This window comes from Agrobacterium rosae, assembly GCF_002915175.1.
GTDB lineage: Bacteria > Pseudomonadota > Alphaproteobacteria > Rhizobiales > Rhizobiaceae > Agrobacterium > Agrobacterium rosae.
On the sequence record NZ_NXEJ01000012.1, the window covers coordinates 57672 to 115342 of the forward strand.

The window sequence follows — 57671 nt, forward strand, 5'->3', positions numbered from 1 at the left end:
CATCGAACGGCTCCTATGAGGTGGGCGGCCCATTCGAAGCGCTCGTGCATATGACGGAACAGTGGCCAGCTGTCCAAGGCCCAAATTTTGTGAGAGCCCGAAGCGCCTGCCGGGCGGCACTGGCGGGACATAAATCTGTCGATGATGCTCGCACCGCTTTTGAGGCTGCGGTCGCAGAAGCGCGCCATCGACACTAAAATTTGCTACTGCGGTTCTGGAACAAATGACATCTGGTCGAGCTTAGTGCCCCGTAACCATGTTCATTGGTCTGCGCTACTCGTTTGCGGTGGCCAAGGTAATTACTCTTGATCCGGCGGTTTAACCGGCAAGTTGACAGGGTTCCCTTCGGACTTAAAGTTGGTCATCACTCTCAAGGTCGCGAAAGTGACAACTGAGAGAACAATTGCTGTGTCATATGATCCCAGCCCCACTGCAGCGCCAATGGCACCTGTCGCCCATATGCTCGCAGCCGTTGCAGTTCCGCGCGTTCCCATTTTGCCGACAAGGATCGCTCCGCCTCCGATAAAACCGACGCCATTGATCAGACCTTCAAGCACCCGGGCGGTTGCCTCTGCATTGCCGAGCGTGATCTTTTCCGACGCTTGTATGAAGCCACATGCCGCAATCGCAACCAATGGAAAGGTCCGGAGGCCCGCGCTTCGCTCATGTTGCTCGCGGTCCCATCCAATAGGAAGTGCGAGAAGATACGCTACAAGTAATGCGATCAGATGAGGAAAGAAGTTGAGTTCAATGCCAAACGATAAAAGCCATTCGCTCAAGTGACGTCCTCCGGTGCCATCCATGGCCGAGTGTTTCGTTTCCGCCGCTTTTCGATCAAAATGTGAAGGCGTAGTCGTGAAACGGTATATTCAAATTTCGACATATTGGAAGATAACTATCACGGCAAAAGATTCGTTAAAGGCCAAACGGTTTGCCGTAAGGCGTTAGATGGAGAAACACTCGTACGAGGATATAACGCGTGATCCGGTTACCCCTGACTTACAATTCTGACAGCGTTCTGAACACTGCGTAGCCCGTCCCGGTAGCTAATAGCAGTGCTAGACATGCTAGCAGGCCGTCGCGCGCAGCAAGTGACAACCCGATGAGAGCTACTGCCGCCATCGGTAAAGTGCTCGCAAAAGGAATGAGTTCAAGTGGTGGTACTGTCGCACAAAGGGCGATAGACAATGCCGCCAGCCCCTGAAGAAAAGGTGGTTTCGTTGCCCACGCTAGTCGCGGGCGAACTACCTTGTCGATCCATTGCGATGCGGGCTCGATCTTCTCAATTCCACGCTCAATCTTGCGGCCACTTACCTTTCTTTTTTCCAGCCAACCGGGAAGCCATATATGCGCTCGCCCGAACACGATTTGTATGGCAAAAAAACTGACAGCAAGTGCAATGACGCTCGGAAGGCCCGGGATTCCTCCGATTGGGCTAATCTCGATGAGCGCCGGGATTGTCAGAAAAGGTCCGAAACTGCGTTCTCCAACTGTTTCCCTTATCTTATGAATTGATAGTTCTTCAGAGTCTCGCGCGAGAGCCTTGATATCTCGGAGAAGCCCACCGAGGTTCTGCTGTCTTAGGTCAGCGTTAGCCTCCGAGGTCATATATCGTTTCCAATATCTACGCGCTCAAAGCGGGGCAAAAGTTGTAGGCCGATCTACATGGGGCCAAACTCATTGCTCACCGGGATATTGATGCCCCTGCAGGAGGTTGGCGAGATGCGCCGTGTTCCGTACCAGCATTTCCACCATCGTCGTTACCGTGTCGGGGGTCTCATCCAAATCGACGGAGTTGGTCGATCCCATTGCTTCACCAACCCAATAGGCGACGGCGTTTGCCGGGATCGTAAAGCCGACATCATTCAAGGCCTGGAAAACTTCGGCAGACACATGATGGGCACCGTCCTCATTACCAACCACAGCGACAGCGGCAACCTTTCCATAAGAAACCATACGACCTTGGTCATCGGTTTCCTCCAAAAACGCATTCATGCGCTCCAGCGCCCGCTTTATGACGCTTCCCGGCTGCCCAAGCCATATAGGGGTGCCGACAAGAAGGATGTCCGCATTTAGAATTTTCGTCCTTATCGCGGGCCAAGCATCGCCCTCCCCCTCATCAGATGTGACGCCGGGCTTGATGTCGTGATCTGCCAGCCAAACCGTCTCTGTCACTGCATCGAAAGACTTGAATTCCTCCGCTATGAGGTCAAGCAGACGTGCGGTCGACGATGTCTCTGTTGATGATGATGATTTGAGAGTGCCGTTGAGGGCAAGAACCTTCAGTGCCATATCTTCCTCCAGAAAAATGTGTGTTCGTTCAGCAATCTCTATCACGATGATCGACGGCCCAGGATCAGCTAAACAACTGCCATGCCAACCTTGGAACGGGGTATTTGGTTCCCCGAAACATGCGGTTCACATTCGGTCGTCACGTGAACACCCGACCGCCGCATCCGGCAGTTTGTCACAATTGGTCAACCGATGGAGATGATGAAAATAAGCCCACAAGATTTGGAGGCGCTGAATATCGCAATCGGTCGGTCGTGCCGATCAACCTGAGAACAACGATCATTCCCTTCGACGTCCATGAGACCAGCAAATCATATGATCTGGACACTGGTCCTTTGACTTATGCTATCCTCGCTGAGCGCCACAAAGGACGAAAATCGTTCCTTCAAGCCCCAGGAACATTGTCGATGCTGAACAGTTGAAAGGCCTGCCAGTCCGGCTTGAATATCAACAAAGAGACCCGAGCAGCACCAATGAACGAGAAACGGGATATCTGGATCAGCGCACGCGCATATGCACTTTGGGAAGAAAACGGGCGGATAAACGGACACGATAACGAACACTGGCTGCAAGCCGTCCGAGAATACGAGCTTATGATGCAAACCCGCGCATCGCCTGATGGTTCGGAAATACTGGCCATCCGAAAACACGAAGAGACGACTTAGCCGTGGACGACATTCGTCAGAGCAACAATGGGTCGATACTATCGAAACTAGTCATGAGGGGCCGCCTGCTGGCGCTCACAATAGCAGCATCTGCACGAAGGAAACATTCATTGGATACCGCTCTGTTGGTCGGATACCTTGCCTCGATGTGTTCGGTCTCAAGCTTCGTTCCACAGGTCTATAAGGTTGTCAGGACCGACGATACGAAAGCAATCTCAACAGGAATGTACTGTCTCACGGTTACAGGATTTGCGCTCTGGACCGCATTCGGGGTGATGCGCACCGAATGGCCTATCATCTTGACAAATTCCGCTTGTTTCTTTTTATCCCTGGTCATTCTCGTAAAAAAGCTAAGATCGTAGGCGCTCTCGAACGGGTGTGCCATAACAATCGGTCCGAGTTAAATATAGGTGAGAGGCTGAATGGGGTCGAGCGGGGGCGCGTCAGGCGTCTTCAGCAATCACACCTCTCGACACCGAATTCAACAGTATCCTGTCCATTGAAGACCCATCCGAGCGCGCAATCTCAAAATAGATTCCGTTTAGGTCGTCACCGTTAATCATTCTGTCCGCGGCCAGTTCTCGCGCAGTCTTCATCGCCTCTACACACGCATTTTTGTCATTCGCAAATTCAGCGCCGTGCTCGTCGATCATCTCGCCGTCTTCATCGTGGACACGGAAAAAATACATTGGCATGGCGTTACCGTTCGAGTGGGAATCGATTATTTTCCCGGTTCGTCAGTTTGGATATGGTGGGCTTCGAGAAGTGCGATCATCTCGTCTGCCTCGTCCTCTGTCAGCGCATCAATAGGAAGGTCATCGACTGTAGCCGGACTTGCCGTGACAGAGTCGATGACGGTCCAAAATTCATCATGAATGTTTTTTCGTTTTTCGAACTGGCTCATGGCGTAATTTCATCAAAATGACTTTGTGGGTCAATACGAGTTCTTGCGACCAATAAATTCCAGTCTCGCAGATAGTGGTGGTGAACGGCGTCAGCTGAAGAGGCTGCAAGGGCCGATGGTTGGAGCCTCGGTATGACGGCCATACGCTCGTGTACGTGGCGGTCGCTGATCCTCGGTGATATTTGTGGTTCGCAACTAAACCGAATTGTTCTGCGGACCGTAATGTTAATCGATCGTGAGTGGTGATTGCACTGCCAATCATCCCTCACGGCACGGCATGTTGGCATGAAAAGAACAAGAGCTACGACAGGTATGGAAAATCCAAGACCGAAATTAATCGAACACTCGATGCAAGGAGCAGGCTTTTATTCGTGGTCACTCCACACGAATATTCTGACGGCCGACAAGGCATATGCGGACATCTACGAGATCGACGAGAGAGAGCTGGCGCATGGGTTACCGGTCGAGTACATCCTCGCCAGGATCGCTGACCAAGACCGTCCCCGGTTGGCAGCTCGAATTCATGACGTCATTCTTGGCGGGCAGTCATTTGTTTCGTCGTACGGCATCGTTTGTCCGAGCGGCTGCACGAAAGCTCTTCTGAGCATGGGCTCGTGTTCGAGAGACGCAAACGGCGATCCGTCAATCTATACTGGAATCGTTCTCGTCGAGCGGAATTTCGGCAATGCAGTGGAAGCCGTGCAACTCGAGTCCCAGATTTCGGCGGCGATCGATTTAGCAAGAAACGGCAGGCACGAGCTTACTGAACGCTATCTCGTGTCGGCGCATAAATCATTGGCGACCACTGGGCTGTAACGACCTGTCTGCCATTCGGCATTTCACACTAGCATCCGGCGTTTCGCTGCCGGATGCTGTGTTGGGTAACTCGATCGATCAATGAGCCTTCATTTCGCTAACGATCTGTTCTGGCTTCAATGACGACGGGTAGTAGGTCGGCCAATTGGTGACTTCGTTTAGCAGGGCGGCACGGTCTTTTCCCCAATAGAGGTGGTAATGGTCAGCCTTGTTCGGAGCAATTCCGTGATCGCTAAACTGGATGTATTGGGGAGCCGTCGCGTCACCGCCTGTCTTCTTGAAGATGAACCGTACGCCTCGATTGCCCTTCTTGTAGGTCAGGATTTCCTTGCCGTCATAGGTGTAGGTGCCCTTAGACGGCTGGCCGTCCTTGTAGAAGGTCACAGCATCACCCTCAATCGTGATGCGGTCCACGTCCGTCTTGTAGCCGACTTCGTACTCGGCGCGGATGTCGTCTATGCTTGAAGTGCCCTTCTCTGCCTTATGCTTCCATACCGGATCAAGAGTGCCATCTTTGAGGTAAGGATAGACCGACTGCCAGTCTCCAGCATAGTCAGACAGCGGACGGTCCTTGACCTGGCTGTCTTCGAAATAACCCTTGTAGATCTGGGGATCACCGTGGCTGTGGGCGTGATCGTGACCGGTATGGTCGTGAGCTTCGCCGTCAGCGTGCTCATGGACTTTGCCGCTGCCACCAGCAACCGCAATATTGTAGGGCTTGCCTTCAACCTTGATTGTGCCAACCTCTTTCAGGTCCGTCTTGGAAATTCGACGCACCAGTCCGGCATTGGGATCACTCAGGACGACTTCATCTCCAGCCATGGCGATACGCGGGCGCGGATCGTTCCAGTGGCCGTCCATTGAGTAGGGCTCGGTTACCTTGGCGCTTTTGGAAATCTTGCCGTCGAGCACGTCGATCTGGTGCAGTGAGCCATCTTCGGTCAACACGTATCCGAAGCGGGCGTTGGCCGGGTCGACTGCGAAATCAACGCGGCGGAATGGCAATTCGATATAGCGGAAGTGCCGTTCATCCGCGGGATCAACGACAACGAGACCCTTGGCACCGTAGTTGCCGAGAAACACCTGCATGCTCTTGGCACCCAGCAACGTGCCGGTTGTCTCGCCGCTCGGCAGATCGGCTGGATAGGTCAGCATCTTGGTCACCGGGCCTTCAGCGCTCGCGGTAACGGTCAGAATGCCTTCCTTGCATCCAGCGGCGAGGAAAGCGCCCGAAAATGCTTCGCCGTGAATGCCTGTGCAGGTCGCAACATCGCCTGTGGGTGTGCCGTCTTCCTTCACCGCACGCAAGCCGACGCGCGTTGGAGCCTTATCGCCTTCAACCGGGGCATCGGAGGCAACCGTCGTCACCCAGCCATTTCCCACTGGCGCCGCAAAACCGTGATGGGCACGCGCCTGCTTAAGCCGTGTCGATTCAATCTCGCCATCGGTCAACTCGTGCGCATCGATGATTTCGTTGTAGCCACCCTTGTCGAAGTTGATGACGATCTTGCCGTCATGGTCGATGACGTGAAACGGGCGTGGACCGGTCAAAGCTTTTTCTACGGCCGACGGATCGGTAATCTCGATATCCGAATGGTCTCCATGAGAGTGGAGAGAAATGCCGCTATTGATAAAGTTGACGGCATCATTGTCAGACTGAACGGCGACAATGCTGGCACCATCATTGACGCTGTAGAGCTTATTCTGGCCGACTGTGTCGAACGTCCAGCGCTTCTCGGGTTTGCTCAGGTCGAATGCCGTGACCTTCGGACCCTTATGGTCGCCGACGAACACGCGATAGAGCGTTACGCTGTCTTCATCGTCCTGGGCAAAAGCAGCCGACCCCAACAGGGTCGCAGATAGCGCCAGCGCAGATACGCCTCGGGTTAAGTATCTCATTCATCTCTCCTTTTAATGATATTACATAACGCTGACGTTATGGATTTCTCCGTCTGATCTGACGGGTCTTAGCCGCGGTTGATCGCAACTTTCAGGGTTTGGACGTTATAACGCATCATCTCGATATAGCTCGGTGCAGGTCCATCGGCAGGCGACAGGGCGTCCGAATACAAGGTGCCGCCAAGCTTTAGTCCCGCTTCCGATGCGATCTGCTCAACGAGGCGCGCATCCGAGATATTTTCTGCAAAGACAGCAGCAGCACGCTTCTCGCGGATCTCACGAATGAGCGAGGCGACGTCTGCGGCAGATGCTTCGGATTCGGTTGAAACACCTTGGGGTGCCAGAAACGCCACGCCATAATCTCGCTCGAAGTAGCGGAAGGCATTGTGTGCGACAACCGCCACACGCCGCTCCTGCGGGATAGCGCTCACGGCAGCTTCGATCTCATTGCCGAGCTCCGTCAATTGTCCTTCGTAAGCGGACGCATTTGCTTCATATGTCGAGCAGCCCGGTGCGTCTGCATCACAAAAGGCTTTGGCGATGTTGCGGATATAAATCTTCGCGTTGCCGACAGACTGCCAGGCATGGGGATCGTTTGGCGTTGCATGAAAGATCGGTTTTCCGTCGACGTAGTGATAATGGCCACCTGCCGGGTCATTCAAGATGTCCGCCCCTTCGGTCAGAACCGTCACTTTAGCTTTGGCTTCGCTTGCTTGTATCAGACGGTCCATGAAGCCCTCAAAGAGCAACCCGTTGACCAGAATGACGTCCGCCTTTGCCAGAGCCAAGGCATCGGCCGGCTTTGGCTCGTAAACATGGGCGTCACTGTTCGGCCCAACCAAAGTTCGCAAAGCGATCCGCTCGCCGCCGACAGCTTTCGCGAAATCGCCGATGATCGAAAAACTGGCGACGACAGATAGCTTTTCCGCACGCGCGAGCGCGGGAACAGCCAATGACGCAAGTGACATGACGGCCAAGGTGGTTATGAACCTTTTGACGTTCTTCATAATGTTTCCAATGCAGTTCAAGCGCTACGGTGAGCGGTGCGCCGCAGGCGCGACAGAAGCAGGCCGCGAGGGCTCACAATAACTGAGATAAGGTAGACAAAACCTGCCGATAACATGATCGCTGGTCCCGAGGGCAAAGATGCGTGGTAGGACAACAACAGGCCCGCGGCTGAAGAAAATAGCCCGATAGAAACCGACAGCAGACACATCGTTGCAACGCTTTGCGTCCAGAAGCGTGCGCCAGCCGCAGGCAGGATCATCAAGCCGACGGCAAGCAAGGTGCCAAGCGCCTGAAATCCTGCGACCAGATTAGTCACGACGAGACCAAGAAAGAGGAAATGGACCGGCGAGCCCAGGCGTGACACGGAGCGGAAAAACAGTGGGTCCATACATTCAGCCACCAGCGCGCGTCCAAATATCACAAGGGCGCAAAGCGTGGTCACTGACACAATCGCAATCAAGATCAACGCATCATTGTTCAACGCCAGCACCGTTCCGAACAGGACGTGCATCAGATCGACACTCGAGCCCCGCATAGAGACCATGAGGACACCAAGCGAAAGTGAAATCAGATAGAAGGCGGCCATAGAGGCGTCTTCTTTCTGGATTGTGAACCGGGCGACGGCACCTGCGCCAAGTGCAACGACAACGCCGGCAACCAAACCACCAATGGTCATGGGTATGATCTCAAGGCCGTAAAGCAAAAAGCCAGCCGCCGCGCCTGGCAGGACCGCATGCGCCATTGCGTCACCCGTCAGGCTCATGCGACGCAGCATGAGGAAGACGCCGACCGGGCAAGCGCTGAGCGATAACATGAACGCGCCAAACAGCGCCCTCTTCATGAAACCGAACTCTACGAAAGGCTGGATAAAAGTGTCATAAAACATATCGATCACAATCCACCCCGCGCAGTTTGCGCAGCGATGATGTCATGACCATGCGCCGCCTCATGAGAATGGGGACCTGACTGGCCACACCATGGGGCGTTCTCGTCCCAGGCCTCACCGAATTGGCGTGCGCGCAGGAGATTTTCCGCGGACAATGTCTGCCTCGCCTCGCCCCATGCGACCGGTCGTCTCGCCAGTAGAAGCGCCTCGGGAAAATGCTCGCGCACCAGATCAAGGTCATGCACAACGACCATGACAGTGCGGCTTTGACCCTGCCAGTGTTTGATGACACCGATCAGGTCAGAAAGCGTCCTGGCGTCGACAGCGTTGAATGGCTCATCGAGCAGGATCAAATCAGCATCTTGTACGAGGACACGAGCAAACAAGGCTCGCTGCATCTGACCGCCGGAGAGGGTATCGATCGAGCGCTTCTCGAAACCTCCAAGGCCTACGGCCATCAACGCTTGCGATACCGATCGCCTGTCTTCTGCGCAATGTCGACCCAACAGACCTCTTTTGGGCCAGAGCCCGAGAGACACTAGGTCATTCACGCAAGCGGGAAATGATCGATCCAGCTCGGAGAGCTGAGGCAGATACGCGAAGCGAGTGCCCGGTGCTATCGAGCATGCCCCACTCATGGGCCTCAGCAGGCCGACGATACCTTTCATCAGGGTTGATTTACCTGACCCATTGCCGCCAACGACGGCCACCAGGCTTCCTTTGCGCACAACGCCATTCATATGATGTACAGCAGGATGGCGATTGTAACCCAAGGTCAGATTGTCAAAGGTCAGGCATGCTTCAGTCACAACGACACTACAACTCCACTCGCAAGATGCCACTGAGTGACACAATTTTGTAATGCTATAACGTTTATGGGCAGCTTGAAGCGCGCGCAACCCCCGTCGTTCGAATATTCAAGAGATTTTTGTCATAAGATGGTACGCAGAGGCTGCGTTCGCTCTTGGCAGGCACCGTGAGGGGTTAAGCCTCAAGCCGCTTAGGAGCTGGACTGCTGGATGCAATCGACAGCAAAATGGCGTGCGTTCTCGAACGCACGCCAGACCGACATCAGGCGGCGACGACCTCGAGTGGACCGTGGTCATCGCAATGGTCGCCGTGCTGGTGATGAAGGCGCCCGTCGACCAGATAGTCGACATGGTCACCATGCGGCACGGCTTCATGGCCGCAATCCGGGCCGTGGACACGGCCATGATCGTGGCCGACATGGTCCTTGATCGGACGGCAGCCATCGGGGTTGTCACCACTCACTTCGATCACATGTTCATCGATATGATCGCCATGCGGATGATGGAGGTGTCCATCATGCAGGTAGTCAATGTGGTCGCCATGCTTGACGGCCACGTGGCCGCAGCCGGCGCCGTGTTTATGGTCGTGGTGATCATGATGTGGAAGATTGCAATTGCTCATGGTGAACTCCTCTGATGTTTAATGATGACAGGCGTGGTCGATAGCGTTCTCAACCAGCGCAAGGACATGATGATCCGCGATAGAATAGATGGCATTCTGCCCCTCCCGGCGCCGCTTCACGAGCTGCGCTGTCCGAAGAACTTTCAATCGCGCCGAAACCGTGCCGATTTTCTCCGCCTCGATGTCAGCAAGTTCGCTGACGCCGCGTTCCTTCTCGGCCAACAAAACCAATGTCCTCAGCCGCAAAGGGTCCGCGAGGGCTTTGAACATCGCAGCAGCCAGTTCCAGTTGATGTTCAGTTGCCATCAAATAATCCATCATTCTATAGGTCATTAGAATATAGAGTGGAGACGTGGCCGTCAAGCCGTCCGTTGGCGGTCACGCATTTCACTGTCCAAAGGCCTCTCGCTCCAGGACGAACCAACCACCAGCCTGTTGACCCACATGCGCCGTAAAGGGGCGGGCTAAAATCCCAGTCAGCTCCGGAACACGGCTGAAATCAAATGCATCCACAGCGATGGGATGGGTGTATTCCGGTCAGGCACCTGCGGGTGAAGAGCGGCGAGAGTGCCGGTAGTCTGGCCCCTTCGCTCAACCTTGAAACTGCAACATCATCTCGGCTGAGGCGACGGCGGTGCTGTGACGATCGCACGCCACCGATTAAGATCGTTCTTTGTATGAACAAAGGTCGCAAAACATTTCTGAGAGCTACGATCTGGCATTCGAAGGTTCGACGCTCGTGCTTCCTTTGCGAGATCTTCCGCAGCCGCCATCGCGACATGTGTCGGCAGACCGGTTGCCCGCAACGCGTTTTCGACTGCGATATGGGCTTCGTGATAACGGGCCACTCCAAGGTGACGCTGGCAGCCATACGCGACCTTCAGATGGACGAAGGAGGCCTTTGTCAGCGCCGTTACGCTTCGGTCGAATTGTTCGCCCGATGCAGCCGTCGTGGACAAGACCGAGAATGCCACGAGGCATCCGGCTCTCGTATTTTTCATCACTGCTACTTTGCGGAACATCTATTCGCTCTCCATGTGTGAAGCAAACGCTGTAGCGAGGTCATCGCGCGTGACGTCCTGCATCGCTTTATGAACCGAACTGAAAGCCGATGTCCAAGTCCTGCACCCGCGACCTAGCTGATCGTCGACTGACGGCGAATGTTAGCCATCGCTCAGGTCGTCGGATGATCCGAAAAAGCCACGACGCGGAATCAAAAAAGGCCCCGAACAAGTCCGGAGCCTTTTTGAGAATTAGACGTGAGCATTATGCACGGTCGACAACGTCTTTCACTTTTTCTTTCGCTTCGCCCTTGGCCTGCTGTGCATGACCCTTGGCTTCCTGGGCTGCGCCCTTGGCTTCCATCTCGCGGTTGTCGGTCGCGTCGCCTACGGCCTGACGAGCTTCGCCAGCAACTTCGTTGGCCTTGCCTTTAACCTTGTCCATGGTGCTACCCATTGTCGCTCTCCTTATATGAGCTGCATTGCTCGATTGATAAAACAACGGGTTAAGGCGCGTCATGGTTCCTCGGAAATTTTGTTGGCCTCGTCGACTTTGCTAATCTTGACCTTGTCGATGGTGTGTCCGTCCAACGCGATTACTTCATAGACGAGCCCTCCGAACGCCACCTTTTCACCGACAGTGGGCATGTGTCCAAGTCTCCAAAGGATTAGGCCTGCGAGCGTGGAATAGCGATCCGTATCGTCCACCAAATCGATGTCCAGAAGCTTCGAGACGTGGCGGATGTCGATCCAGCCATCGACCAAAAGCGAGCCGTCCTCGCCCCGCTCGACCGCCAACTGATCTTCGTCGTCATCGGCAAAATCACCTGCGATGGCTTCCAACAGATCGGTCGGTGTGACCATACCCTCCACCGAGCCGAACTCGTCGAGCACCATCGCCACCTGCAGGGGCGATTTGCGAAGCTGCTCAAGCAATCTGAGCGCGTTGATGCTTTCATGGACGACAAGCGGCTGGCGAAGCGATTTGGTGAAATCGAACTTGCCGTGTTCGATAAAGTCGCGAAGAAGGTCCTTCGTCAGTGCCACCCCGAGAAATTCGTCGAGACTGCTACGGGCAACCGGGAACCGGGAATGGCCCATCTCTATCACCTTGCGGCGAAGCTCTTCGTCACTGTCGTCTATATCAAGCCAGTCGATGTCCAGTCGCGGTGTCATAACCGACTTGGCCGGGCGGTCGGCCAGCGTCAGAACGCTTTCGATCATTTCATGTTCAACCGTGGTGAACAACTCGCCTTCGGTCGCACGCTCGGCGATGAGGTCTGCCGTCTCACCGAGCTGCGGCTCTCCACGACGACGGCCGAGCAATGACAGGACTGCGTTGGCCGTCCGCTCTCTCATGTCGCCAGTCGTGACGAACCGTTCGCGGTTGCGACGTCCGACCTGGTTGAATGCTTCGATCAGGACCGAGAAGCCGATGGCTGCGTAGAGGTAGCCCTTTGGAATATGGAAACCCAGGCCTTCGACAATCAGCGAGAAGCCAATCATCATCAGGAAGCCCAGGCACAGGATGACGACGGTCGGATGTTTCGACACGAAAGCCATCAACGGTTTGGAGGCTGCCATCATGACACCCATGGCGACAATGACACCGATCATCATGACCGAAAGGTGCTGGACCATGCCGACGGCGGTGATGACGCTGTCGAGGGAGAAGACCGCGTCGAGAACCACGATTTGCACGAGAACCTGCCAGAAGATGGCATGTTCGACGGGACCATCCTTGCGCTCGGTGTGCCCTTCGAGACGCTCGTGCAGTTCCATGGTTCCCTTAAACAGCAGGAACACACCGCCGAAGATCAGAATGAGGTCACGGCCTGAGATTTCGACGCCTAGAACGGTGAACAAAGGCGCGGTCAGCGTGACGATCCAGGCAATGGAAGCCAGTAGGATGAGCCGCATGCCGAGTGCGAGACCGAGACCGATCAAGCGGGCTTTTTCACGTTGATGTTCGGGAAGCTTGTCTGCGAGAATGGCAATGAAGACGAGGTTGTCAATCCCCAGCACGATTTCGAGGACGATCAGGGTGGCAAGACCCGCCCAGGCGGCTGGGTCGGACATCCATTCAAATATCATCATTGTCAAAAGCCGACCGTTTCAGGCGGCATTTCCTTCTACTGGAAAAATCCAAGAACACCGCCAGGAGCGGCGGAGCGTTATATGTTGGAAGAGCGCAGAAATGGTGACGACCGCCTTCGTCGGGGCGGTCGTCAATGCTAGAGTTCGAAGACTAGAATTCTATTTCGTCCATGCCGAGATCACCGCCGTCATCGACATCCTCAGCGGGAGGTTCTGCCGGAGCTTCAGGTGCAGGCGTTGCCGCCTGTGCTTCATCCGCACCGAACATGCCCATGATGGCATTGCCGAGCATCATGCCACCCGCAACGCCGACCGCTGTCTGGGCGGCTCCAGCCAGAAATCCGCCACCGCCGCCACGCTGCTGCGTAGGCTGCGAGCCAGATCGTTGACCCCACGGAGAAGGACGGTCTTCAGATGAACCGCCAGCAGTTCTGTCTGGCGCGGCGTTGCTACCGAACATCGAAGAAAACATGCCGCCGCGCTGTGGCTGGACAGGTTCTGGGCTTTGGACGTTCTGAGCTTCCAGTTCGGCAATGCGCTGCTGCGCCTTCTCCAAAGCCTGTTCCTGAACGACGATGGTCTGCGCCATGTAGTAGGGAGCGCCAGGCTGGGAGGTAATCCGATCCCGGATAAAGCGCTCGGCGTCTCCGTCCCGGTGGGGCACCTGGCTTTCGACCTTTGCCAGCTTGCCAAAAAGGTTCTCGATAGCCTGTTGATCGTTTCTATCCATCTCATGCACTCCTATGTAGCGAAATTACTCTTCACGATCTCCGGTGAAGTTCAGCAGAAGCTGGAAGATATTGATGAAGTTCAGGTAGAGCGAGAGAGCACCGAAGACCGCCATTTTCTGCTGTGATTCGTGATCGGCATGTTCGCCGTACTGCTCCTTGATATTCTGCGTGTCGTAAGCTGTCAGGCCCACGAACACGATGATACCGATGAGCGAGATCGCAAACTGCAGGGCGCTGGAGCCAAGAAAGATATTCACGACCGACGCGATCACGACACCAATCAGACCCATCATCAGGAATGACCCGAACTTGGAAAGATCACGTTTCGTCACGTAACCGTAGAGGCTGGTGGCTCCGAACATCGTGGCGGTGATGAAGAATGTCCGGGCGATGCTAGCGCCCGTGAACACCAGGAACACCGATGCCAGTGACAGGCCCATGACGGCACAGAACGCCCAGAAGGTCATCTGTGCAGCGGACGCCGACATGGTCTGCATCTTGAATGTGAAAAAGAAGACGAATGCCAGTGGTGCGAGCATCACGACCCATTTCAAGGAAGTCGAGAAGATCGGCACGTAGAGCGCTGGCGTGCTGCCGACGATGAGTGCAACAAGGCCGGTAACCACAAGGCCAAGACCCATGTAGTTGTAGATGCGCAGCATGTGCTGGCGCAGGCCCTCATCGAAGGCTGCTCCGGATTGGAGTGTAGTTGCGCCGTAACGCCGTTCGTTGTTGTACATGAAAGCTCCTGTGTCAGTTTTAGAAGTACGATTTCGTGAGAAGTTCGGCTTCGTCCGCCAGCCCCGTATCCGGAGCACTTGCAACAAGCGCGTAGGCGATCTCGCCGATCTGCCAATACGCAGCCTCGGAATTGGCGATATTGACGTTGACGACCGGCTTGACGGTGAATGTTCCCGGTCGAACTGCAAACAGGGACATCCGCGTCCCCTCCTGCGTCACGATGCTCATCTCGACACTGGGGCCGAAGTCAGAGGGAAATACCTGCACATCAACGACTTCCCAGTCGTCTGGTAGCTTCGGCATGGTGATAGCCGTCGCTGACCGGATGTCTTCCGCGTCGAAGTGTTTGACTTCCGGCTGTGAGGGCATAGCTGCGCGGATGAGCGTCGTCTGATGCGCCTTGATCGCCTGTTCGACGAAGGCAGGCGGATGGACAGATGCGACGACATCCGTGGCGGCGAAGGGACCGATGATGGAATTGGCGATCCATCCCGTGGTCACCAGAATACCGATGGCCGCAACGCGCTGAAGATTCGACCACATGCGCTTGCGTGAGAGTGCATTGGACAGACGATGAGCGGCATCCTTGAGGGGTCGCGATGGTTGTTCGTCGCCTTGAAGAGCCAGTCGCAACGCGCCTCGCGTCGCAAGGTCGGCCATAACCCTTGCCGCTGCGGAAGGATCGTTGGCCAGATGTTTTTCGACACGCACGCGACCTGCAGGGTCGAGCTGGTTGTCAACGTAGGCGTCGAGATCGAATTCTGGTACGGGGTCGTGCTCATTCATGGCCGCCTCCTACGATTTTGAGATGACTGCGGGGCTGGTTCGGAATCTCGCCGGACCGCAACGCAGCGCGCGCACGCGAGACCCGTGACATCAACGTGCCGATGGGAATGCCAAGCGTGTCGGCAGCTTCTTGGTAAGACAGGTCTTCGACGGCCACGAGATGCAAGGCTTCGCGCTGTTTGTCCGGTAGGCGCATGAACGCGTCCTTTACTTGTGACAGGTACGCGCTCTGTTCTTGGGGTGCCGGATAGGACAACCCAGCTTCTGCCGACACCACATCGTCCCTGCGCTGACGTGCAGACGAGGTTCGGTAGCGATCAATATGCGTGTTGTGCAGGATGGACAGGAGCCAGTGGCGCAGGTTGCCACCGCTTTTGAAGGAGCCTTGACGTTCGTATGCTTTGACAAGCGCGTCCTGAACGAGGTCGTCAGCATCGTTGGAGTTACGCACGAGGGAACGAGCATAGCGCCTCAGGCTCGATAGCTGTCCAATAACGTCAAACGGTTGGTTCTTCGGGTCCATGATTTAGTATACGGAATTCAAGGCGCATTTATTCCGAACACAATGAAGAAAATAACATGTCGCAGTTTGATAAGTCCGCTTAAGGTCAAACGCAGACACTCCTGAATTACGCTCTTGAACCACTATGAACCGACGACTCAGCAATTTGGGTACTCGGTGACTGGTCTAAGCCAGATAAGGCTGTCCGTTAGCAGGCCGCGCCAGTCATTAATGCGTCCTCCCTGACTGCGTCGGCAAGAAAATCGAGAACCGTGCGGACCCGCATGGGAAGATTTCGACGTGAAGCATAGACTGCGGTGATCGGCAGCCGTGCCGGCGGCAGACAAGGCAGAACGTTGATGAGCCTCCCTGATGCGATGTCTTCGGCAACGAGAATGTGAGATAGGATGGCCAGCCCTCCTCCCGCGATGGTCGCTCTATAGACAGCAGTCGGATTGTTGAAAACCATCCGCGGACTAATCGCTGCCCGCACCTGGTCGGCACCATCGGCAAATATCCATGCGCGCGTTTCACCGCCGCGGCTGTAGCAAATGCAGTCGTGCTCTGCGATCTCGCTTGGGTCACGAGGTTGGCCTCGCTCTGCGACATAGCCGGGCGACGCAACAAGATAGGCCGTCGTCCAGCCAAGCCGGCGACAGATCAAGCTGCTGTCGGAAACGTCACCGAGACGAACTTCGATGTCTATTCCCTCGCCGACAAGATCCGACGGGTCCTCGCGAAACACGATTTCGACCGTCAGGCGCGGATGGAGTTTCAAAAGCGCCGGCAGGCGCTCGCTGACATGCAATCCGAGCGGGGCCGGGAGGCTGATCCTTACGCGGCCGGACGCCGTCACGCTTTCAGCTACCGTTGCATCACCCAGCGCCTCCATGGCGTCGATAACCTTGCGGGCCATCGGGATCATCTGCTCGCCTTCCACTGTCAGAGACAAACCGTTGGTGCTCCGATGCAGCAACCGGGTGCTGTAATGCGCCTCCAGCGATGAAATTTGCCGGGACACCGCAGGCTGAGTCAAACTGAGGTCCAGCGCTGCGCTTGAAAACGACCCAGTCTCAGCAACCCTCAGGAAGGTTCGCAAGGCAGCAACCACATCCATCCGTCATCCCCCTCATACTTCCCCGCATAAAGCTTATGCGAGCAGCTTAGAGCGGTTTTGGTTGCGTGTCCATCTATTACGGATATTGTATATCCATAAGGATATTTTGCATCCTTAATAGATGGAGATCTTCATGACACAGCGCCTGAACTATGCAGCCCAGTCCCCGGAGTTTTTCAAGAAGTTGTCGGACCTCAGCCTGTCGCTGAAGGACAGCGTCATCGAGCAGTCGATCCGCGATCTTGTGAACATCCGGGCCTCCCAGCTCAACGGTTGCGGCTTCTGCCTCGACATGCATGTCAAGGAAGCCAAGATCCACGGCGAGAGCGAGCTTCGCCTTTATCACGTCGCGATCTGGCGGGAATCGAACCTGTTCGCTCCGCGCGAGCGCGCCGCCCTCGCCTGGACCGAAGCGGTCACCAGACTGGCTGAAGGCGGCATTCCGGACGAGCTTTACGAGCGCGTTCGCGGTCAGCTGTCAGAGAAGGAAGTTTCAGATCTGACCTTCTCGATCATGACCATCAACGCGTGGAACCGTGTCAGCATCGCCTTCAAGGCCGTGCCCGGTTCGGCGGACAAGCTTTACGGCCTGGAGAAAGCCGGCCTCAGCTGAGGCCTTTTTCCACAACAGCAGCCATTTCCAAGTCCATTCGGCACTCATCACCTCAAGGGAAAACAGTTATGAAAATTGTCATCATCGGTGGAACCGGACTTATCGGATCCAAAACGACCGAGCGCCTTCGCGCCAGAGGCCATGAGGTGATTGCCGCCTCTCCGAACACCGGCGTCAACACCATCACCGGCGAAGGCCTTGCAAAAGCACTTCAAGGCACCGAGGTCGTACTCGACCTTGCGAACTCGCCATCCTTCGAGGACAAGGCGGTCATGGAGTTTTTCGAAGCCTCCGGCAGGAATCTGCTGGCAGCGGAAAAGGCAGCAGGCGTCAAACATCATGTCGCGCTTTCCGTCGTTGGGACGGAGCGCTTGCAGGAGAGCGGGTATTTCCGGGCAAAGCTCGTCCAGGAAAAGCTGATCAGGGAAAGCGGCATTCCCTACACGATCGTCCACTCCACGCAGTTCATGGAATTCGTTGGCGGTATCGCTCAATCGAGTATTGTCGGGGACAAGGTGCACCTTTCACCGGCCTTTGTTCAGCCGATCGCCTCTGATGACGTCGCCGACGCGATGGCGGACGTTGCGCTTGCTACGCCAGCCGCCGGAATTGTCGAGATCGCTGGTCCGGATCGCTTCCGCCTCAACGAGTTCGTCGCCCGTTATCTGCAATTGACAGGAGACAGCCGCGAGGTTGTCGCCGATCCAGAAGCGAAATATTTCGGGGCGCGTCTCGATGACGGATCCCTTGTCTCCGAAACCAATCCCCGGCTTGGCAAAATCGGCTTCGATCAATGGTTTGCAACGGCGCCGCGAAAGTAGCCCGCCCAAAGCTCCGCTCATTTGAACAGGAACAATACTATGATCAGACCCTGCCTTGCGGCCTTCGCCGCATTCTTTCTCATAACCAGTACGTCCGGTGCTCACGACACCTCAGGCGGCTCCGCCTCGAAGGTGACACTCGTCTATCAACACGAACTGCCGAATGTGCCCGGCAAGAGCATGAAGGGCGTACTCGTCGAATACGGTCCGGGTGGCTTCTCCGATGCCCATACCCATCCGGATTCGGCTTTCATCTATGCGACCGTGCTTGAAGGCTCCGTCCTTAGCCAGGTTAATGATGGGCCTGTAGAAGAATACAAAGCCGGCGAGAGTTTTTCGGAATATCCAGGCGACCAGCACGGCGTCAGCAAGAACGGGAGCGACACGAAGCCCGCCAAACTTCTTGCCGTCTTCGTGGTCGATACCACCCAGACGGAACTGACCTATCCGATAAAGAAGTGAAATCAGTCAGGGACCGGGTACTAGAGCAGCCCAGGTCCTTCTTCTTTTCAAGGCAAGGGACCCGCAATGGCTTACAATTCGCTGATGCCGGCCTTTCTGGCCGTCGATCTCCTCGGCGTGCTCGGGATTCTCGTATGGCATTTACAGGGGCAGCAGAGACCGACGGCCCGACTGATCGTCCAGATCCTGTTTTTCGCCGCCATGACGACAGCGTTGATTGTGAGCGGCATCCCGCCACACCGCGTAATCCCCGGAGAAACCGATGGGTTCGCGCTCTACATGGGCACTGCGTCCCGCGTCCTGTGGTGGGTTCATCTTGCCTGGGCGACCATTGGCTTCATCCGCCTTTACATCGTCCTTGATCGCCGCCCGCAGGAAGCGCGGCTGATCCAGGATCTGATCGTTGCCGGTGTCTATCTCGGCGTTACGCTGTCGATTGTCGGTTTTGTATTCGGTGCCCCAATCGGCACCCTGGTTGCCACATCCGGTGTCGTGGCAATCATTTTGGGCCTGGCGTTGCAGAACACGCTTGGTGATCTGTTTTCGGGCATCGCACTGACGCTCGGGCGGCCTTTTTCGATCGGAGACTGGATTCAGCTGGCCGATGGCACCGAAGGACGTGTCGTTCAGAACAACTGGCGATCGACGCAGGTTCTGACATCAGCAAACAATCTCGTTGTGCTTCCCAACAGCACGCTTGCCAAAGTCGGCCTGACCAACCTTACAAAACCTGACGAGAGCCATCTCGTTATCCTGCCGATCCGTATCACCTCCGACAGCCGACCAGCCGAGGTCGAGGCAATCCTTAAGTCCGCCTTGCAGACGTGTCAGTGCATCGTCCAGTCACCGGCTCCGGTTGTTGCACTTAAGGGTATCGACGCGATCGCAATTGATGTGGAGCTTCAGTTTCGGGTCACGGCCCCGGCAGCCCGGACGCCGGCGCGCAACGAGGTTATCGATACGGTCCATCAGCGCTGTGCAACTCACGGCCTGTCACTAGCGATGCCCGCACAAAGTTATCTTGGGATCGTAGGGAATTCGCCGCTGAATAAGGCATCGGGTCGAGCTTAGCCGGCACGCTTCAGAACCCACTCAAAGGTCCCGGACCAGATTTCTGGGGTGATTTCCTGTTGCAGGATCGTGCCAAGATCCGCGAACGTCACCTTTCGAAGGGAGGAACGCCACGCTTCGTCGGCTTCCCACATGATGCGGGCAATCGCGCAAGGTCCACTCTCGCAATGGCCTTTCGGACGGCAGGGATTATTGGCCCGGATGTTTTGGCAAACAAAGGTTCGACCGCTACCCTCGACAGCTTCAACGACATCGAGGAAGGTCAGTTCATTCGCGGCCTTGGCGAGACGGTATCCGCCGGATGGCCCAAGCGTGGTGTGGACAAGGCCGGCCTGTGACAAGCTCTGCAGCGCTTTCGACAGATATTCCTTCGGAAGCCCATGCAGCTCAGCGAGCGCTTTAGTTGAAAGATATCGGCCTTCGGGAAGGCCCGAGAGAATGGCGCAACAATGTAACGCCCATTCGACTTGGCTCTTGAGGATCATGCGAGTGCTCGGCAACGAATTAAGGATAAATCATATCCCTATTTCATGCCGCTGTAAATGCGAACACTTGCTTTGTTTACCCCGCCTTGAAAGGATCCGAACCGACGACCCGGTCGTTCAGTTGTCATATTCGCGGCGAATATGCCTTTTGAATCATGAGTTTGCTCTGGTGACTGGCCGAGATGGGGCCGCCTGGCCTGATAGGTTTCGGCCACCATTACGCTAAATCGGACATTAGCACTTGCTCGGCAAGACGAAGCCACGGCCAAGAGCCTCCATTTATGCTGGGTGCTACAAAGGTTCGCCCCCGGCACTGTGAAGCCAATCGTCGATGACATAGCAAGTAACCGGCAAGCTGACCCCATGTGGCGTAGTTAGAGCTTGCGGCTGTATTGCAGATAGACGATTCACGAACTGTGAGCTTCTATGTCTGCGTCTAGCTCTGGAACCAGAAACTTTCATATGATCGAGGCTGTCCCTGAGCGCTTGGAAGGCGCTCCGAGGCAGTTGCGCCGACGTTGGTCGGATGAATTCACAGAACGTGCTGTTGCAGAGGCGATGGAAACGGGTGCCAGTGTTTCAGCGATCGCACATCGCATTGGAATTCATCCATCGCAGCTATTTGGCTGGCGTCGCGATGCTCGAGAGCGACAGCGCTCCGCGTCGTCCGGAGCCGCTGTTTGCACGCAAGCCGGTTCTGGCGGCTCAATTTCGGTGATTGATGTTGTCATCGGCGATGTTGTTATCCGGGCCGGACCCGATGATTGTCAATCAGCACCGAACATTCCATGCTTAAACACAATCAATGTGCATAGAAAGACGCGCTTACTCTTGAGGGCGAGGCGCTAACGCAAATATCTCTGGCCGAAGTGAGGAGCGGCGTAGAGTGTCAATTCGCCTGGAGCCGGGATCGCCCTCTAGAACACGGTCGCTCGTGATGACCCTTGTTACACAATCTTAAATAGAAACTGCTATTCCACTACTTGAAGCAGTCAGGGGGAACAGAATGCTTAATCTAATAATTCGCGCAAATTTCGAAGACTATAGAAAGTCTGCAGGAGAGATCGGAAGTTCATCGTTCGAAATTGCACGGTTTTTGGAATATACCGAAAAATCAATTGAAGCAGAGTATTTGCCAGTGACGGACGAGACGCTGTCGCGATTGCGAGACTTTCCAACTGTATTTATGAGCGAAATGCAGTCACTCGAGGATGATGACCTAACCTACTACGTTGACTGTAGGCTTGGGAGAATCAAGAATGTAAGCGTTAAAAATCGCGACATTCGGTTTGATTTTGAGATCACGCATGTGTTTAATCGGATGGAATTTGTCAGGAAAGGCCGTAGTGAGTTCGAGAAACGGCTAGGATTAGGCAGTGGGGAACTTTACAGGACCCATTGGGCCTTGAAGACTATATCGCTACAGGAATTTTTAAACGGCGCCGGCCTGTCCGTTCCAGAGGACGCACTTGACGAAACGATCACGATTAATGCTGTAGCTCCCATGGCAACGGCCCATGTCGATGTCGGCTTAGCGCCGATCTCGACCTCCATGATGGTCGGGCAAGATATTCCGGAGGTAAACTCCATCAGCGATTTTCTTCGCGAAATAGGAGAGATCAATTCGTCGCCGGACGTGTCAGTCTTATATCGAGGCCACTATCGGAACGACTATTCGCTCACGCCGACGCTTTTTCGCAAACATCCAAATGGCACTTGGAAATGGCTCACAAAAGAAGACGTGATTGTGCGTGAATTGATGAGCGCACAAGCAAGGGAGTTTGCCAACGATCGGTCGATGCTTGATCACCTAGTACGAATGCAGCACTATGGACTCCCGACTCGGCTCTTGGACCTCACCTCAAATCCACTTATCGCTCTTTATTTCAGTTGCGCGGACCCGAAGGCAAAGGACGACGACAAGAACAAGCCCGGGCAGGTAATTATCCTGACGACAAAAGCAAAAGAGGTAAAGTATTTCGACTCCGACAAGATAAGCTTGATTTCATGCGTTACGCTTTTGACGAATGATCAGAAAAATAACATCGACAAGAAAATGTCTGTTGATGATTTTAAGGAGGAGGAAAGCTGCAAACGACTTCTCGATTTTGTGCGGAGAGAGAAACCTCATTTTCAGGACAAGATTGACCCGAGCGACCTTTCTGAAATCCTCTTCGTGCGCGGTCGAAGTACGCATGAGCGTATCGCGTCTCAGGCGGGAGCATTCTTGGTATTTGGAATAAACGCCGAGCTACCAGAAACCGGAATAAGCGGCCTTGATATCCACCGGATCAACGTGGTGAATAAAGCCGGTATCTTGGAGGAACTGGCGAAACTCAATATTAAAGCCAGTACTGTCTATCCTGGCCTCGAGAGGGCAGCTGAGGACATTAAAGCATCGTATATGGTGGCGGAAACGTAGGTCCTGCGGCTAATCATCCACATTGGATCATAATTAGGCGGAAGCCTTTAACGCTACTTCCGCCCGCAACCTGCTAACTTTTGCACACTGGTTTACACCGGAGGTTCCCTTACCGATCATTGGTAAGGCTTCCGATGCGCCAAGTTGGCGCCCATTTTTTGGACCGACAACGGAGGTCTAGGCCGTGAGGTATTAACATTGCGTGGCCATCAAAATCGGGTGCGCTAAGCTTACGAGTGCTTATGACGACTATATATAATCAGGCACCTTTCGTTTTAGGAAGAGCCCTGTATTTGGAGAAAGTATTTTGGATACTACGGGCAATGATCGCGAGTCAAATCTAGGCGACTCTGTCTCGCACAATTTTAAGTCGGTTGCACCCGGGGGGCCGGCAGCTATCAACGGGTTCCTCTACCAGTTCCTCGCTAATCTTGCTCACATTTCGCGTGCGACGCTCAGCCCCAGTTCCGACGAAGATAGCTCTACTGTTGTGATTACACTGGAGCCTGGCGCTGGAGATGCATCCGTACTCGACGGCGACCACCTTTTGATAGAACAATATAAGACCCGATCAGCAGGACGGACTTGGAGTTTGAAGGACGTTATTTCGGAGGTTTTGCCTGACCTACTGAAGGCCGTGCCAGATTTGAGCGATGACAGCCAAGCATCTTTTCGTTTTGTGACCGACGGCCGCAAAGGTGCTCGATACGACGAGCTGTTCCGCGTCATCGAGAAGCTGGCCGCCGAGGCCGAAACCAGCGTGCCCGGGGCCAGCCTTGACACCAAAGTGATACGCTCTTTCTTCAATGCGCCCACTGATCCGAGCACCGCAGATCCGTTGGACTATCCGAGCACCGATCTCGCATTCTTCGACCACATTTGCAGCAAGCTTGCTGGCGAGACGGACAAGAATACCGAGGAGCATCGCAAAAAAGTAAGGCGGTTACTTTCCGGTTTTTCGGTTAAAATGGAGGCTACCGACGATGCCTACATTGCGGAAATCGATGCGCTTCTTGAGGTCGTCGTTGACTACCGCGAAAATATTGCAGCTAAGCGTCGTGAGCTTTACGGCATATTGCTCGACAAGTCTGCCGTCGGCAATATCGAGATCACGCCTGAAGAGCTACTTTCAGAGGCGGGCCTCGTCTCCAAGCCCATCCGTGATCGGTCTAAGCTCGCGCGCGCCTTGTTTTCGGCTATGAGCGTCGCAATGACGTCCTTGGGCTACTGCCGCAAAGACGACGTGCGTCCGCTCTTGGAGCTTGGCGAAAAAACCGTAACGCTGTTCTCCGGCGGTAGCGGCAGCGGGAAAACGTGGGCTCTGTGTTCCGCTGCTGAGGCCGCCATGCGCGCGGGCTTGCCCAGCGTTATTGTACGATCCAAAGGCGATGCAGACAAGACGCTTAAGTCGGCCGCGAACAGGCTCTGGATCGATGGAATGGGCTACGACGAGGATGTTTCCCTGAAGGTGGTTCACGCGCGAGTGCAGAAGTCCGTCATTGGAGACTCAGTAGAAGACCAATCGTCCAACCTGCCACTGGCGATCATTTTCGTCGATAATGTTCAGACGGTGGAGGAGGCGCGCGAACTTTCACTCGAAATAATGGAGCATGGGAGATTTCGTCTCGTCATGTCGGTTCCAGAAAATGTGGGAGCGGCAGTTTCCAGCCAAATCGGGAGTGAACATTCGAAGGTGCGCTCCATTGGCGACTTCTCGTTCGTTCAGCTTCGCGAGTTTCTGCGATTGCGAGACCGTCCGTTCAATGACTTGCCTGATGATCTGAGAAAACTGCTTTGCAAGCCGGTCCTCGCTCGCGTTTACGCTCAGTTCGAGGTCTCAGAGACGTTTACGCCCCAGAACGAATACGAAATTTTCGAGAACTACTACGACCAGGTTTGGAAGCTGAGAGGTCTGGTGGACCACCCAGACGATGAGGCCATGGTCGTCGAACTCCTGTCCGCAACCATTGATGGAAAGTGCGAATATCCCTGGGATGCAGCCACCCGCACGAAGCTCGGCATCAATAGCGACATGCGCATACGGCTAGAGCGCGCGGGGATCATCGCAGGGACGGATGGTGCAGACGCTGAAATCTGGCACGACCGCGTGCTGAACTGGATGGTGGCCGTGACACTCAGGCGGCTGCGTCGCAAGAGCAAGATCGATGCCAAGCATCTATGTGACATCATCGAAGCAATGTATGAGAGCAAGCATACCATAGGCGGCAGGTCGTTGGGTTACGTGGCCATGGACTATCTTTGGCTGGCTTTGGCCTCGCCCACTGCAGCCGATCTGTCAGATTGCACCATGCTCATGCGTCGTCTGGAGGGCAATCCTGTCCAACACGCGCACATGCAGGGGATTTATCTACTTCTCGTCCCAACTCTTGGAGCAAGAGCCGCCAAGCCGTTGGAACAGCGTTTACGAGAGATGGGAAAAGCAAACGCGCCGCTATGGCAAGTTAAGATCGTCATGAAAGCACTTGTCGAGTCTCTAAAAGTCGCCCGCGAGGATGCCATCGACGTGTCGGGACAGCTACTGAAGGAAGATAGTCCAATCTTGCAAGATGCTGGCGTAGCTCTCGCTCAATCGGTCCCATCACCTGTACTTTTGGACCGGCTATGGACAGTCTATTGCGACCGCCATCGATGGCTCCAAAACAAGGAAGTTCAAAACGAGCCCGACCGCGATTACCCGGATCTCAACAGTCGAGAAGATGCCATGCGTGCGCTCCGTCGATGCGGGGATCTGTCCCCGTCATGGCTAGACGCTCGATTGAAGCACGCGGTGTCTCGTGGAGATCCGTTGGACGGTCTGGCATATATGTTGGTTGGCATAAGGCCAGAAGCTGGCTCACCGATCTGGTCTTTACACAAGGCGATGTTGATCGAACATATGCCGAAGCAAAGAATGAGAAGCCTTGCCTATGCAGTGAGGCGGTTCCGTGATCAGGCCGAAATTCCAGCACTCAAGGACTGGCTGGCTATAGAAGAGGACTGGATGCAGCAGGCGGCATTCGCAGCTCTATGCGAGCTTGATCCCGATCAGGCGCTCGCCGTGATGACGGCAGGGATCAAGCAAGGAAAAGGGACCACTTCATGGTGGGCACGTCCACTGCTCTTCAAAAAACCTGACCAATTCCGGAACGCGCTCTTGCAAATACTTGCGGACGACGGCGAAGTGTCAAGAACCGCCCAGAGTGCTTTTCGTGGCGTCGAAGACGAAATCGATGACCCGCTGTGGAACCATTGGCTGGGTGAACTGACAATTAAAGTCCGTGGGATCATCGAGGGCGAGCGTTATCGTCATCCGAATGACTTTTATTCACCATTTTCCTTTGTGCTAAGCGTTACACGACATGACCATCTTCTGGCCCTGCAAAGCAAGGCGGGGACACCCTTTGAAGAGGACGTTTATGCGATAGCGCTTGGCAGACTGTCTCTTCTGGAGGACATCAAAGGACATGATGACGTAACAACGGATGCTGTTGAACTGCTGCGGCGCATTAGTGGCAAACGATACGAGGACCTCGTGCTTGCTGCGCTTTGCCATCCCGACAGCGCCGCACGGTGGATCGGGCTCTCTCAAGCTGCCGCACATCCGTCAGAAGCTGTTACGGCGGCCGTAAGACGCGTTGCGAGCGAAGCGGTCGCCGGATCGTCAAACGGCACCAGCGAGGATGAATGGATCCTAGCCGTGGAGATCCTTGACTATCGCGGCGACTATGACGGTATCGATGTTGCTGCGATAAAGTCGGGTCGGCAGATACCCTTTTGGCTGGCTGCGTCCCGCTCACAAACAGCAGTTGCGATATCTATCCCGCAGCCGGGCGTCCTTTCAGATCCTATCTCAGCGGCAATAGCACTCAGGCAGTTAATTTCTTCGGGAAGCGCAGAAGCGTTCGATTTCATAACTGCAAATCTAAAAGATATCGACCCAGTGTTGCCGGTGGCAGATCTTGTCGCTGCAAGCTTGTCTCGCAGGGGAGAACAGTCAGCCGAATTCGTGCACTTTCTGGCCTCAATGTTGGCGTGCGGCAAAAGCAACTGCAAAGCTGCCGTCAATGCTCTGCTAGTCGTAAACACGCCTGTTGCGATTGAGACGATACTGTCTCATTTCAGGCACGAGGCGAATGTCGCCGAGGATCTGGAATTCACGTGGGATGTATTTCTTATACTCTTGCGAACGGACAAACATCATGAGGTGTCGGCAAGACTTCGTGATTGGATCGGACAGAACCGTTTGCCACACAGCTTCGCTTACCTTGAATTTCTCCCGGAGATTGGCACCGAGCGGGCACATGATATGCTCCTGGACTATGCCCTAACTCCTTTGCCCTACCGGCCCGACCGAAGAGCAGCAGCGTTGAAGGGCCTGTGGAAGCTTGACCGCGAGGCAGCATTGGAGGCAGCGTCGATCGCTTTGACTGAAGGTACTCCTCGCTGGCGGCGCGAAATTGTTGAGCTGATCATCACACTTGATCCAGAAATAGGAACTGAACGTCTTTGCACGCACATGAAGGTCGAAAAGAGCAATGTGGTTCGAGCTGCCATTGCACGCGCGTTGCGGCGAGCGCCGAAGGATAAGCTAGTCGACATTGTGGAAACAATGTTTTCAAGCACCGACGTATCCGATCGTGTCGCCGCCTGCGAGATCGCAGGATTTGGGGGACCGGACTTTTTACTGCTTCACGTCCATAAAATTCTCGATGATGAAATCGAAGACAGTATCCGCAAGGCCGCTTTTGCCGCCCTTTGGCGAAAGCGCGCCGAGAAGCACACGCTCGATCTACTGGCCGCAGTGAGAGAGGCGCCCGCACCACAGAGAAGGTCTTTGTTTACAGCGCTTCTGCGCAGGATCGATCCTTTTTTATCTGAAACTCCCGGTGACCAACTTTGCCTTAAGCAGCTGTCTCTTGAAAAATGGGAGGGTTTCGCCGCACAACGCTCCCTGAACAGCCGCCGCAATGCGGAACGAGAGGAAATGCGTTGACGCATAGTGGGTAATTGCAGGTAAAAGATGAGGAAATCTAAATCTTACACTAAAAAGAACGGAGCAACGACTTACGCGGCAAGCCGAAGCTCACCGTCTCCTTAATCGTGGTTCCCCGCCCTACGCCCGTGATAGGTTTCGAACTCGTGATCGAAAACAATTTATCTATAAAGCAATGACTTAGCTATACATTCAGAGTGCTCTCGTCCGCACAATATCCGTTAGCAGATGTGCGAAGGAATTTGTTTCATCGCGCATAATGTCAAGCACAGCAAGCGGTGGCCCGTCGCGTCCATATTCCTCCACCATTTTGTCGTAACAAATAATATGGCCAGTCGGATCAAGACGGCCAGCTGCCACTAGTGCCATGGCGCTTGCGGCGAAAGCCTTGGCACTGAGCGGGCTTTGGAGGCTCCGATTTAAGATGGCGGCAGCCTGCTCGTCGCGCGAAAGCCTTTCGACAATTGCCTTCGTCATCGCCTCCTGTCCCTGGTGACCTGGATAGACATCCCGCTCCGACATTGCGTGTACGACTCTACAAAACTCAGCGGAATCATCAAGATATGCAGATAGAACCACAGCACTAAGCCAGTCGCGGTATTCTTTTCCAATATCAATTATCGCAATCTGGCGTTCCCTGAGCATCGGATCTCCTGGGGCAATGATCGCGAGTGGAATCGCGCGGACTACCTCGTTGTCCTCTCTGAATAAACGCCGGATCTTTTCGATGGAGTCGTCTGTGCGGAACTGATCACGTAGAATTTCTGCAGCGGCCACGACGTTGATGGGAGGGTAATTGCGGTAACGCCCGGAATTTTCCAAGATGTCCCACACATGTCGAGATAGAATATCATTTCCTGGATAAAGGTCAGCAAGTGCCTTCAGGGAAGAAGGGCCGAGGCTCTCGGCGGTCCGACACCATTCGAAAAAATCCTGACTAGCGCACGGGTTGCTAGCGACGTATGGCGAAAGCGCATGCCAAGCGACCTCATCACCATTTGCCGATGAGAGTTTATCAACGAAACTCGGACCAAGCGATGACCTCAACTCCTCCCAACGACCTACAATCAAGCTACAGAGCGCGGCACTGGTCCCCCCACCGACGAGTGAAGATAAAAGGATCCTTCTGCGGCCGAGTTTGACGTCAAGAAGCTTCTCCGGCGCTCCTTGTATCAACAGTCCCGCGAATGTAGCTGCTCGCTGATCTTCAAACATGATATCGGGCCGTTCGAGTTCTGTCACTAGCCTCGGTATGAGTTGATCTGAAAGGCCTTCAGCGCGGCCTAAGGTATGATAGTCGATCGATAGTTGAACCTTGAGCGGGAAATCAACTTCATCCCTGTAAGTCTTTAGGATCTTATGAAACGATGGATGACGATCGGCACCCAGTGCGGCTGCGCTACCAATGACGGCGCGTACCTCCACTGGTGCGCAGTGAGCTATAGACAGAATGTGCTCTCGAATGGCGGGATCCTTTGGAAATGCGCGGGCAAGTAACGACAAAGGGGGATCAGGGAATTCAAGGCGTCTTCTTGCGGCCGCTTCGACCAGCGGATGATCTTTGAAAACGAGGTAAAGCAAAACCGGCTCGCGTGCGGGAAGCGGAACTTCACCGGCGGCGTTCATGACGATCCGCGTCGCCTCGTCATCGCTTCCGTCACAGCCGAGATCCGCCAGTGCATGCACGATGAGATCGATACGGGAAGTGCTGCATTCCTTTGCAATCCTTAACAACCTCGTTCGAGCATCCTCGGCGTTGTCATAGAGCTCTGGCAACAACGCAACGAGCATGCCAAGCCGATCGTCGGCCCACTCAAGGACCTCTTTCTTGAGTGACAAAACAGCGGGGTCTGTCGACCAACCCCTAAGCAGCGGCAGAAGGTTCCAATAGGGTGCGAATGTCTCTGAACCGCGAACCATTTCAATAGCGTGGTCGCGCAGTCGTTCGTCCTTCACATTTGCAACGATTGGCCAGAAATCTTTGCCTTTATGGAGAAGATTGCCACTGAGTACGACGCAGATTGTCGCCTCCCGAATATCTGAATCCGCTTCGCAAAATGGGACCAATGCGTCCCACTCCTGTCCGAACAAAAGCGGAAAAGGGTGGTCTTTTTGAAGTTGGTCAAGTATCCATGACTTGATATTGGGTCTACCCGGAACCGTGCGCATCAGGTAGAAAGCAGCGAAGGCTCTGTCGAGCATATCCTCCGGAAGCCCGTTAAGGCTCGCGAGTGCTAGATCTACGACAATATCATCATCTTTCCAGCCTTCAAAGAGCGCGTCGCGCGCGATCTCTTGATCCCGGAAATCAAGCATTGACGAAGAGGCGACCAGTTTCAGGCAGCTCGCGCGGTCGGATTCGGTATGTCGCCTGCGCCGAACCTTCGACCATATCGCAACGGCTTCTAGCAACGGGCTTCCGCTGTTCATCGACTTTTCGATCAGATTGGAGAAGTCGACCTCCTCCCATCCTATTACGAGCGCCATGATGGCTGACGCAGCGACTTCTATATTTGAAGTGCTACCAGCTAGCTTTTCGAGTTCCTGTTTCCTTGCAGGATCTCCGCCGAAACGGCGGGCGATTGCCATCGCGGCCGCGCGTGCGCCCGAGCGGTCCTCGTCACAGAGGCCGCCGGCGAGAGCATCGAAGGTTTCGTCGTCTGCATCCCATGTTGCCATCGCCTGATAGGTTTCCGCGGTGTAGGAGACACGGCGCGGCGCCCATCTTGCGATCCGGCGCTCGACTAAGGGTGATAATGTTGGATCACTCAGTCCATTTACGACGATTCGGGCGAGTTCCGCCTTCTCAGACCCCGTTGCCACACCCTCGATGGTTCTGAATGCCCCCTTAGCCAGCCGGATTGCTGTGTGTGGCCTCATTGGCGAAGGGCTGAATGTTATCTCTGCCAGCAATTGCCGCCGATTAGCACTTCCGATCGGATCCAGATCAGCGGATTCGATGGCCGCAACAATATCATCAATTTCGTTTGCCCTATCGTTTATGGCGACGACGTTTCTGAGGACATTCTTCCATCTCGGATTTCCTGTCTCAGATCGTATGAAATCGAGTAGGTTCGAGAATGGCCAGCTCTGGATATGAAGCGCCGAAAGGAACTCTTCCAAGCTGGCATGAGCGAAGCCGATTTCGCCCGGGCCCTTTTCCACGATAAGACCAACCGTCTCCGCATTGACAGCAAGTAGCTCGTCGGTTGCAGTCTCCGCCTTTATCGGGTCAAGCCCAGCTTGATCAACAAGATAGTTTTGCACTGTATTTCGGGCATCGTTATAGGCGTATCCAGCATCACTGCCATTCTTGCGAGACGCAAAGGCCAGCGCCGCCAATGCGCCCTGTCGTAACCGAAGCGAGGGGGATGCCTGAAACCTTGGGCGAACATCTCCCGCCGCAGTTGCGCGAGTGGCAGGATGGATCTCCAGCAGGAGCTCAATCAAGGAACGGAGAGCTTCTGATCGATTTCTAGGCAGAGCGACCCTTCGAAGGGCCAGAAAGAGCAACCCTACAAATAGCAACGGTGTCTGGGCGAGTTCGCCGAGAGCAGGTTCCGAGCGGAGTTCGTTCAGAAAGCGGTCTGCCTGCCACTGCAACAGTGATGGATTGCCCTCATTCTCGTGCTCTCGCTCGCCCTTCACATGTGAGAACCAACTGGAAGCAAGCTGCCTCTGCTGAATGGCCGATAGAGGCGCCAACTGGCCGGTCTTCCAGGTTTGGGGCAAAGAGCCAATTTTCCGCAGACCGTGTGGGCGTCCGGAGGCAACCGTAGGCACCTGATGGACTTGCACGAAAGCCAAGAAGCTCTGCAATGCTGTGCGTGCTGCCTGTTCGTCCGCCCACTCATCCAGGCCATCAACAATAAGGAGAACCCTGTTCTCTTCGATTGCCCTATTGATCATATCCACTAAACTGGCAGTCAGGAGCGGCTGAAGTGATGCTGCGATCACATCTTTCAGCCCGATCTCGTCGCCTCTGACCGAGGTAAGCCGGGCCCATTTGGAGAACGACACGAGGACCGGGAGCCGCTCACCCCATCGCGCTGCGGCCTTGGCGAATATCGACTGCGAGCCAAGCAAATCCAAGGCAAGCGCCCGCAACAGCGTGCTCTTGCCTGCGCCTGCGTCAGCAACGATCGCTATATGTTCGCCATCTGCTAACCAATCGGCCGCCGCCATGCGTCGGACTTCTTCACGGACAGCGGGAGCTTTTTCTCGTGATCTCATTTCATTAACGCTCGGCGACGACGCGGAATAGTTATTACCCATTGGTACAGCCACACGCTCACGCATGTAGACGTCTGCCATCGTAAAACGGTCAAGCAACGGTACCGACCGATGGTCGTACTGCTGACCACTGAAATCAGCGGCTACCATTCCTGGGTCCAGGTCGCTGAAACGAGCGGTATAGAGGCGGTAGAGCTGATCCCGCACACGCGCGAACTCTTCGCCATCCAAGCGGGTCATTAGCCGAGTGTCGGCAAGTTCACCATAGAAGACCGAGTACCAGTTTCTCCCGAAAAAAGAGAGAACAAGGTCTTGGTGGGGCCGGATTTTCTCGACAAGGCTGTCACCGCCTAGCACCAAAAGCGAAATTCCTTTCGCTCGCAGGATGGCAGTCTGCATCTCTATCTCGTCTTGCACTGCGGTGTCGTCGAGATTAGCCTGAACGGCGATCATCAGGGTCTCGGTCCGCTCAACCCAATCACCCGCCAGAAAGATATTCACGGCCTTCGCGAGTTGCGTCGGTCCGAATGCCTTGTAGCGTTTCGCTTGCCACACGACATATCGTAGATCGGGAAGCCTCGCAAAGATGTCGATACCTTCCTGTTGCTGCCCTTGTCGTCCATAGCGAGCGACGTGATCAAAGGATCCTTCCCTCATAGCAAGACGGTAGCAGAGACGTTCGAAGTTCTCCCAAGAAAGTCCGCCGAACGGCAGAGACATCTGGGTGGTCTCAACGGGCGGCAAGGGGAAACTTCCGCTAGGCGGCGCGGTCAAGGATGTTTGGAAAAGCCCGTGCGTCTCTTTAGAGATGACAGTAAACTCCCTCTTGTACACCTAGTCGAGGCAACACTTACGACAATAGGATCGAAATTGGATGTGCGTATACCCGCCTATTTGAAGGCCGGATCTGACCCAGATACTCTGTTTCTAGCCTTCCGTACCGCCTAGCCGATAGATCGTCTAGTTTCAAGATTTGTTGAGGAACTCCTCGAGTGGGATAGTCTTTCCGGTCGGCGTCCTTGCATCTCTGCCAGCCGTTTATTGTGTCAGCGTACAGGTTTGCAGATCAAGCCCAACATATCGCGGAGAGGGGTGGCAATCAGGTTCGGCGTATCGCCAGCGTGTTTGGATCCGGCTTTGCGATCACACTTGTTACGACTATCTTGGTGCCAAGATTCTTCGGGTTCTGTTCCAGTCTAGCTTTATCTCATGGGCTGATCGATTGCCCGCAACCCGTAGCGGGCCCTGAGAAAATCCTCAATCTCACCGCCCCTAACGCACACGAGCCGTTGGCGTGAGGAACCTCTCGTAACCAAATCCTTGAGTTGGCCGTGCATTACGAGATCCATGGGTCTATTAGTCGAATCGGAATAGTACCTACGTTGAGCAAGTTTGGGGCGGGGAAATGGCAATCGCAAAGCATTACGGTCAAGCGGTATTCAACTGGGTCCGTCGCTGGATGCCGATAGACTGGACCACTTCCTGGCTGTCGGCGCGGCGGGGAGGTCATGTCGCGTTCGATGCCGGCCAGACGGTTGAGCTACGCAATGTTACGGATATCGATTGTCTGGTTCTGCTTGGCGAACCGGGACTCGGCAAGACAAACGAAATCGACCGCTGGGCATCGCACCTGCGTGACGACGGCATGGCGGTGGACCTGCTTCACGGGCGGGCGCCGGATTTTGCCGCCGCACTCGATGGACTGCTTTCCTCACCCCATCACGCTGCCTGGTCGGGTGATCGGAAGCCCTGGCATATCCTTGTCGATGGCCTGGACGAAATCGCTCCTTCAAAAGAAGTAGCAACTCTGTTGGCGGGATTTCTGGACCGTCTTTTCGAGACACATCGGGAAACCGGCCGTTTGCGGTTTATCGTTACTTGCCGGACATCGGGCTGGAGCGAGGATTTCGATCGTCTTTTCGAAGATCGCTGGCCCTCTGAAACCCTTCGCAAGCTTGCTCTCGTACCGCTCGATCGCCCGGCGATAGAGCAAGCCATAGCGCAAGTCGAGGAAGATGAGCAAAAACGGATAGATTTGGCGGAGAGACTTCTTGCGCCGCAGCTGCGGACGCTTGCTGGCCTGCCGATCTTTCTTAAGCTCCTTCTGGCTCGGTATCGCACAGGCGCTGTTGCGCCTCAACAACCGGGCGACCTCCTCCCCTATGCCATAGAAGGGGTACTCGCCAATGCGCCCGAAGAAGATTTCGAAAAGCTTATGCGGGTTGTTGGCCGAATGGCCGCAGCCTGCCTTTTTTCGGGTCACCCGCGACTGAGCTTGCCAGGGGCAAGGTCTCTCAGTGACGCCTTGCCGGTATCTAATATCGCCGGAGGAACCGAACCGGCCGCGAGCGGCCCCTTCGTGGTGACGCCGGCGATGATGGCGCGCTGCCTCCACACCGGTCTGTTCACCGAGCTTGAGCCAGACGTGTTCGAATGGTCGCACCGGATCCTGAGCGACTTTCTTGCGGCTCGCTACTTGGTCGATCATCAGCTTTCAGCCGAGCAGATCTTTTCGATGGTGGCGGTCAAGGAGGTCGCCGGACCAGGTGGCATCCCGCTCCAGCTGCTTGAAATGGCGGGTTGGGTCGCTTCTTTGTCACCCACCTTTTTTGATCTTTTGCTCGAACGCCAGCCGGAAGTGCTGTTGCGGGCGCAGGCGACGACGCTCGATGCCAGCCAACAGTCACGTCTTGCCAGCGCGCTCCTTCAGCGCATTGGAAACGACGATCTTCTCGAGCAGTATCACCAGCTCCAGCCGTTGCTCGCACGGCTCGACCATCCCGGCCTCGCAGAACAACTACGTCCCGTTATCGCCAATGACGAGGCCACGCCGTTCAAACGGCGTGCCGCCATCGACATGGCTGTTGCATCCGGGTCGGTTGAGCTTGCCGATACGCTGATCGACGTTGCGCTCGATACTACTCGGGACGCGATCCTACGTCACCTTGCGTTGCGGGCAGGCGTGAAACTCGACTGCCCCTTTGCCAGACTGCGATTGAAGCCGCTTTTGGCGAGCGAGCTGCAAGGAGATGACGAGGATCGGCTTAGGGGTGCGCTGCTCGACCTCTACTGGCCAGACGAATTGAGTTTCCGTGAACTGCTTGGCGCGCTGAGCGTCCCGAGAAAGCTCAATTTCATTGGACCCTATCAGCTCTTTCTCCACAGATTTGTCCCGCCCGATCTAACATCGGAGATGGCGGCGGACGCTCTGATCTGGCTGCGCGAGCGTATCGATGTCGATCAACGCGATCATGGCCAACTTCTGGGGGTAATGCAGGGGATTTTTTCGGCCGTAGCGAGGCAGACTGCCGACGTGAATGTCAGGCAGCTGCTAGCCGAGCTTGTCAACGACGTCGGCCACGAACTTGGCCAGATAACGGTTCGCCAAAGCAATGTTTCCCTGAACTGGCCACAAACCCCAGATGCGCGCGCCGACCTGGTGCAGGCGATAATGGAGAAGTCGCTCGATCCGTTACGCGCTATTACTGTCATTTCGGTGGTCTTACCCGGACTGGTCGTCTCAGAGGATCTGGAAACGCTCCTTACGCGATTGCCGCATGTCGGCGCGCGGATCTGCGACGCATGGACGCAGATCATCGTTGATCTGGCACAGAATATCCCGCTCGACAGCCTGACATCAGTCTGGCAGATGGCTTCGCGAATTCCGCAACTCGCTGCGTTGCTTTCCCAGAGATACGCGGTCGTTATTCGCTCGCCCGCCGCTGATCGGATGCGGCAAAAGTGGGTTAGCGACGAAGAAAAACGTAAGCGCATTGGCCGCGTGGAGGAGGCCAAAACGCGCTGGCAAGAGAACGTGACGTCTCTCCTCGACAGGATTGAAGGGGGCGAAGCGGGACTTTGGTGGGAACTCAATCTCCAGCTCTTCTACGATCCCGTCCTGGGTTATGACGAGCAATTCGAATTCACTGCAGATCTGACACGCACTCCAGGATGGAAAGCGCTCGGCGCTAACGACCATGACCGTATCCTGCGTACAGCAGAGCTTTACCTGAACGCCGCACCGCTCACAGATTCAAGCTGGCTGGGCACAAATACCAGCCACCGTCCTGCCAATGCCGGACTGAGAGCTCTGGCCCTCCTCTATCGGCGCAGGCACGAGGTACTGGACCGATTGCCAATGGAGACTTGGGAAGCCTGGGCGCCGGCAATCATCGGCTTTCTGAGCAACGATTTTGACGACGACGGCGATGCGCAGCGTGAACTTCTCGTTGAAAGCTACCGTGCGGCCCCCTCCGCGATCCATGATGCGATCACACAGATAGCACTCGGCGAGCATTCTAAAGGACTGAGTAAGCGGGTATTCGACCTGCTCGGCAGCCTTTTTGATGCCTCCTTGGCCGATCTTCTTGAGCGCTTGCGCGAAGTGGACGGGTTGAAAGGAGAAACAGCGCGCGCCGATATATCGGCGTTTCTTGTCCGTCATGACGAGGCGCGCGCCGTTGATCGCGTGCGCAAGGCGCTTTCGGCTACGGAGCAACAAACGCTGCCCTCGTCGCCGGGGGGGCAGGAGGCAATTGGTGCTGCGATCGAAATGTGCATTAGACGTCCCGGTGCACACTGGAACATGCTTCTTGAGCTACGCCATTCGAACTCCGCAATGGCCAGAGCGATATGGATCGGATTGGCCGAAGAGGTTTCCTTCGACCGGACGCTACATCTGGAAGAACTGAGTGAATACGAACTTGCTCAGACCTACATAGATCTCGCGGCTCTGCTTCCCGATCAGCCGCCGGAGACCTCGGGCGCCCGGCTGCTTGATGTCCGGGACCATGTTGCGCAGCTGAGCGCCACCGTCATTGGCAGGCTCGTGCATCTCGGTACAAATTCCGCACTTGAGCAGCTATACCGGATCCAGCGTGCGCTGCCCGCATTGGCCGACAAGCTGCGCTGGTCGATCGGGGCAGCGCGACAGAATCTACGCAGCAAGGCGGGCAAGCGCGAAGATGCCGCCGAGATCTTGGCCCGGATCGCCGACATGAGCATCGCGTTGGCTGGATCGGAACCGCATCCGTCGTCCGGGTCGCCACCGGATGTGGACCAGGCAATACCCATTCCCGCGGGGATCGATGTTCGAGCACGTTTTGCGGAACCATCCGAAAAGCTGGATCTGGCGAGCCGCCGCAACATACTCCTGGTGGCGACAGAGTGGTCCTCGACCCATGGCGGAATTTCGACCCTGAACCGCGAATTGTGTATCGCGCTTGCGACCATCGGGCACCGGATCCAGTGCCTGGTCGTCGATGCCAGCGATGTGGATAAAAATGATGCCATCGGTCGCTCGGTCAGGCTTGTCCGCACCAGGCAATCCGCAGGCATTACCGGGCGCGAACAACTGCTTTTGTGCGAACGGGACGATCTGGAAACCACGCCTGACATCGTCATAGGCCATGATCACGTAACGGGATCTTATGCCCGAGCGATCGCCACCCGATTCGGCGCTAAATATGTTCACATGCTTCACACCATTCCGCAGGAAAACGAAGCCCTCAAGGATGCACGCGACGGAATTGATCGCCCTATTCTGGGTGGAGAAGCGAAACTCGCGGAACAAGTCGCGCTGGCAAGGGCGGCCGATTTGATAGTTGCTATTGGGCCAAGGATCGAAGATCACTTTCTCACCGAGGTTTACGATCCCCCAGAGGTCGTGATGATGGTCCCGGGGTTGAACAGCGAACTTCTGTCGATGCAGCTCAGCCCTAGCGGACGTCGAATGAACCTGTGTCTCATGTCGGGCCGGATGGAAGACGCTAGTCTCAAGGGCGGGCGCTTGGCCTGTGATGTTGTCAAGCATGTGGCACAATCGCGGACTTGGCCGTCGGGACTTACCCCGAAGCTTTCGATCCGGGGTTTCAGCAAGCAAAAGGCAGACGAGGAGTTCGATCGGATCGGGTTTCGCAAGGACTACGCACAGTTCGTGCTTTGCCGTTCCTATTCGACCGACCCACTTGAACTGCGCAAGGACTATGAAAAGTCTGCCTTGATCGTTATGCCGTCCGTTGCCGAGGGTTTCGGATTGACCGGTCTCGAAGCAATTGCCGCTGGTGTGCCGGTGGTGCTCTCCTCGGAAAGCGGGCTTGCCCACTATCTGCTTAAGCCGGAGCTTAACGGGGGCCTCGATCAGGCGCTTGTCGAACCGTCTATTGCAACAGTGACGCGCGGGGAAAGTGAAAACATCAAAGCCTGGGCCGAGAAAGTCGATGCCATCCTCTCTGATCATGTGGCGGCGGTCGAGCGGGCGGCGAAACTCCGCGATGCGCTCAGGGCGCGCCTCAGCTGGGATGTTGTCGCACGAAAATTCACGAAGGATTTGGGACGCCTGCGGTAGATAGAGGCTCAGCGGTTTGAGGTTTGATCGATGTTTTCGTGTCATAAGAAAGATGCGTTCGTGGCGATCACGGTCGGCAAAAGGATTGGGAATCGGCGCAATGCTGCTCTTGAACGTTATCGTCATTAAGAGATGGTCCAAAGCAACGGTTTGCTTGCTCTTGACAAGATTCGACCCCGCGACCCCGATGTTTCCATCAACCCCGCTTATCGTTATCAATACTTTAAAGATCCGAACGGCGAAATCCCTCAATGCCTCAAGTTCCGTTTGAAGAGATGCGAACTTATCACTGACGACGTTGAAGCATTTCGCCTTTCGATTGATTGAGTGGTTACTTTTTCGGTTATGCCGACCGCAGCCCCTCCATGGTCGCCCTGAAAATTCCAAGCGTCTCAAACATCTTCAGTATCTCTTCCATCGACCGGGCATCCTCGTACACGATCGTCTCCGCCATACTCTCATTCAAGACCTCTTGGATATCTTCGATGCTCCGAGGAATGACGGATGACTTCGATAGAGGACCTTGCAGCGCTCGCCACAACGCCTCGATCTTCTCCGGCTCCATCTTCACCCTCATCCCCTTATCGGCGTCTTATCACGGATCCAATTGCTCACGTTTAGCTTTCGGCATTCCGTCGTCTTTAATGCTGACGCAATAGTCTTTGCGATTGTGTGAAGTAGTTTAGACACAGGTAAAACCTCCCATTGTTGCGATTACCTAGGAGATAATTGGTCGACGAGATGCAAGGGACAAATGGCCGACGAAAATGATATGCCGAAGGAATCAATCGAGATCAGGATGAGATGAGCGAGCGCGATTTCTACACAGACGACAAGGCTTTCCGCGATCTTGAATACAACTGGGAAGGCGCGTCCAAACTGTGCTTTACGGACTCCGACCTCTATCAGCGCCCGATCAAGGACGCCCACCCCGTCGTAAAAGCAAAGGCCCTCGAATGGTATTCAGACCAGGAGAAAGTCATCAGCTACTTCTGCGCACCTGCCGCCAAAGTTCGCCGCCGTATGGAGGTGCAGGGCTACACTGCTGAACGATGCAGAGCTTTGTGGGAACGAGAATTCGCTCACCATATAGCTCGTGCGGAGGAATTAGTCGCTAACGGCGACTACCCAGACTTCGCCAAAGAGATTGCTGAGCAGAAGGGCCTCACCTTTGAAACCTGGGAGGCGAAGCAGGCTGCTGCAGGGGTTGACGAATTCTTCCGTTTCAACGGGGTCCACATTTTCAACTTCGCAGACAGTTTCGCTGCGTTGGCACTTTACGTCGATGTTTATAAGCCGGAAATGATCTGGACAGAATTCACTGAAAGCTTCGACTATGACCCCGGACTTTCGATCCGAGAAAACATTGATGCTCTCCCTGTCGATTACGAATACGACTTTATCGAAGCCTCAGGGAACGTCCTAATTTTGACGGAAGGGACCTCCGACACGAAGATACTCTCGAGAGCAATCCGGGCGATGTATCCGGAGTTTGCCGATATGTATGAGTTCATCGACTTCGAGGAATTCAAGATTGAGGGCGGAGTCTCGGCCGTAACCAAGATGATCAAGGCATTTGCCGGCGTTCGGCTGACACAGAAGACTATCGGGCTTTTCGACAATGACGCCGCTGGATGGGAGCAGAAAAATCTCCTCGACCGGATGACCAATCTGCCTCCTTCGATCCGGATAATGGTTCTCCCTGACGTTGAGGTCGGGAACGACTATCCGACGCTCGGCCCCGAAGGTCTTAGGAACATGGACATCAACGGTTCAGCTTGTTCCATCGAACTTTTCCTGGGCCGTGAAGCCATTTCAGATGAGCGCGGCAACCTACGGCCTGTTCGATGGACGGCATGGAATAAGACAGCTGCCAGATATCAAGGCGAGCTTGAAAACAAGAACGCGGCTACACAACATTTCCTCGATGCCGTGAAGGCTGGGGGCAACCCTGGGAGCTTGCGGGCTCAGTTCCCGGAGATGGATGCCCTTTTGAACTATATATTCCAGGCTTTTCACGGTTGAAGGAGGCGAGTTGAATGAACTGGGTTAGGTTTAGCTATCTGAATGCCGTCAGGAGTATTGAGCGCGCCTACCGTGAAAGCATCAAGGCCTTTGAAGCTGAAGGAGCGACATCGGAACAGCGCTGGCAGCGGCTGCGGTCGGAGCCTAACTTCGACGCAGATGATGAAGAGACCCGATACCAAGCTGAACACCTTGGCGAGATCGCGCTCCAGTCGGAGCAATCGATCAAAGCCGTTCGCGAAGCGTTCGCGCTGATCCTTTACCACTACTGGGAGCATCAAGCCTGCTTCCATCTAAGCATAATGCGTTACAATCAGGACAAGGTCTTCGACAGGGCCTCCGATTTCTTCAAAATCGACAAGGTCGGGATAGATCGGTTACGCCAGATTGTGAATGTCCTCAAACATGGGAATGTCGAGCTTGTCGGAAATGAGCCAGAGCTATTCGACCCGTCCCTTATACCCCAGAACCCACCCAACGTATGTGAGGTTGGGCCAGAAGCATTTCATTATCGAAGTGCATTTCGCCTCTCTGCCGCTGACCTCGACGCAGCGTTCGTAGCCATTAAAGCCTCAGGTCCGTCTGGTGAATAACCCTAGCATACTGGCAATGGATGAAACCATCCGAGACATTCACCGGGACGCTCGTCGGTCAGCATATCGACACCCGACATTGATGTGAAAACAGAGTGCGATGGAGAGAGTTTCGGGTCTGCCGTCCGTATCGGTCGATTTATCGCCCCACGGCTATATCATTTAAACATCGCGCGCGTGCCATGGCGCGACGCTAATCATATGCGGTTCGGTTTCCACCGACATCACCTCGGCTTCCACGAGCACTTGCAGGGTCGTGGCCCATCGCTCCCCGGTCTCGTTCAAATCGACAGCGAGGCGATGTTCGATCATCTCGCCCCCGCCCATGTCACCGTAGGAATACCTTTCGTTGCCAAGATCAAGTAGGCACTCTCCATCGAATTCTTCGTCATCCAGCTCGTCGCCGGTAGAGGTGTCGGTGACGGAGAAACTCTCGTGCCACACTTGGAAGGGGATTCCGTCGAAGTCTTCGTCCGTTTCAGACCACCTGACCGGCATTGCCTCGAGCGCCGGGTTGAAGGCCAGGTAGGGGAAAGCCGAGGATAAATCACCCATAGAGAATTGCCAGTGGGTCCGAAATGGCTCCCATTCTCCCTCCGGAGATTTGCTCTCGAAATACACTTCGGTCCGCATCTTCGACATCCATTTGATGACTATCAGACGAGCACTCCGTCCTTCCTCTCTGCAGTTATTCAGCCAATGAACCACAGAGGAATCGCGAAGGAAGCGAGCAATGCCCGTCTCCTCCTCACGTCGCAAAGTGCTCCTAAGAACGGGGACGAGGTTGCGGTCCAGCACAATTCGGAAGAAATGCTCGTCGAGAACATTCCTCTTGTCGACCTTTACGCGCACCGTTTTCTGATCAAGGCGAAGTATCTCCTCACCGTAGTTGCGCTCCACCCATTTCTGCAGATCAATAGCGAGGAAAAGATCGGCGCTTTCCACATAGACAGCAAGATACGTTGGCTGGATATTGAGGTACCAGAACCTCAAATGGGCGACGTCGAGGTCAAGGACGACCTCTCCCGACTTCTGATAGTCGGCAAGGGCCAATGTGCCGGCCATGATTCCTTTCATCTGAAACCAGATCAATGCAGGGGTGACGATTTTGCCGTCACCAGCTTGGTTTGTGCGCGTCAACTGCAGACCAATGTCCCTGCCAGCACGATCGCGTTCATACTCGACAAACAAGCCATGCGGAGCTGCCAGCGCCCGGAATTTGCCCATGTAGTTATTCTCGAAATCATCGCGAGCGCCAATCTTCACGCCGGTCCCCTTGCTCTCTACCGTCAGGCATCAAGGGAACAACCATAACTTGTTCAATGTCCAAAGTCTCAAACATAGAATTTTCGAGGTTGCCAAACTCCAGAAGTGACTTCGTATCTGCCATCGCCGTTCTTCGTGGGTCACAAGGCGTCGCTCGCAGTTGGCAATCGCACGTTGCCGATCGGCCGGCCCTAAGCATCGCATTGTTTCAGACATGGTCGATGACCTGAATAAAACACGGCCAATACGCAAGCAAAACCGAGTGCAACCACAGAACAAGGGTGAAAGACAAAATTCGTTCGTGGATTGCGAACGTGGGATGTCGAGGATCTCTGTTTGATCGGCTACAGTCTTGGCATTTGGGGGATTCGATGTACTTAAGAAAAATAAAGCTCGCAAATTTCCGTTCGTTTCAGGAGACGGAGATTGAGCTTCAAAAAGACCTCACGGTTTTCGTTGGCGAAAATAACGGCGGCAAAAGTAACGCAATCGATGCGATACGGCTTTTGACGATACCGCTTGGTGGCCGCCGCGAGATATACTGCGAAGGAACCGATATTCGCTTTCAAAGCACGCGGCCGGACTTCGAGATCGTCGGCGAGTTCGAGGAACTGTCCACCGGCCAGCAAGGCCGTCTAATCTCAGCGGCTACGGACGTCTCTCTTACGCGCGCCGCGTTCGGACTGAACTTCTCAGCGGACCGCCTTGGCGCTAGGCCAACGTTATGGGCGGGAAAAGATGGCAACACGCCCGAGCCGGGTTGTCATGAGATGATACGCCACGTCTATCTTCCCACCCTAAGAGATGCGAAGCGATCGCTCGCGTCCGGAAACCCGACCCGGATCATGGCTCTCCTCACGCATTTTCTCGATGGGTCGTCGCCAGCGGAACTGGCAAAGGATCTGGCGCGCACTCAATCGCACGATGTGCTTCAAAAGGTTGATGGTGCGGTCGACAAGGGACTGCAAGCCCTGACTTCCGGCGTGCGGCGGCAAACCGCTTCTCTTGGGTTTGCATCGGATGAAGCACTGGTCGACATCGCTCGCGACCTTCGCTTTAAACTCGCTGATCACGGCGTGGATCCGGAAGATCTGCGGTATTCAGGACATGGTTATGCTAACTTGCTGTTCATGGCGACCATTGCGGTGGAACTCGAAAAGGTTCGGACGGCCGATCTAACCCTTTTTCTGGTGGAGGAGCCGGAAGCACACCTGCACCCTCAGCTACAGGCTGCCGTCCTGTCGTTTCTTCGCGATCAGGCTGCCCATTCTAGGTCGTCTCCTCCTGATGATGGATCCTTGGCCGGAGAGCTTCAAGTTGTCGTCGCGACACACTCACCAAACCTATCGGCGTGGGTGGCCAACGAGAGACTGGTCTTGTTCAAGTCAGTCGCAGTGCCAGTACCTCCCTCGGATAGTGAAAAAGCGGAGCCCGAGCCACAGCTGGCCGACGCGGCTGTAATCGAGAGCAGTGCGGCATCCGAGACGTCCTCCCCTGGCGAGTTGAAGGAAGGTGTTGTCGACGCGACAATGACGGCCGCAGCGATGCGCAGATCGACGCGCGTCATTCCGCTTTGCCAACTTCCCCTTGACGACGGTGAACGCCGGAAAATCGATCGTTATCTCGACGTCACCAAGGCTGCCCTCCTGTTCGGTGGTCGCGTGCTTCTCGTAGAAGGTATTGCGGAGGCTTTGTTGCTTCCCATTGTCGCGAAACACCACACGTTGAAAAGTCACCCGGAAAAGCTGCGGCTATTCATGTCGACTGTCTTCGTGCCCATCGACGGTGTCGATTTTGCTCCGTACATAAAGTTGCTGCTGACATCGATCAACGACGCACGCATAGCCGATCGACTTGTTGTTATGACCGACGGCGACAGAGCGGTCGACGAGGATAAAGATGAAGAAGACGACGGCGCTGCGCAGGACGAGATAAACGAGAGCGCGGGTGTCGGTCCATCACCTATATCGGAAGACAACGGTGAAAGCGCCTTAGTCCGAGAAGAGGTCGCGCAAGCGCTCAAGAGGGAGGAGGATGAAGGTGACACCCAGGCGAAAACCGTCGATCCCGTTATACCTGGAGAGCGGCGGAAGAAAGAATTCGATGATCTGGCGACGTCGCTTGGAGGCATTGATCACTTCAGGGCGATAACCAGCATCTACTCCCTGGAAACCGAACTGATCGAGGCTGGAAACGTCGACATTCTCCGAAACGTGTACCTCGATCTTCATCCAAGGTCGCGGCGAAAGTGGGATAAGGCTGTCGCATTGTCGGGCGACGCGCGAGCAAAGGCGATCCACAAAATTTTCAAGACGACCCGGAAAGGCGATTTTGCCCAGATGCTGGCCAAGCGAATTGAGGATGGCGAGGCGTTCAAGGTTCCGGCTTACATTGGCGACGCGATTGAGGCCGTGGTCTCGTGAACCAGAAATCTTTCACACCGACTGAAGAACAGAGGATTATTATCAACCATACCGGGTCGGCGTTCATCACCGCCTGCCCTGGGGCGGGAAAAACACGCACGCTCGTCGAGCGCGCGAGGACAGTACTGCAAGACGGGGAACATCGCCGCGGTGTTGCATTTCTCTCATTTACAAACGCGGCGGTCGAGGAGCTCGAAGCCCGCCTCAGAGGCTTACGCGTCCTGCCAGCGCCGCTCTTCCCAAGCTTCCTCGGAACATTCGATCGCTTTCTCTGGCAGTTCTTCATTCAACCGTTCGGTATTCCGGGCATCGCCGTTTTACCCCGTCTCGTTCCAGACAAATCCGACTGGGAAATAGTGCCGTTCCCAAATGCTCAACCACTCGCTTTTCGCCTCTTCGATAGACAGACCGGAGACGCCGATGAAGACTCGTTGAAAGAAGCGGGTTTCGATGTTGAGACACGCAACATAAACGCATGGGAAACCGCTGCGATCCGCACCCAGAAAAATGCTCTGAGCAAGGGGATGATCGACTTTGACGATGTGCGTTGGATCGTGTCACAGCGCTTGGGAGATAGCAGTTTTCGAGAGCGCGTAGGAAAGGCGCTGGCCGCCCGCTTTTTCGAGGTAATTGTCGACGAGGCTCAGGACTGCAATCCCGCGGATCTTGACATAGTCGCATGGTTGAGGACGGCCGGAATCGCGATCAAAGTCATCTGCGATCCGCACCAATCGATCTACCAGTTTCGGGGCGGCGTCGCAGATGAGCTGATAAAATTTGCGAAGACGTTTCCTGATGATCAGCAGCTATCGATGACCGGAAATTTTAGATCATCGCCCGCGATCTGCGCAGCAGTCGTGGCCCTCAAGCCACCTGGGGGCGTGGCAACAGTCGACAAGCCGCTTGGCCCGCACAAACATGACAGCACGCCGGTTCACATCCTGTCCTACCCGGGTACGAAAGTCACGTCGGCGATAGGCGCAGCATATCAGAAGATAGTCGAGGAGTACGAAATCCCATTAGAGGTCACACCGTTAATCGCCTCGACACGACCAACCGGAAATAATGCCATCGGGCAACCGACCGTTGGCCGAACCAAGGAAATGACGTTGCTTCTAGCAGAGGCGGCGATGCAATATCATTTTGCTTTTGCGTCAGGAAACCGCAAGGAGGCGCTCGTCAATCTGCATCGAACCGTACTGTACGTCCAAGAAAAGATCCCATCGCTCGGCAGCTATCACGCCCACGTCGCCGAGACGAACCTTGACGATGGTCGGTGGCGTCCTGCACTTATTGCGATAGCAAACGGCCTGGTTGTGCGCGAAGGCGAAACAGCGGAGGACTGGCTCGCGCGCGCGCGATCCGTCCTCAGCACCGGTCTCGTCGGCACGCGGAAAATTGGCCAGAGATTGAGGAGGCATAACAACCTCGAGACAGTCCTTTCTCAGCCGCCTCTCCGATCATCTCCAGCGAGAACAATCCATTCGGTAAAGGGTATGGAGTTTCCAGGGGTTTGCGTGGTTATGACCACTCAGACAAGTGGTGGAATCCTCGACTTTCTTAAGGGAAGTCCGGCCGCGAAATGGGAAGAAGATGCTCGAAAAATTTACGTTGCGGCCTCTCGCGCTGAACGGCTTCTCGTGATCGCCATTCCGCATAGCCGTGTAGTGCGTTTAAAAGCTTTGCTCGAAAAACACGGCTGTAGCGTGGACGTGACAGAACTGGCGAGGGATTGATGAATTACCAATGGTCTACATGCGAGCGGACGGGGTTGATGTTACCTGGGAACGAGGATCGCGAGATAGCCGAAGATCCCTTACTCCGTGGCAACGTCCCAAGAGACGTTTTCTGTTATCCGCGCGTAAATTCCTGGCGGAAGACAATCTGGTCACTCCTTGGCGATGTGATCACCCACGACGTCAAACTCGCATTCAAGGAAGCGCCCCCAGAGTTTGTCGTATCGGATGACCTAAGCTGGCTGGACGACCTGATTTTTGGAGTGACGGGAGAGCTCGGGGACATTAAAGAGCTTACCGCTCAGCGCCTCCGGCAGAAATTCCGCTTTTTTCGCGCGGCCCACGGTACCCGAACGAATGATTTGGCTCAGTTCTATAACAACGGCCTGCGCTTTCTCCGCTCTGATGAAGTCGAAGATCGAGCAAGATCCCTTTTTCTGAACGGCAAACTCAGATTCGCGACTGAGGAACGACTGCAGCTCGCTATCAACGAGATAGACGCCCGAAAAGTGACGGGTGGCCGGGAGGGCCGGCTATATTTTTGCGCTGACGAGCGCAATCTAATTACCAGCTCTGGCAGCTCGGGCCACTATCTCGTCTATGGAAGTGAATATCTCTACTGCCTCGGCATAGGTCTAGGCAACAGCTCAGAAATAAAGCGAATTCTGAAAGAGATCGGACGTCCGACATTGTTCATTTGTGACGTCCCAATGTCTCAGGTCAGAGATTACACACTACAAGAGTTTGCAGGCTTGATCCTAGAGATTCTGTTCTGCGAGCTGGTGGACGAATTGCAGCCTTATGCACTCAGCCCCGGGGCGGGAAGCGGTTTCAGCCTATCAAGCGATCTGTCTCCGGATTGCATAGTAGGCCATTACCACCCTGACACGGTGCACGATCCGCTTTGGTCGGCTTAACCGCCTTCGGCTATCCATGCGCCAGATCGTTGCGGAGGCGATTCAAGGCCGGCTGCTGTCGGCCGATTAGTCTGTCAACAATGGAACCACCAGTTCGCAGAACGAGCGAGATCTGGCCGTCGGTTAAACCATCGTCCATCACCATGTATTTTAGCATCTGGGCCAATGTCACCTTCTCGGAAAATGCCGAGCCGGCTAGTGCTGCCTCTGATCGCCTCTTGCTCAGTATCGAACCTTTGTAAACCTCAGTTAAAGCCGATTCCAGCGCGGTCCATCCGACGAGTTCACCTGCCTTGAACAGATCTGCATCAATCCAAGCTAAAAGATGAAGCTTGAGCGCCCGATTAAACTTTGCAGTTACGATTCTGGGGACAGCCTTATGAAGGGAAAAGGACAGGAACATCGTCCGCCATTCCCAGTAGTCGTCAAAACTCACGAAGCCGCCTGGGTTTCCCGCAATCGGCCAAGCAATAGACCTTACACCGGGGAAGGCCCCGGCTGCGATATCAACCCTTTCGTACGGATCTTCTTCCACGGCACCTTGCAGATCAAATTCCCTATCTTCATCCATGGAATGAACTTTCTCAGCAAGTGCAGAGGTAACTGGGAACAACCAGCTTACTCTCCAATGGACAGACGCAAATCACAGGCAGAGCTACACCTGTTAATAGTTGTGGATTCATCGTCGCCATTTAACAAGCTCGACATGATCAGGGTTTGAGCTAGAACCACACTCGTGGCCTATTGTCACCTGGGTGTTTAAACGGAGCGGGACTCAGCGTGATGAGTGAGATCAACTATAATCATCGACACAAAGCATCCGGGACCATGATTTCCGGCAGCTCCGACGGCTATCTGACGGTAAAGGACATCCAAGACGCGATCGCGCATCTGCCTGATGACGCCGAAGTGATATTTGGCACCTGCGAACATGGTGATCCATTACGGTTCGGCAGATTTAAAATGAGGGGAGATAATCTCCTCCAGATCGAGTTCAGCTAATGCGAGAACCACCGTCCATCATCAAAGCGATAAATGCTTTGAAGGCAGCGAGTTTCGACGAGCCCATAACACGCATCCCATTTATCAGCGCGGATATGGCAGAGCGTCTCGTGGCGAAGGGTTATGCGGCGCGGACACCTTGGTCAAAAGATGCGAGTGTGGGGTGCTACCGCCTAACCAAAGCAGGCTTCGCCGCGTTGGAAGAGAAGCTTCGGCCAGCGCCGAGGCTCACAACATTGACGCCGAGGTTGGCGACATTGCCGCCCCGTCTGAGAACACTCGACGACGATTAGGTGATGAGAGTGCAAATTTAATCGGGGGCAGCATGGAACAGATTGAATATCTCTATGACGACGTGGCTGCTGCGAAATCGTTCGTTCTCTCACTCAAACTAAAAGTCATACGCGAACGCTTCTCCTCCTTGCAGGATTGGAACCCCGATAATTGCGTCCTAGCGATGGTCCGCGGGAGGCCAGTCGCGCTTGCTGACTGTAACCGAACGGAGGACGGCTTGGGCGCAATTTGCGGGCTGATTTCACGTCCCGGCTTCGGTGGATATGCCGTCTGTGCCCTGTCGGCTTTGAAGCGCCGTACACGACTTCAACATTGGGCTGCAGGGATTCGTGAACCCAACCCAGCAGTGCTCGGGATTGCGCGCCGTTTCCTTGACGAATTATATGATCAGGGGGCTTGGGAAATTGCGAACGAGCTAATGCTTGTGCATGGCCCGCTCGGTCATTTGAGGCCGACGCCGCTCGTTATTTCAACCTTTCACCTCAAGCACCTGGGCCTTCCTCCGATTGGGACCTGGAGTTCATCAACCAAACGCCATCTACTGGAAGCTGCCCGAGCGCCGGGGACCGTGAATCTAGTCTCACCGTCGGGTGATGGTTTGGGGCCGTTGTTGATGACCTTCGCTTTCGAAATTGCCGACACACCAGGCAGAGCGAGGCTTGGTATGACGCGCACTATGATGTTCATGATGATGGCTATGCACGGCATAACCGTCCCGGAAAAACTAATGCGTAAGTTCATGATTCCCTCCGCTCCACGGGATTTCCAGCAGAGCGTCGATAAAGCCCTCTCGTTATTGGATGATTCAGGGCCGTCGCTGTTCTCGCCACAGAAAATGGACATGAGGATCGCGAGGAGAAATCTGTGAACGAAGAAGGGCGCTCTGAACCTCCTAAGAAGCAGAAGGCCTTTGACCTGCTTGCATCAGTGGCGATTTTTGCACGGCGTAACAGAATCAAACTTAGCGATCCTTCATTGATCGATCGCTTCATGGCAGACGCCACACCGCGTCTACGGGAGGCACTGGCCGATCCAGCATTGATTCACGGCTCGAGGGTGGAGCGCCTTTTTGAAGCGACGTTGCTGAGCCTCGGACAATTCAAGCTCGTGAAGACCGAGGATGTCGGTCGCGTACATTCCGCGAAGTCTTTGCGCGCTCCAGACTTCCGCATTGTGCTGGATGATGGCGAGCAATGGCTTGTCGAGGTCAAAAACGTGCGGAGCAAGGCCCCCCATAGACAAGAGCTGAAGATGTCTAGGAATTACCTTGCGTCAGTCCAGGACTACGCAGATGCAGTCGGAGCACCACTGAAGCTCGCGATCTACTGGTCGGCCTGGCGATTCTGGTCCGTGATCTCGGTCGACCAATTTCGGACCCCCACGGGCGGGCTGCGGGTCTCAATGCAGCAAGCGATGCTCGCAAGCGAGTTCGCGCGGCTCGGCGAGAAAATGATCATGACAAAGCCGCCTTTGCGCCTCGTCCTCGGCGCAGCCACCGATATGCCACGCTCCGTTAGTGACGAAGGCCTGGCCAACTTCATGATCGAATCGGCGAAGATTTATAGTCGGGATATCGAGTTGACGGATTCGAAAGATCTCAAACTCGCCCAAGTCCTACTTCTCTATGGCGAATGGGAAGTTGATGGGCCATTGGCACTTTTCGAAGATGGACAGTTTACAGGCGTCGAGTTTGTAGCAACACCTGTAGAACCCACTGATCAGGGCTGGGAGGGCATCGGCATGGCGAGCCGGATCTTTAGCGGATTTTACGCTGACCAGACGATCGAGGGCGATCAAGTAATCCAGCTCGATGGAGAGCCCGCGCCTGAATGGTTTACGCCTCTATCCAACTGGGACTTCAAGAGTAGCAAGTTACCGTTGCTTCTTGGAATAATCCAACCTCCGAACAGCCGCTAATTTGAGTGGCTGTCCGGTCTTGCAAGAGCAAGGCGACGACGATTAGTTAAAAGGCGCCCCACGCCCGAAACCTCCCCCTCCCCGTCATCTCGCGCAAGCCCAGTTCCTCGACGATCCGCAGCCCCGCCCGCGGCGTAACGCCCAGTTCCCTGGCGATCATCCCGGCCGACACCAATGGTCTTGCCATCACCAGATCGACCATCTGCGGAAGTTTGGACGACGTCCGCTTCCCGACCAGTTTTCGTTGCATCATCGTGCGTGCCAGCGCCAGCCGATCATGTTCTTTCAGGCCAAGCTCTGCGGCCGCCAGCAAACCATGAGCAATGGCCAGCAGTCGCGTTTCCCGGTCGCGATGACGACGGCGATCGACAGGAATGGTTTTCAGGCCAAGGCTGATGGCCGCCAGATGAGCGCCTGATGTGACGCCGGCCTGACGCAGGATCGAGGCGGCTAGCAGCCGCCCAAGCCAGGGTCCGTGCTGCAGCACCTCCAATTCATTCCAGGCATCGAGGGCGACGATCGCCTGCAACACCGGCGGCAAATTTTCGGACTGCCGCACGACACCGTGCCATTCGTCGAGCCGCTGATCCTCATCCCAGTCGAGATCATAGATCATCGGATTTTTTTCGGCCGGACGGCTAGCCGTCGCACGGTTGCCGACGGCGCGTGCAGGTCGCGTGGCATCCTCGATGGCGGCCTTGGAGCGGGCGAGCAAAGCGTCGATGGCGGCGAACTCTTCCGCAAGCGTGCTCGCACCGTCATCCTCGTTGCCCTCCCCTGCTCCGTTGGCAATGTCGGGCAGCGCGTCGTCGGCGGTCGCGACGGATCTATCATCACTTAAAGATGCTGCAGGCAACGCCTGCCCCGGCCATGTCCGGGCCTGCCGGAGGCTGCGCAGGCCTTCGGTTGACAGCGCCCAGCCCGGCAGCTGTGAGGCAATTCGCCGGCGCGTGCGCAAGATATCGCGAGCAATGGTCAGCTCGTGGGTCGGGGTGCGAATATCCTTTGTGGCGTCGTGGAGGACGAGGTCTTCGAGATGGACAAGTTCGCCGTCGATCCACAAAGAGGCGCAGGCGTCAGTGAAATGCGAGCGTCCGACAAAACCCTCGCCGACCGGAGAACGGGCGATGCGCTCATCAAGGCGCGACAGGGCGGACGCCGCGTCCGAAATCGGCCGCAGCAGGCTTTGGATGGGTAATTTGGCAAGATCGTAAGACATTGAAAACATGGTAAATGATTTGCTAAACGGACACCAGTGGATAGTTTGTGTCCGTCACTTCGTGGTTTTGTAGGTTGGCCTTGTAACCATCGATAAGTACCAATTATCGATGGTGATCAGACTCTCTGGTTGACCACATCGGTTAAGAACCGTATTTTGTGCGAAACGCGTTCATTGGAGAGACCATGAGCACCACCGTCAAAGTATCTGAAGCCAAGGCCCATCTGTCCGAACTGCTGGTGCGGGTCGAAGCGGGTGAGGATGTGATCATTTCGCGTGGAAACGACCCGATCGTTCGCATGTCGAGGATCCGTAAGGAAAGCGATCTGCAACTGCTGATGAACGAAGTTCGAGCTGCACGATCACGGGCGATGCCATCGACGCATGACGAGATCTTGTCCTGGCGCGACGAGGGCCGTCGTTGATGACTTTTATTATCGATGCATCCATGGCAGCCGCGTGGCTTCTGCCCGAAGAGTTTTCGACGGAAGCTGAAGATGTCATTGGCTCGATAGCAGCAACCTGCCCTATCCCATCCCTGTTTTGGTTCGAAATCAGAAACATTCTGGCAATGTCAGAGCGGCGCGGTCGGATCGGGGCGGGCGATGCCCTTGTCGGAATGGAGCGGGTCAGACGTCTGCCTTTGGAGGATGCCGGTATAGGCAGCGATGGATTGGTCCTTCTGCTCGCGAGCAAACACACGCTCAGTGCTTATGACGCTGCCTATCTTGCACTTGCCATGAACAGGAGCTTGCCTATTGCCACGCTGGACCGCAAGCTTGCTGCAGCTGCCAGAAAGCAAGATATCCGGATTTTGGGTCCATTCGCTCATGGCGACTAATGATAGGACGATTTCTGCGCGGGCGGAAGAACTTGATACCATAGCGGCCGTGTTGCCGATTGAGCGGCGTGATGAACTTGCGGAGCTTTTGACCGATCAAGATATCGAGACGCTTCGACATCTGGTCAATGAGGGCATGGGTGCCAACACGCTGCGGGCACTGACGTCTGACCTTGCCTATCTGCAGGCTTGGTCGCTAGCGGCAACCGGAGCCTCGCTCCCCTGGCCGGCACCCGAAGCGCTCTTGCTCAAATTCGTTGCCCATCATCTGTGGGATCCCGAAAAGCGTATTAGCGATCTGGATCACGGCATGCCACAAAATGTCGATCGTCTTCTGCGCGAGCAAGGGTTTCTGAAATCCATCGGTCCTCACGCACCCGATACGGTCCGCAGGCGGCTGGCAAGTTGGTCGACGCTGACGAAATGGCGCGGCCATCAAGGCGTCTTCTCCTCCCCTGCACTCAAACAAGCGATCCGACTGGCTGTCCGTGCCACCCCGCGTCCGCGAAAACGCAAAAGCGCCAAGGCTGTGACCGGTGACGTCCTGACAAAGCTCCTTGCGACCTGTAGCACCGATAGCCTGCGAGATGTCCGTGACCGGGCAATTTTGATGGTGGCGTTTGCCTCCGGCGGTCGTCGGCGCAGCGAAATCGCTGGGCTGCGCAAAGAGCAGTTGACCGTCGAGGCCCCGATTGCCGTCGACAACGCCCCTCCCCTCCCCTCGCTCTCCATTCACCTTGGCCACACAAAAACGTCCGGAAGTGAAAACGATGACGTTGTTTATCTAACGGGGCGGCCCGTCGATGCATTGAATGCATGGATGAGGGCCGCGCGCATCGATAGCGGAAGCATTTTCCGCAAGATCGATCGCTGGGGAAATTTGTCCAAGCATGCGCTGGAATCGGGCGCCATCAATGCGATCCTGAAACAGCGTGTGGTTATGGCCGGCCTGGAACCGGGGGAGTTTTCCGCTCACGGCCTGCGATCTGGATATCTGACAGAGGCCGCGAACCGTGGCATTCCCCTGCCCGAGGCTATGGAGCAGTCACGCCATCGCTCTGTTCAGCAAGCATCCAGCTACTACAACAATGCCACACGGCGCAGCGGTCGAGCGGCAAGAATGCTGTGACGGAAAGGCTCGGAACTTAGTCCATGACAATCCTGTTCAAAACGACGATCACTGAAGACAAGGCATTTGCAAAGATTAAGGAAGCGCTGAACACCGGTCGCGAATATGATGGCTATTTCAGTGTTGCGGACGATGATGGCGAGACGCCATTGTCGTGGGGACCCTCGATGAGCGCTGAAGAATTCCTCGCAAAAATCAGAGAAATGCTGGAAGTGACGTGGAAAGCAGCCCGGTTTTGGGTTGTCTATGACCGTCGAGAGGATCGTGGAGATCCTGACGCCATCGCAATGCGCAATGCAGCATTTCGTATCACTCGCGGATATAACGGCGTCATCGTCGCTTCGTTAAGTCTCTTGGGACGGAAAGACGCTTTGCAAGATCTCGAACTGATTTTCGTCTGTTTCAGAGAAGATTTCCAACGTCGAAACTTTAGAATTCGCTTTGAAAACAAGCCCATTACACCCCAGTGATGGCCAATCAATTTTGCGCCAACACCGGACATCGCGGCTGGCGCAAAAGTCAGGAAAACACGTGTCGTTTCAATTGGGCAGAGCGTCCGAAAACCCTACTCTGAATTCGAGAGAATAAGGGTCCACCCTAATTATGTGAAGTGAAATCGATGACAAAGACAGTCTTAGTAAATTATATTTTCGGCGAAACGCTCCACGAATGCGAGTTTACTTATGACGTACAAAATCTTACGTTAAGGGCTCGAATAGCCGGAGAGACATTTCTAGAAGAGGCTAAGACGGAGAACTTTTTTTGGAGCGCTTTTAATAAAATACGAAGTCGCGTCGACAGTGAGTACAAATTCGTATGTAATGGCGCTCGCATTCGAGCATACATGTCGCCTCTTGTCAGAGATGCTAACGCCGGACTTCTGCTATATGCTTGTGATCATATAGATAAGCCTGACAAAACAAAACTATACTTTCTGTTTGATGCTGCCCCTGAGCTTGACGTGGGATCGCTCACAGAACACCAAATCTGGTGGAAAGAAATTTTCTCGGAAACAACGTCAATCACTTGATCTTGTTAGGCCCAGTCGGCCCGAAGCTGCCGATGAGGCGGTTTCCAGAAGTTGCTTGCCAGTAGGCGACACCGTTCCACTTCAAATGTTTGGTCCGTTGACCAGTTTTCTGTGGCAGCGGGATGGAGCATTCAGCGCAACGGCTGGATGCTCCCTTTCAGTATTTATGCGACAGCTATCGGGCGACCAGTGCTCATCAACTCAATTAGTGTTTTGAGTCGAGTCACCACGTCCCTGGTTTCCAGGAGTTGCTGCTTCTGCTCGATACTGGTCGACAGTAACGGGGCGACTGTGTCAGCCAACAGGCTCGGATCGCCTATCGAAGGCAGGCCGAAACGGGCTTTGGATCCTGGCGGAAGCGCGGAAAAATCGAGATCGGCGTAAGTCTGATAGGCATCGAGAACCGCATTCGAAAGAGCGGCGGCCTCCTTCGACTGGCCGCCCTGTTCTTCAATCGGCGTAACCTCCCCCGCCAGGAACTCGCCATCTGTAAGGCGGACGATGCCTGTTCGCTGCAGCCCACAAACGGTGACCTTGAGAGCCCCGTCCGCCTGTGTCTGACGATCGACCACGTTTGCTACGACGCCCACCGGATGGAGGGCATCAAGAGTGGTGGGACGATTGTCGGCACCGTGCCTCTGGGCGACAATGACAACGCGCCGATCACCAGCGAGAGCGTGTTCCACGGCTTGCCGGGTTTTGTCCCGCGCCACGAAAATCCGCGAGATCATGTGTGGAAACAGGACCATGTCGCGCATAGGAACGATGGGAATGTTTATTTCGACTGGAAAAGGCGTGCTAGCTTGCGCCGAGGTTGTCGACGACTGGGTCGCTTGGATCCTTGCGGCCAATACGTTCCAGTCTCGAAAACCAAGTATTCGAGCAACGAGCTCCTGGCTCTCACTGTTGGTAAAGTTGACAGATTTAGCGTGAAGCGCTTCACGTAGCGTTTTCGCCATAGCTTTGGCATCGCGGAAATCGCGCATGAGATGATCCTTTGCATAAACGAACGGAGATTGTCAGGGGCTTGCGTTGCTGACCCGTTCGTTCGGGCAAAGGGAGCCATAAGTGGCTCGATACATTCACCGTACCCCGACGGGGCGCAAGCAGCAGGCTGTATCTACCGAGCACCAATTGTGCGCAGAAGCCTTTTACTTGTCAATCTCAAGCTGCAAACATTGCTATCAGTTAGACGGCAGTTTTTTTGTTGCTTCGACCATCACGAGCACGTTGAAACCCTCTCTGACATGAAACGTGTCTCCAGCTAGCAACGCATTGCCGTGCGCGTCCATGAACCACTTCGCGGTGTCGTGATCGTAGAACTCCGCAATGGCAGCTTCGACCTTTGCTTTCGCTTCGGTCAAAACGTCCAGCTTTTCCAGTCTTCGTGTGTTGATCTGCACAAGCTTGCGTTTGGCAGGCTTGCCTGCATCGGACACGAACACCGAGAGCCTGCTACCGTGATAATATTTAACCCGGACCCGTAACCGTTTCGGACGGGCTTTATCGAAGTCATCGTTGATCGACTGGATACGGGCTTCGATCTCCTCAGCCGTGAGATGGGTTTCCGGCATGACGTCGCTGACGGGAATGAGATCGTCGGCAAAATACTCGTGCGCCACCTCCGCTGCGTGGTGGGCATAGGCCAGATGCGTCACGGGCAGATCGGCCAACCATTTGCGGCGTTGGGCAATGGCCATGGATTTGGCTGCAAGTTCACCGAACTTCGACACGGTAAAGTTCTCGCGCTTCTGACCGTCATTTGTCATCAGTGTCGCCTGCCACGCGTCGCCCTCGCGGGTCTCGATCCGGCGCACGCCAGAAATGCCGCTCTGGTTGTTCTTGCGCAGGAGAACGGCCTGTTCGTGATTGGTGGCGGGAGGTATGGCTTCGATGATCGCATCGCGATAGGCACGTGCGGCTTTGTAGGCAGCGTCATTCGACCCATAGATGCTGTCCTTGAAGAGCCGCACAATCTTGTGACCGCGCCGTCTTAGGTTCACCCACCAACCCGCGCCGCGACGTTCGTTTGCCTGGTCGCGCGAGAGTCCATAACCTTCGGCATCGTGCTTTGTCCCGGGGCTATGAGCCTTCATGCGTTTTTTGGGCAATGTGCTGTCCATATCAACAAGCGCCATGAGTGCATCCCATCCAAACCGTTTCACTTAAAATTAGATTGTAGATTACGGCGGGTTTGGGACGGCGGAACAATTTTATGTCGAACAGGTTGTACAAAAGGCGAAAGCTCCTTGCTTTTGCCACAATGATTGATTGCATTACCTGCAGATTTTGACAGCTGATTGATATTTTATCCAATCCGATCACCGGGGTTCCCCATGACCGACCAGCCATCGTCCGCCGATTTCATCCAGGCCAGCCGTGTTTTGAAGGTCAAGTCGCCGCTCGGCGAAGACCAGTTGCTGCCTGAGCGCATGGCGATCAATGAAGGCGTTTCCCAGCTTTTCGAGATACAGCTGAATGTCCGCGCCAAGAAGGAATCGGTGAAGCCGGAGGAACTCATTGGGCGTCTGATCGATGTTTCGGTGGAGGTGCAACAGGGCGAAGATGGTGGTGGCGTGCGCCGTCCCTTCAACGGACTGGTGACCGATCTGCATGAGGGGCCACCGATCACCCGTGGCCTGCGCTCCTACGCCGTGACCATCCGCCCACAGATGTGGCTACTATCGCGCCGTTCAGACTGCCGCATCTGGCAAAACAAGACCTCTATCGATATCGTCGAAACGCTGTTTTCCGAGCACGGCATTCCAGCACCGGATACGTCAGGCGTTATTAAACCACCGCCTGCACAAGAATACAGCGTACAATTCAATGAACTGGACCTTGATTACCTCTTGCGTCGGTTTCAGGAAGACGGTCTTTTTTACTGGTTCAGCCATGAGGACGGATCTCACAAGCTGCATGTGGCCGATACCGCCAATGGATGGCTTGAACCGTCG

General features: G+C 55.1%; 52 protein-coding genes (2 of these 52 cut by a window edge). 26 read left to right on the forward strand and 26 right to left on the reverse strand.

Annotation, left to right across the window (positions count from 1 at the left end; translation table 11 throughout):
- Positions 1 to 197 carry the 3' portion of a DUF982 domain-containing protein gene (locus tag CPJ18_RS23005; protein ID WP_077122487.1) on the forward strand. It extends 49 nt beyond the left edge of the window, so the window shows 197 of its 246 coding nt (coding positions 50-246); its start codon lies beyond the left edge, outside the window; its stop codon occupies positions 195 to 197.
- Between the two features lie 102 nt (positions 198 to 299).
- Here CPJ18_RS23005 and CPJ18_RS23010 read toward each other — a convergent pair whose 3' ends face one another.
- The 3 genes from CPJ18_RS23010 to CPJ18_RS23020 form a co-directional block, all read right to left on the reverse strand.
- A complete protein-coding gene (locus CPJ18_RS23010; RefSeq protein ID WP_077122529.1) occupies positions 300 to 779 on the reverse strand; it encodes an MgtC/SapB family protein in 480 nt (159 codons plus the stop codon).
- A gap of 220 nt (positions 780 to 999) precedes the next feature.
- On the reverse strand, positions 1000 to 1608 hold the full coding sequence (locus CPJ18_RS23015) for an exopolysaccharide biosynthesis protein (RefSeq protein ID WP_103660138.1): 609 nt from the start codon (positions 1606 to 1608) through the stop codon (positions 1000 to 1002).
- Positions 1609 to 1677: 69 nt separating this feature from the next.
- Positions 1678 to 2292, reverse strand: a complete 615-nt coding sequence (locus CPJ18_RS23020) for a flavodoxin family protein (RefSeq protein ID WP_103660139.1) — start codon at positions 2290 to 2292, stop codon at positions 1678 to 1680.
- A 473-nt stretch (positions 2293 to 2765) separates the two neighbouring features.
- On the opposite strand from CPJ18_RS23020, the gene CPJ18_RS27665 reads away from it, so the two are divergent.
- Positions 2766 to 2957 carry a DUF2934 domain-containing protein gene (locus CPJ18_RS27665; RefSeq protein WP_067649921.1) on the forward strand — a complete coding sequence of 64 codons (192 nt, stop codon included), beginning with the start codon at positions 2766 to 2768 and terminating at the stop codon, positions 2955 to 2957.
- Between the two features lie 53 nt (positions 2958 to 3010).
- On the forward strand, positions 3011 to 3319 hold the full coding sequence (locus tag CPJ18_RS23030) for a SemiSWEET family sugar transporter (RefSeq protein WP_280174250.1): 309 nt from the start codon (positions 3011 to 3013) through the stop codon (positions 3317 to 3319).
- A gap of 81 nt (positions 3320 to 3400) precedes the next feature.
- Here CPJ18_RS23030 and CPJ18_RS23035 read toward each other — a convergent pair whose 3' ends face one another.
- Positions 3401 to 3652 carry a DUF6894 family protein gene (locus CPJ18_RS23035; protein ID WP_077122491.1) on the reverse strand — a complete coding sequence of 84 codons (252 nt, stop codon included), beginning with the start codon at positions 3650 to 3652 and terminating at the stop codon, positions 3401 to 3403.
- A 26-nt stretch (positions 3653 to 3678) separates the two neighbouring features.
- Complete coding sequence (locus CPJ18_RS23040; RefSeq protein WP_103660141.1) at positions 3679 to 3861, reverse strand: hypothetical protein; 183 nt, start codon at positions 3859 to 3861, stop codon at positions 3679 to 3681.
- Between the two features lie 312 nt (positions 3862 to 4173).
- Here CPJ18_RS23040 and CPJ18_RS23045 point away from each other — a divergent pair, with 312 nt between their 5' ends.
- Positions 4174 to 4677, forward strand: coding sequence for a PAS domain-containing protein (locus CPJ18_RS23045; protein ID WP_103660142.1), 504 nt, complete (start codon positions 4174 to 4176; stop codon positions 4675 to 4677).
- A 78-nt stretch (positions 4678 to 4755) separates the two neighbouring features.
- Here CPJ18_RS23045 and CPJ18_RS27490 read toward each other — a convergent pair whose 3' ends face one another.
- The 4 genes from CPJ18_RS27490 to aztA form a co-directional block, all read right to left on the reverse strand.
- A complete protein-coding gene (locus tag CPJ18_RS27490; protein ID WP_425353163.1) occupies positions 4756 to 5445 on the reverse strand; it encodes a ZinT family metal-binding protein in 690 nt (229 codons plus the stop codon).
- Between the two features lie 1199 nt (positions 5446 to 6644).
- Positions 6645 to 7583 carry a zinc ABC transporter substrate-binding protein AztC gene (aztC, locus tag CPJ18_RS23055; RefSeq protein WP_103660144.1) on the reverse strand — a complete coding sequence of 313 codons (939 nt, stop codon included), beginning with the start codon at positions 7581 to 7583 and terminating at the stop codon, positions 6645 to 6647.
- A gap of 17 nt (positions 7584 to 7600) precedes the next feature.
- Complete coding sequence (aztB, locus tag CPJ18_RS23060; protein ID WP_103660145.1) at positions 7601 to 8470, reverse strand: zinc ABC transporter permease AztB; 870 nt, start codon at positions 8468 to 8470, stop codon at positions 7601 to 7603.
- A 5-nt stretch (positions 8471 to 8475) separates the two neighbouring features.
- Positions 8476 to 9279, reverse strand: coding sequence for a zinc ABC transporter ATP-binding protein AztA (gene aztA / locus CPJ18_RS23065; protein WP_103660146.1), 804 nt, complete (start codon positions 9277 to 9279; stop codon positions 8476 to 8478).
- Between the two features lie 301 nt (positions 9280 to 9580).
- On the opposite strand from aztA, the gene CPJ18_RS27285 reads away from it, so the two are divergent.
- Positions 9581 to 9916: a hypothetical protein gene (locus CPJ18_RS27285; protein WP_167397969.1), complete on the forward strand. Its 336-nt coding sequence runs from the start codon at positions 9581 to 9583 to the stop codon at positions 9914 to 9916.
- Positions 9917 to 9919: 3 nt separating this feature from the next.
- Here the strand turns inward: CPJ18_RS27285 and CPJ18_RS27290 are convergent, their stop codons facing one another.
- The 9 genes from CPJ18_RS27290 to CPJ18_RS23110 all read right to left on the reverse strand — a co-directional run bounded on the left by CPJ18_RS27290 (position 9920) and on the right by CPJ18_RS23110 (position 16876).
- Entirely contained in the window at positions 9920 to 10207 is a 288-nt protein-coding gene (locus CPJ18_RS27290) for an ArsR/SmtB family transcription factor (RefSeq protein WP_245445470.1), read from the reverse strand.
- Positions 10208 to 10512: 305 nt separating this feature from the next.
- On the reverse strand, positions 10513 to 10923 hold the full coding sequence (locus CPJ18_RS23075; RefSeq protein ID WP_103660147.1) for a hypothetical protein: 411 nt from the start codon (positions 10921 to 10923) through the stop codon (positions 10513 to 10515).
- Positions 10924 to 11167: 244 nt separating this feature from the next.
- Positions 11168 to 11359 carry a CsbD family protein gene (locus CPJ18_RS23080; RefSeq protein WP_103660148.1) on the reverse strand — a complete coding sequence of 64 codons (192 nt, stop codon included), beginning with the start codon at positions 11357 to 11359 and terminating at the stop codon, positions 11168 to 11170.
- A gap of 59 nt (positions 11360 to 11418) precedes the next feature.
- Complete coding sequence (locus tag CPJ18_RS23085; RefSeq protein WP_103660332.1) at positions 11419 to 12996, reverse strand: TerC family protein; 1578 nt, start codon at positions 12994 to 12996, stop codon at positions 11419 to 11421.
- A 154-nt stretch (positions 12997 to 13150) separates the two neighbouring features.
- Entirely contained in the window at positions 13151 to 13729 is a 579-nt protein-coding gene (locus tag CPJ18_RS23090; RefSeq protein WP_103660149.1) for a DUF2076 domain-containing protein, read from the reverse strand.
- A gap of 24 nt (positions 13730 to 13753) precedes the next feature.
- Positions 13754 to 14470, reverse strand: coding sequence for a Bax inhibitor-1/YccA family protein (locus CPJ18_RS23095; protein WP_103660150.1), 717 nt, complete (start codon positions 14468 to 14470; stop codon positions 13754 to 13756).
- A 19-nt stretch (positions 14471 to 14489) separates the two neighbouring features.
- Positions 14490 to 15257, reverse strand: a complete 768-nt coding sequence (locus tag CPJ18_RS23100) for an anti-sigma factor family protein (RefSeq protein ID WP_103660151.1) — start codon at positions 15255 to 15257, stop codon at positions 14490 to 14492.
- Complete coding sequence (locus CPJ18_RS23105) at positions 15250 to 15780, reverse strand: sigma-70 family RNA polymerase sigma factor (protein WP_103660152.1); 531 nt, start codon at positions 15778 to 15780, stop codon at positions 15250 to 15252. Before CPJ18_RS23105 ends, CPJ18_RS23100 begins: the two co-directional genes overlap by 8 nt.
- Before the next feature lie 187 nt (positions 15781 to 15967).
- Complete coding sequence (locus CPJ18_RS23110; protein ID WP_103660153.1) at positions 15968 to 16876, reverse strand: LysR family transcriptional regulator; 909 nt, start codon at positions 16874 to 16876, stop codon at positions 15968 to 15970.
- Between the two features lie 133 nt (positions 16877 to 17009).
- Between CPJ18_RS23110 and CPJ18_RS23115 the strand changes: the two genes are divergently transcribed.
- From CPJ18_RS23115 to CPJ18_RS23130, 4 genes are all read left to right on the forward strand, one after another.
- Positions 17010 to 17489: a carboxymuconolactone decarboxylase family protein gene (locus CPJ18_RS23115; RefSeq protein ID WP_103660333.1), complete on the forward strand. Its 480-nt coding sequence runs from the start codon at positions 17010 to 17012 to the stop codon at positions 17487 to 17489.
- 68 nt (positions 17490 to 17557) lie between these two features.
- Positions 17558 to 18310 (forward strand): SDR family oxidoreductase, encoded by a 753-nt coding sequence (locus tag CPJ18_RS23120; protein ID WP_103660154.1) that lies wholly within the window; start codon positions 17558 to 17560, stop codon positions 18308 to 18310.
- 39 nt (positions 18311 to 18349) lie between these two features.
- Positions 18350 to 18772 carry a cupin domain-containing protein gene (locus CPJ18_RS23125; RefSeq protein WP_103660155.1) on the forward strand — a complete coding sequence of 141 codons (423 nt, stop codon included), beginning with the start codon at positions 18350 to 18352 and terminating at the stop codon, positions 18770 to 18772.
- Positions 18773 to 18838: 66 nt separating this feature from the next.
- The gene (locus tag CPJ18_RS23130) at positions 18839 to 19843 is read left to right on the forward strand and encodes a mechanosensitive ion channel family protein (RefSeq protein WP_103660156.1); all 1005 of its coding nucleotides are present in this window, start codon (positions 18839 to 18841) and stop codon (positions 19841 to 19843) included.
- Here CPJ18_RS23130 and CPJ18_RS23135 read toward each other — a convergent pair.
- Positions 19840 to 20328, reverse strand: a complete 489-nt coding sequence (locus CPJ18_RS23135) for an RrF2 family transcriptional regulator (protein WP_103660157.1) — start codon at positions 20326 to 20328, stop codon at positions 19840 to 19842. The two genes, CPJ18_RS23130 and CPJ18_RS23135, sit on opposite strands and share 4 nt — an antisense overlap.
- A gap of 558 nt (positions 20329 to 20886) precedes the next feature.
- Here CPJ18_RS23135 and CPJ18_RS23140 point away from each other — a divergent pair.
- The 3 genes from CPJ18_RS23140 (at position 20887) to CPJ18_RS23150 (ending at position 27743) form a co-directional block, all read left to right on the forward strand.
- The gene (locus CPJ18_RS23140; RefSeq protein WP_245445487.1) at positions 20887 to 21177 is read left to right on the forward strand and encodes a transposase; all 291 of its coding nucleotides are present in this window, start codon (positions 20887 to 20889) and stop codon (positions 21175 to 21177) included.
- Between the two features lie 157 nt (positions 21178 to 21334).
- Positions 21335 to 22750, forward strand: a complete 1416-nt coding sequence (locus CPJ18_RS23145) for an FRG domain-containing protein (RefSeq protein ID WP_103660159.1) — start codon at positions 21335 to 21337, stop codon at positions 22748 to 22750.
- A gap of 592 nt (positions 22751 to 23342) precedes the next feature.
- On the forward strand, positions 23343 to 27743 hold the full coding sequence (locus tag CPJ18_RS23150) for a hypothetical protein (protein ID WP_103660160.1): 4401 nt from the start codon (positions 23343 to 23345) through the stop codon (positions 27741 to 27743).
- A 192-nt stretch (positions 27744 to 27935) separates the two neighbouring features.
- On the opposite strand, the gene CPJ18_RS23155 is transcribed toward CPJ18_RS23150, so the two are convergent.
- Entirely contained in the window at positions 27936 to 32720 is a 4785-nt protein-coding gene (locus CPJ18_RS23155) for an NACHT domain-containing protein (protein WP_146258716.1), read from the reverse strand.
- Between the two features lie 661 nt (positions 32721 to 33381).
- Here CPJ18_RS23155 and CPJ18_RS23160 point away from each other — a divergent pair.
- Positions 33382 to 38322 carry a glycosyltransferase gene (locus tag CPJ18_RS23160; RefSeq protein WP_103660162.1) on the forward strand — a complete coding sequence of 1647 codons (4941 nt, stop codon included), beginning with the start codon at positions 33382 to 33384 and terminating at the stop codon, positions 38320 to 38322.
- A 343-nt stretch (positions 38323 to 38665) separates the two neighbouring features.
- On the opposite strand, the gene CPJ18_RS23170 is transcribed toward CPJ18_RS23160, so the two are convergent.
- On the reverse strand, positions 38666 to 38887 hold the full coding sequence (locus CPJ18_RS23170; protein ID WP_146258717.1) for a hypothetical protein: 222 nt from the start codon (positions 38885 to 38887) through the stop codon (positions 38666 to 38668).
- Between the two features lie 239 nt (positions 38888 to 39126).
- On the opposite strand from CPJ18_RS23170, the gene CPJ18_RS23175 reads away from it, so the two are divergent.
- Both CPJ18_RS23175 and CPJ18_RS23180 read left to right on the forward strand, forming a co-directional pair.
- Complete coding sequence (locus CPJ18_RS23175) at positions 39127 to 40347, forward strand: HEPN/Toprim-associated domain-containing protein (RefSeq protein ID WP_103660165.1); 1221 nt, start codon at positions 39127 to 39129, stop codon at positions 40345 to 40347.
- 14 nt (positions 40348 to 40361) lie between these two features.
- Complete coding sequence (locus CPJ18_RS23180; RefSeq protein ID WP_103660166.1) at positions 40362 to 40940, forward strand: hypothetical protein; 579 nt, start codon at positions 40362 to 40364, stop codon at positions 40938 to 40940.
- Positions 40941 to 41102: 162 nt separating this feature from the next.
- On the opposite strand, the gene CPJ18_RS23185 is transcribed toward CPJ18_RS23180, so the two are convergent.
- Positions 41103 to 42206: a DUF4365 domain-containing protein gene (locus tag CPJ18_RS23185; protein ID WP_103660167.1), complete on the reverse strand. Its 1104-nt coding sequence runs from the start codon at positions 42204 to 42206 to the stop codon at positions 41103 to 41105.
- A 281-nt stretch (positions 42207 to 42487) separates the two neighbouring features.
- Between CPJ18_RS23185 and CPJ18_RS23190 the strand changes: the two genes are divergently transcribed.
- From CPJ18_RS23190 to CPJ18_RS23200, 3 genes are read left to right on the forward strand one after another with little or no spacing between them, the layout of a single operon-like run.
- Entirely contained in the window at positions 42488 to 44629 is a 2142-nt protein-coding gene (locus tag CPJ18_RS23190; protein ID WP_245445471.1) for an ATP-dependent nuclease, read from the forward strand.
- A complete protein-coding gene (locus CPJ18_RS23195) occupies positions 44626 to 46365 on the forward strand; it encodes a UvrD-helicase domain-containing protein (RefSeq protein ID WP_103660169.1) in 1740 nt (579 codons plus the stop codon). Before CPJ18_RS23190 ends, CPJ18_RS23195 begins: the two co-directional genes overlap by 4 nt.
- Positions 46366 to 46403: 38 nt before the next feature.
- Positions 46404 to 47282, forward strand: coding sequence for a hypothetical protein (locus CPJ18_RS23200; protein ID WP_146258718.1), 879 nt, complete (start codon positions 46404 to 46406; stop codon positions 47280 to 47282).
- A gap of 10 nt (positions 47283 to 47292) precedes the next feature.
- Here CPJ18_RS23200 and CPJ18_RS23205 read toward each other — a convergent pair whose 3' ends face one another.
- On the reverse strand, positions 47293 to 47853 hold the full coding sequence (locus tag CPJ18_RS23205) for a hypothetical protein (RefSeq protein WP_103660171.1): 561 nt from the start codon (positions 47851 to 47853) through the stop codon (positions 47293 to 47295).
- A gap of 212 nt (positions 47854 to 48065) precedes the next feature.
- Here CPJ18_RS23205 and CPJ18_RS23210 point away from each other — a divergent pair, with 212 nt between their 5' ends.
- The 3 genes from CPJ18_RS23210 (at position 48066) to CPJ18_RS23225 (ending at position 50495) form a co-directional block, all read left to right on the forward strand.
- Entirely contained in the window at positions 48066 to 48284 is a 219-nt protein-coding gene (locus tag CPJ18_RS23210) for a hypothetical protein (protein WP_103660172.1), read from the forward strand.
- Positions 48285 to 48609: 325 nt separating this feature from the next.
- Positions 48610 to 49446, forward strand: coding sequence for a hypothetical protein (locus CPJ18_RS23220; protein ID WP_103660174.1), 837 nt, complete (start codon positions 48610 to 48612; stop codon positions 49444 to 49446).
- A complete protein-coding gene (locus CPJ18_RS23225) occupies positions 49443 to 50495 on the forward strand; it encodes a hypothetical protein (protein WP_103660175.1) in 1053 nt (350 codons plus the stop codon). The genes CPJ18_RS23220 and CPJ18_RS23225 overlap by 4 nt, the downstream gene beginning before the upstream one ends.
- 46 nt (positions 50496 to 50541) lie before the next feature.
- On the opposite strand, the gene CPJ18_RS23230 is transcribed toward CPJ18_RS23225, so the two are convergent.
- On the reverse strand, positions 50542 to 51723 hold the full coding sequence (locus tag CPJ18_RS23230) for an RHE_PE00001 family protein (RefSeq protein ID WP_103660176.1): 1182 nt from the start codon (positions 51721 to 51723) through the stop codon (positions 50542 to 50544).
- 176 nt (positions 51724 to 51899) lie between these two features.
- Here CPJ18_RS23230 and CPJ18_RS23235 point away from each other — a divergent pair, with 176 nt between their 5' ends.
- From CPJ18_RS23235 to CPJ18_RS23250, 4 genes are read left to right on the forward strand one after another with little or no spacing between them, the layout of a single operon-like run.
- Entirely contained in the window at positions 51900 to 52139 is a 240-nt protein-coding gene (locus CPJ18_RS23235) for a type II toxin-antitoxin system Phd/YefM family antitoxin (protein WP_062451728.1), read from the forward strand.
- Positions 52139 to 52555 (forward strand): type II toxin-antitoxin system VapC family toxin, encoded by a 417-nt coding sequence (locus CPJ18_RS23240; protein WP_103588163.1) that lies wholly within the window; start codon positions 52139 to 52141, stop codon positions 52553 to 52555. Before CPJ18_RS23235 ends, CPJ18_RS23240 begins: the two co-directional genes overlap by 1 nt.
- A complete protein-coding gene (locus CPJ18_RS23245; protein ID WP_103660177.1) occupies positions 52545 to 53684 on the forward strand; it encodes a tyrosine-type recombinase/integrase in 1140 nt (379 codons plus the stop codon). The genes CPJ18_RS23240 and CPJ18_RS23245 overlap by 11 nt, the downstream gene beginning before the upstream one ends.
- Positions 53685 to 53707: 23 nt before the next feature.
- On the forward strand, positions 53708 to 54154 hold the full coding sequence (locus tag CPJ18_RS23250) for a hypothetical protein (RefSeq protein WP_103660178.1): 447 nt from the start codon (positions 53708 to 53710) through the stop codon (positions 54152 to 54154).
- Positions 54155 to 54878: 724 nt separating this feature from the next.
- Here CPJ18_RS23250 and CPJ18_RS23260 read toward each other — a convergent pair.
- On the reverse strand, positions 54879 to 55700 hold the full coding sequence (locus CPJ18_RS23260) for an LON peptidase substrate-binding domain-containing protein (protein ID WP_103660180.1): 822 nt from the start codon (positions 55698 to 55700) through the stop codon (positions 54879 to 54881).
- 198 nt (positions 55701 to 55898) lie between these two features.
- Complete coding sequence (locus CPJ18_RS23265; RefSeq protein WP_245445472.1) at positions 55899 to 56852, reverse strand: hypothetical protein; 954 nt, start codon at positions 56850 to 56852, stop codon at positions 55899 to 55901.
- A gap of 198 nt (positions 56853 to 57050) precedes the next feature.
- On the opposite strand from CPJ18_RS23265, the gene tssI reads away from it, so the two are divergent.
- Positions 57051 to 57671, forward strand: partial view of a type VI secretion system tip protein TssI/VgrG gene (gene tssI / locus CPJ18_RS23270; RefSeq protein WP_103660181.1) — the 5' end (the start) only. The gene runs 1488 nt beyond the window's last position; 621 of the gene's 2109 nt are visible here — the first part of the coding sequence; it begins with the start codon at positions 57051 to 57053; its stop codon lies off the right edge, out of view.

Bases quoted from the DNA above. Each gene is read 5' to 3' on its own strand.
- CPJ18_RS23015 (WP_103660138.1), bottom strand. From the start codon at position 1,608: ATGACCTCGGAGGCTAACGCTGACCTAAGACAGCAGAACCTCGGTGGG.
- CPJ18_RS23020 (WP_103660139.1), bottom strand. From the start codon at position 2,292: ATGGCACTGAAGGTTCTTGCCCTCAACGGCACTCTCAAATCATCATCA.
- CPJ18_RS27665 (WP_067649921.1), top strand. From the start codon at position 2,766: ATGAACGAGAAACGGGATATCTGGATCAGCGCACGCGCATATGCACTT.
- CPJ18_RS23030 (WP_280174250.1), top strand. From the start codon at position 3,011: ATGAGGGGCCGCCTGCTGGCGCTCACAATAGCAGCATCTGCACGAAGG.
- CPJ18_RS23035 (WP_077122491.1), bottom strand. From the start codon at position 3,652: ATGCCAATGTATTTTTTCCGTGTCCACGATGAAGACGGCGAGATGATC.
- CPJ18_RS23040 (WP_103660141.1), bottom strand. From the start codon at position 3,861: ATGAGCCAGTTCGAAAAACGAAAAAACATTCATGATGAATTTTGGACC.
- CPJ18_RS23045 (WP_103660142.1), top strand. From the start codon at position 4,174: ATGGAAAATCCAAGACCGAAATTAATCGAACACTCGATGCAAGGAGCA.
- aztC (WP_103660144.1), bottom strand. From the start codon at position 7,583: ATGAAGAACGTCAAAAGGTTCATAACCACCTTGGCCGTCATGTCACTT.
- aztB (WP_103660145.1), bottom strand. From the start codon at position 8,470: ATGTTTTATGACACTTTTATCCAGCCTTTCGTAGAGTTCGGTTTCATG.
- CPJ18_RS27285 (WP_167397969.1), top strand. From the start codon at position 9,581: ATGGTCGCCGTGCTGGTGATGAAGGCGCCCGTCGACCAGATAGTCGAC.
- CPJ18_RS27290 (WP_245445470.1), bottom strand. From the start codon at position 10,207: ATGGCAACTGAACATCAACTGGAACTGGCTGCTGCGATGTTCAAAGCC.
- CPJ18_RS23075 (WP_103660147.1), bottom strand. From the start codon at position 10,923: ATGTTCCGCAAAGTAGCAGTGATGAAAAATACGAGAGCCGGATGCCTC.
- CPJ18_RS23080 (WP_103660148.1), bottom strand. From the start codon at position 11,359: ATGGGTAGCACCATGGACAAGGTTAAAGGCAAGGCCAACGAAGTTGCT.
- CPJ18_RS23085 (WP_103660332.1), bottom strand. From the start codon at position 12,996: ATGATATTTGAATGGATGTCCGACCCAGCCGCCTGGGCGGGTCTTGCC.
- CPJ18_RS23090 (WP_103660149.1), bottom strand. From the start codon at position 13,729: ATGGATAGAAACGATCAACAGGCTATCGAGAACCTTTTTGGCAAGCTG.
- CPJ18_RS23095 (WP_103660150.1), bottom strand. From the start codon at position 14,470: ATGTACAACAACGAACGGCGTTACGGCGCAACTACACTCCAATCCGGA.
- CPJ18_RS23100 (WP_103660151.1), bottom strand. From the start codon at position 15,257: ATGAATGAGCACGACCCCGTACCAGAATTCGATCTCGACGCCTACGTT.
- CPJ18_RS23105 (WP_103660152.1), bottom strand. From the start codon at position 15,780: ATGGACCCGAAGAACCAACCGTTTGACGTTATTGGACAGCTATCGAGC.
- CPJ18_RS23110 (WP_103660153.1), bottom strand. From the start codon at position 16,876: ATGGATGTGGTTGCTGCCTTGCGAACCTTCCTGAGGGTTGCTGAGACT.
- CPJ18_RS23115 (WP_103660333.1), top strand. From the start codon at position 17,010: ATGACACAGCGCCTGAACTATGCAGCCCAGTCCCCGGAGTTTTTCAAG.
- CPJ18_RS23120 (WP_103660154.1), top strand. From the start codon at position 17,558: ATGAAAATTGTCATCATCGGTGGAACCGGACTTATCGGATCCAAAACG.
- CPJ18_RS23125 (WP_103660155.1), top strand. From the start codon at position 18,350: ATGATCAGACCCTGCCTTGCGGCCTTCGCCGCATTCTTTCTCATAACC.
- CPJ18_RS23130 (WP_103660156.1), top strand. From the start codon at position 18,839: ATGGCTTACAATTCGCTGATGCCGGCCTTTCTGGCCGTCGATCTCCTC.
- CPJ18_RS23135 (WP_103660157.1), bottom strand. From the start codon at position 20,328: ATGATCCTCAAGAGCCAAGTCGAATGGGCGTTACATTGTTGCGCCATT.
- CPJ18_RS23140 (WP_245445487.1), top strand. From the start codon at position 20,887: ATGGAAACGGGTGCCAGTGTTTCAGCGATCGCACATCGCATTGGAATT.
- CPJ18_RS23145 (WP_103660159.1), top strand. From the start codon at position 21,335: ATGCTTAATCTAATAATTCGCGCAAATTTCGAAGACTATAGAAAGTCT.
- CPJ18_RS23160 (WP_103660162.1), top strand. From the start codon at position 33,382: ATGGCAATCGCAAAGCATTACGGTCAAGCGGTATTCAACTGGGTCCGT.
- CPJ18_RS23170 (WP_146258717.1), bottom strand. From the start codon at position 38,887: ATGGAGCCGGAGAAGATCGAGGCGTTGTGGCGAGCGCTGCAAGGTCCT.
- CPJ18_RS23175 (WP_103660165.1), top strand. From the start codon at position 39,127: ATGAGCGAGCGCGATTTCTACACAGACGACAAGGCTTTCCGCGATCTT.
- CPJ18_RS23180 (WP_103660166.1), top strand. From the start codon at position 40,362: ATGAACTGGGTTAGGTTTAGCTATCTGAATGCCGTCAGGAGTATTGAG.
- CPJ18_RS23200 (WP_146258718.1), top strand. From the start codon at position 46,404: ATGTTACCTGGGAACGAGGATCGCGAGATAGCCGAAGATCCCTTACTC.
- CPJ18_RS23205 (WP_103660171.1), bottom strand. From the start codon at position 47,853: ATGGATGAAGATAGGGAATTTGATCTGCAAGGTGCCGTGGAAGAAGAT.
- CPJ18_RS23210 (WP_103660172.1), top strand. From the start codon at position 48,066: ATGAGTGAGATCAACTATAATCATCGACACAAAGCATCCGGGACCATG.
- CPJ18_RS23220 (WP_103660174.1), top strand. From the start codon at position 48,610: ATGGAACAGATTGAATATCTCTATGACGACGTGGCTGCTGCGAAATCG.
- CPJ18_RS23230 (WP_103660176.1), bottom strand. From the start codon at position 51,723: ATGTTTTCAATGTCTTACGATCTTGCCAAATTACCCATCCAAAGCCTG.
- CPJ18_RS23235 (WP_062451728.1), top strand. From the start codon at position 51,900: ATGAGCACCACCGTCAAAGTATCTGAAGCCAAGGCCCATCTGTCCGAA.
- CPJ18_RS23240 (WP_103588163.1), top strand. From the start codon at position 52,139: ATGACTTTTATTATCGATGCATCCATGGCAGCCGCGTGGCTTCTGCCC.
- CPJ18_RS23245 (WP_103660177.1), top strand. From the start codon at position 52,545: ATGGCGACTAATGATAGGACGATTTCTGCGCGGGCGGAAGAACTTGAT.
- CPJ18_RS23250 (WP_103660178.1), top strand. From the start codon at position 53,708: ATGACAATCCTGTTCAAAACGACGATCACTGAAGACAAGGCATTTGCA.
- CPJ18_RS23260 (WP_103660180.1), bottom strand. From the start codon at position 55,700: ATGCGCGATTTCCGCGATGCCAAAGCTATGGCGAAAACGCTACGTGAA.
- CPJ18_RS23265 (WP_245445472.1), bottom strand. From the start codon at position 56,852: ATGGCGCTTGTTGATATGGACAGCACATTGCCCAAAAAACGCATGAAG.